This is a genomic window from Paenibacillus sacheonensis (assembly GCF_009909195.1).
In the GTDB taxonomy this organism is placed as follows: Bacteria; Bacillota; Bacilli; order Paenibacillales; family Paenibacillaceae; genus Paenibacillus_Z; species Paenibacillus_Z sacheonensis.
Genome location: NZ_JAAAMU010000001.1, coordinates 461,371 through 516,953, shown reverse-complemented (window position 1 = coordinate 516,953; position 55,583 = coordinate 461,371). Strand labels below are relative to the sequence as shown.

The 55,583-nt window shown below is 55.5% G+C and carries 60 protein-coding genes and 1 pseudogene (2 of these 61 only partly in view); 20 read left to right on the top strand and 41 right to left on the bottom strand.

Annotated elements, in window-relative coordinates:
- A protein-coding gene (locus tag GT003_RS02095; RefSeq protein WP_161694293.1) for a class I SAM-dependent methyltransferase crosses the window boundary here: on the bottom strand, positions 1–625 show its 5' portion. The gene continues 185 nt to the left of window position 1, outside the view; only the first 625 of its 810 coding nucleotides appear in the window; the start codon lies at positions 623–625; its stop codon lies off the left edge, out of view.
- Between the two features lie 234 nt (positions 626–859).
- Here GT003_RS02095 and GT003_RS02090 point away from each other — a divergent pair, with 234 nt between their 5' ends.
- Complete coding sequence (locus GT003_RS02090) at positions 860–2,350, top strand: MFS transporter (protein ID WP_161693887.1); 1,491 nt, start codon at positions 860–862, stop codon at positions 2,348–2,350.
- Positions 2,351–2,366: 16 nt separating this feature from the next.
- On the opposite strand, the gene GT003_RS02085 is transcribed toward GT003_RS02090, so the two are convergent.
- From GT003_RS02085 to GT003_RS02075, 3 genes are all read right to left on the bottom strand, one after another.
- Complete coding sequence (locus GT003_RS02085) at positions 2,367–3,317, bottom strand: class I SAM-dependent methyltransferase (RefSeq protein WP_161693885.1); 951 nt, start codon at positions 3,315–3,317, stop codon at positions 2,367–2,369.
- Between the two features lie 465 nt (positions 3,318–3,782).
- The gene (locus GT003_RS02080) at positions 3,783–4,733 is read right to left on the bottom strand and encodes a phosphotransferase family protein (RefSeq protein WP_161693883.1); all 951 of its coding nucleotides are present in this window, start codon (positions 4,731–4,733) and stop codon (positions 3,783–3,785) included.
- Positions 4,734–4,781: 48 nt separating this feature from the next.
- Complete coding sequence (locus GT003_RS02075) at positions 4,782–5,330, bottom strand: hypothetical protein (protein ID WP_161693881.1); 549 nt, start codon at positions 5,328–5,330, stop codon at positions 4,782–4,784.
- A 97-nt stretch (positions 5,331–5,427) separates the two neighbouring features.
- Between GT003_RS02075 and GT003_RS02070 the strand changes: the two genes are divergently transcribed.
- On the top strand, positions 5,428–5,838 hold the full coding sequence (locus GT003_RS02070; RefSeq protein WP_161693879.1) for a hypothetical protein: 411 nt from the start codon (positions 5,428–5,430) through the stop codon (positions 5,836–5,838).
- A 112-nt stretch (positions 5,839–5,950) separates the two neighbouring features.
- Here GT003_RS02070 and GT003_RS02065 read toward each other — a convergent pair whose 3' ends face one another.
- The 8 genes and pseudogenes from GT003_RS02065 to GT003_RS02030 all read right to left on the bottom strand — a co-directional run bounded on the left by GT003_RS02065 (position 5,951) and on the right by GT003_RS02030 (position 10,878).
- A complete protein-coding gene (locus GT003_RS02065; RefSeq protein WP_161693877.1) occupies positions 5,951–6,574 on the bottom strand; it encodes a hypothetical protein in 624 nt (207 codons plus the stop codon).
- Between the two features lie 119 nt (positions 6,575–6,693).
- Positions 6,694–7,080, bottom strand: coding sequence for a hypothetical protein (locus GT003_RS02060; RefSeq protein WP_161693875.1), 387 nt, complete (start codon positions 7,078–7,080; stop codon positions 6,694–6,696).
- Between the two features lie 56 nt (positions 7,081–7,136).
- Positions 7,137–7,430 (bottom strand): annotated as a pseudogene (locus GT003_RS02055) (aminopeptidase); the annotation flags it as partial.
- Positions 7,431–7,495: 65 nt separating this feature from the next.
- On the bottom strand, positions 7,496–7,909 hold the full coding sequence (locus GT003_RS02050; RefSeq protein WP_161693873.1) for a hypothetical protein: 414 nt from the start codon (positions 7,907–7,909) through the stop codon (positions 7,496–7,498).
- 317 nt (positions 7,910–8,226) lie between these two features.
- Positions 8,227–9,222, bottom strand: a complete 996-nt coding sequence (locus GT003_RS02045) for a zinc-binding dehydrogenase (RefSeq protein ID WP_161693871.1) — start codon at positions 9,220–9,222, stop codon at positions 8,227–8,229.
- Positions 9,223–9,335: 113 nt separating this feature from the next.
- On the bottom strand, positions 9,336–9,527 hold the full coding sequence (locus GT003_RS02040) for a DUF4177 domain-containing protein (RefSeq protein ID WP_161694291.1): 192 nt from the start codon (positions 9,525–9,527) through the stop codon (positions 9,336–9,338).
- A 41-nt stretch (positions 9,528–9,568) separates the two neighbouring features.
- The gene (locus GT003_RS02035) at positions 9,569–9,955 is read right to left on the bottom strand and encodes a GNAT family N-acetyltransferase (protein WP_239565699.1); all 387 of its coding nucleotides are present in this window, start codon (positions 9,953–9,955) and stop codon (positions 9,569–9,571) included.
- A gap of 455 nt (positions 9,956–10,410) precedes the next feature.
- On the bottom strand, positions 10,411–10,878 hold the full coding sequence (locus tag GT003_RS02030; RefSeq protein ID WP_161693869.1) for an NUDIX hydrolase: 468 nt from the start codon (positions 10,876–10,878) through the stop codon (positions 10,411–10,413).
- 221 nt (positions 10,879–11,099) lie between these two features.
- Between GT003_RS02030 and GT003_RS02025 the strand changes: the two genes are divergently transcribed.
- Entirely contained in the window at positions 11,100–11,882 is a 783-nt protein-coding gene (locus GT003_RS02025) for an alpha/beta fold hydrolase (RefSeq protein ID WP_161693867.1), read from the top strand.
- A 102-nt stretch (positions 11,883–11,984) separates the two neighbouring features.
- Here GT003_RS02025 and GT003_RS02020 read toward each other — a convergent pair whose 3' ends face one another.
- Positions 11,985–12,377, bottom strand: coding sequence for a P-loop nucleotide/nucleoside kinase family protein (locus tag GT003_RS02020; RefSeq protein ID WP_161693865.1), 393 nt, complete (start codon positions 12,375–12,377; stop codon positions 11,985–11,987).
- Positions 12,378–12,534: 157 nt separating this feature from the next.
- Between GT003_RS02020 and GT003_RS02015 the strand changes: the two genes are divergently transcribed.
- Positions 12,535–13,014 (top strand): DUF2975 domain-containing protein, encoded by a 480-nt coding sequence (locus GT003_RS02015; protein WP_161693863.1) that lies wholly within the window; start codon positions 12,535–12,537, stop codon positions 13,012–13,014.
- 153 nt (positions 13,015–13,167) lie between these two features.
- Here the strand turns inward: GT003_RS02015 and GT003_RS02010 are convergent, their stop codons facing one another.
- A complete protein-coding gene (locus tag GT003_RS02010; RefSeq protein ID WP_161693861.1) occupies positions 13,168–13,923 on the bottom strand; it encodes a class I SAM-dependent methyltransferase in 756 nt (251 codons plus the stop codon).
- Between the two features lie 294 nt (positions 13,924–14,217).
- Between GT003_RS02010 and GT003_RS02005 the strand changes: the two genes are divergently transcribed.
- The 4 genes from GT003_RS02005 to sigJ all read left to right on the top strand — a co-directional run bounded on the left by GT003_RS02005 (position 14,218) and on the right by sigJ (position 18,902).
- Positions 14,218–15,666 (top strand): spore germination protein, encoded by a 1,449-nt coding sequence (locus GT003_RS02005; protein ID WP_161693859.1) that lies wholly within the window; start codon positions 14,218–14,220, stop codon positions 15,664–15,666.
- Positions 15,663–16,817 carry a Ger(x)C family spore germination protein gene (locus GT003_RS02000; protein WP_161693857.1) on the top strand — a complete coding sequence of 385 codons (1,155 nt, stop codon included), beginning with the start codon at positions 15,663–15,665 and terminating at the stop codon, positions 16,815–16,817. Before GT003_RS02005 ends, GT003_RS02000 begins: the two co-directional genes overlap by 4 nt.
- 25 nt (positions 16,818–16,842) lie before the next feature.
- Positions 16,843–17,946 (top strand): GerAB/ArcD/ProY family transporter, encoded by a 1,104-nt coding sequence (locus tag GT003_RS01995; RefSeq protein WP_161693855.1) that lies wholly within the window; start codon positions 16,843–16,845, stop codon positions 17,944–17,946.
- A 77-nt stretch (positions 17,947–18,023) separates the two neighbouring features.
- Positions 18,024–18,902: an RNA polymerase sigma factor SigJ gene (sigJ, locus tag GT003_RS01990; protein ID WP_161693853.1), complete on the top strand. Its 879-nt coding sequence runs from the start codon at positions 18,024–18,026 to the stop codon at positions 18,900–18,902.
- A gap of 133 nt (positions 18,903–19,035) precedes the next feature.
- Here sigJ and yidC read toward each other — a convergent pair whose 3' ends face one another.
- A complete protein-coding gene (gene yidC / locus GT003_RS01985) occupies positions 19,036–19,752 on the bottom strand; it encodes a membrane protein insertase YidC (protein ID WP_161693851.1) in 717 nt (238 codons plus the stop codon).
- A 642-nt stretch (positions 19,753–20,394) separates the two neighbouring features.
- Between yidC and GT003_RS01980 the strand changes: the two genes are divergently transcribed.
- Positions 20,395–20,835 (top strand): MarR family winged helix-turn-helix transcriptional regulator, encoded by a 441-nt coding sequence (locus GT003_RS01980; protein ID WP_161693848.1) that lies wholly within the window; start codon positions 20,395–20,397, stop codon positions 20,833–20,835.
- Between the two features lie 189 nt (positions 20,836–21,024).
- Positions 21,025–22,203, top strand: coding sequence for an MFS transporter (locus GT003_RS01975; RefSeq protein WP_161693846.1), 1,179 nt, complete (start codon positions 21,025–21,027; stop codon positions 22,201–22,203).
- 49 nt (positions 22,204–22,252) lie between these two features.
- On the opposite strand, the gene GT003_RS01970 is transcribed toward GT003_RS01975, so the two are convergent.
- The 4 genes from GT003_RS01970 to GT003_RS01955 all read right to left on the bottom strand — a co-directional run bounded on the left by GT003_RS01970 (position 22,253) and on the right by GT003_RS01955 (position 25,249).
- Complete coding sequence (locus tag GT003_RS01970; protein WP_161693844.1) at positions 22,253–22,618, bottom strand: GntR family transcriptional regulator; 366 nt, start codon at positions 22,616–22,618, stop codon at positions 22,253–22,255.
- Complete coding sequence (locus GT003_RS01965; RefSeq protein ID WP_161693842.1) at positions 22,615–23,271, bottom strand: ABC-2 transporter permease; 657 nt, start codon at positions 23,269–23,271, stop codon at positions 22,615–22,617. Before GT003_RS01965 ends, GT003_RS01970 begins: the two co-directional genes overlap by 4 nt.
- On the bottom strand, positions 23,264–24,118 hold the full coding sequence (locus GT003_RS01960; RefSeq protein ID WP_161693840.1) for an ABC transporter ATP-binding protein: 855 nt from the start codon (positions 24,116–24,118) through the stop codon (positions 23,264–23,266). The genes GT003_RS01965 and GT003_RS01960 overlap by 8 nt, the downstream gene beginning before the upstream one ends.
- A 276-nt stretch (positions 24,119–24,394) precedes the next feature.
- Positions 24,395–25,249, bottom strand: a complete 855-nt coding sequence (locus GT003_RS01955) for a class I SAM-dependent methyltransferase (protein ID WP_161693838.1) — start codon at positions 25,247–25,249, stop codon at positions 24,395–24,397.
- A gap of 330 nt (positions 25,250–25,579) precedes the next feature.
- Between GT003_RS01955 and GT003_RS01950 the strand changes: the two genes are divergently transcribed.
- The gene (locus GT003_RS01950) at positions 25,580–25,756 is read left to right on the top strand and encodes a hypothetical protein (protein WP_161693836.1); all 177 of its coding nucleotides are present in this window, start codon (positions 25,580–25,582) and stop codon (positions 25,754–25,756) included.
- Between the two features lie 83 nt (positions 25,757–25,839).
- On the opposite strand, the gene GT003_RS01945 is transcribed toward GT003_RS01950, so the two are convergent.
- Together GT003_RS01945 and GT003_RS01940 are read right to left on the bottom strand one after the other, a co-directional pair.
- A complete protein-coding gene (locus GT003_RS01945) occupies positions 25,840–26,103 on the bottom strand; it encodes a hypothetical protein (protein ID WP_161693834.1) in 264 nt (87 codons plus the stop codon).
- 41 nt (positions 26,104–26,144) lie between these two features.
- Positions 26,145–26,843 (bottom strand): hypothetical protein, encoded by a 699-nt coding sequence (locus GT003_RS01940; protein ID WP_161693832.1) that lies wholly within the window; start codon positions 26,841–26,843, stop codon positions 26,145–26,147.
- Between the two features lie 265 nt (positions 26,844–27,108).
- On the opposite strand from GT003_RS01940, the gene GT003_RS01935 reads away from it, so the two are divergent.
- The gene (locus GT003_RS01935; RefSeq protein WP_161693830.1) at positions 27,109–27,372 is read left to right on the top strand and encodes a hypothetical protein; all 264 of its coding nucleotides are present in this window, start codon (positions 27,109–27,111) and stop codon (positions 27,370–27,372) included.
- Positions 27,373–27,430: 58 nt separating this feature from the next.
- Here GT003_RS01935 and GT003_RS01930 read toward each other — a convergent pair whose 3' ends face one another.
- From GT003_RS01930 to GT003_RS01910, 5 genes are all read right to left on the bottom strand, one after another.
- On the bottom strand, positions 27,431–28,000 hold the full coding sequence (locus GT003_RS01930; protein ID WP_161693827.1) for an isochorismatase family protein: 570 nt from the start codon (positions 27,998–28,000) through the stop codon (positions 27,431–27,433).
- Positions 28,001–28,031: 31 nt separating this feature from the next.
- Complete coding sequence (locus GT003_RS01925) at positions 28,032–29,135, bottom strand: AbrB family transcriptional regulator (RefSeq protein WP_161693825.1); 1,104 nt, start codon at positions 29,133–29,135, stop codon at positions 28,032–28,034.
- Positions 29,136–29,276: 141 nt separating this feature from the next.
- Positions 29,277–29,681, bottom strand: coding sequence for an RrF2 family transcriptional regulator (locus GT003_RS01920; protein WP_161693823.1), 405 nt, complete (start codon positions 29,679–29,681; stop codon positions 29,277–29,279).
- Positions 29,682–30,106: 425 nt separating this feature from the next.
- Positions 30,107–31,186, bottom strand: a complete 1,080-nt coding sequence (locus GT003_RS01915; RefSeq protein ID WP_239565641.1) for a formylglycine-generating enzyme family protein — start codon at positions 31,184–31,186, stop codon at positions 30,107–30,109.
- A gap of 214 nt (positions 31,187–31,400) precedes the next feature.
- Complete coding sequence (locus GT003_RS01910; protein ID WP_161694285.1) at positions 31,401–31,811, bottom strand: winged helix-turn-helix transcriptional regulator; 411 nt, start codon at positions 31,809–31,811, stop codon at positions 31,401–31,403.
- Between the two features lie 230 nt (positions 31,812–32,041).
- Here GT003_RS01910 and GT003_RS01905 point away from each other — a divergent pair, with 230 nt between their 5' ends.
- Positions 32,042–33,259 carry an MFS transporter gene (locus GT003_RS01905; RefSeq protein WP_161693821.1) on the top strand — a complete coding sequence of 406 codons (1,218 nt, stop codon included), beginning with the start codon at positions 32,042–32,044 and terminating at the stop codon, positions 33,257–33,259.
- Positions 33,260–33,362: 103 nt separating this feature from the next.
- Here the strand turns inward: GT003_RS01905 and GT003_RS01900 are convergent, their stop codons facing one another.
- The 6 genes from GT003_RS01900 to GT003_RS01875 all read right to left on the bottom strand — a co-directional run bounded on the left by GT003_RS01900 (position 33,363) and on the right by GT003_RS01875 (position 40,321).
- Complete coding sequence (locus GT003_RS01900) at positions 33,363–34,718, bottom strand: sulfatase family protein (RefSeq protein ID WP_161693819.1); 1,356 nt, start codon at positions 34,716–34,718, stop codon at positions 33,363–33,365.
- A gap of 18 nt (positions 34,719–34,736) precedes the next feature.
- Entirely contained in the window at positions 34,737–36,089 is a 1,353-nt protein-coding gene (locus GT003_RS01895) for a sulfatase family protein (RefSeq protein WP_161693817.1), read from the bottom strand.
- A gap of 97 nt (positions 36,090–36,186) precedes the next feature.
- Positions 36,187–37,761, bottom strand: a complete 1,575-nt coding sequence (locus tag GT003_RS01890) for an ABC transporter substrate-binding protein (protein ID WP_161693815.1) — start codon at positions 37,759–37,761, stop codon at positions 36,187–36,189.
- 54 nt (positions 37,762–37,815) lie between these two features.
- A complete protein-coding gene (locus GT003_RS01885) occupies positions 37,816–38,652 on the bottom strand; it encodes a carbohydrate ABC transporter permease (RefSeq protein ID WP_161693813.1) in 837 nt (278 codons plus the stop codon).
- 17 nt (positions 38,653–38,669) lie between these two features.
- Complete coding sequence (locus GT003_RS01880; protein WP_161693811.1) at positions 38,670–39,650, bottom strand: carbohydrate ABC transporter permease; 981 nt, start codon at positions 39,648–39,650, stop codon at positions 38,670–38,672.
- Positions 39,651–39,994: 344 nt separating this feature from the next.
- Positions 39,995–40,321, bottom strand: a complete 327-nt coding sequence (locus GT003_RS01875; RefSeq protein WP_161693809.1) for a carboxymuconolactone decarboxylase family protein — start codon at positions 40,319–40,321, stop codon at positions 39,995–39,997.
- A gap of 145 nt (positions 40,322–40,466) precedes the next feature.
- Here GT003_RS01875 and GT003_RS01870 point away from each other — a divergent pair, with 145 nt between their 5' ends.
- Positions 40,467–41,102 (top strand): YfiT family bacillithiol transferase, encoded by a 636-nt coding sequence (locus tag GT003_RS01870; protein WP_239565642.1) that lies wholly within the window; start codon positions 40,467–40,469, stop codon positions 41,100–41,102.
- An 82-nt stretch (positions 41,103–41,184) separates the two neighbouring features.
- Here GT003_RS01870 and GT003_RS01865 read toward each other — a convergent pair whose 3' ends face one another.
- On the bottom strand, positions 41,185–41,574 hold the full coding sequence (locus tag GT003_RS01865; RefSeq protein ID WP_161693807.1) for a tautomerase family protein: 390 nt from the start codon (positions 41,572–41,574) through the stop codon (positions 41,185–41,187).
- 112 nt (positions 41,575–41,686) lie between these two features.
- Here GT003_RS01865 and GT003_RS01860 point away from each other — a divergent pair, with 112 nt between their 5' ends.
- From GT003_RS01860 to GT003_RS01845, 5 genes are all read left to right on the top strand, one after another.
- Entirely contained in the window at positions 41,687–42,319 is a 633-nt protein-coding gene (locus GT003_RS01860) for a LysR family transcriptional regulator (protein ID WP_239565643.1), read from the top strand.
- Between the two features lie 59 nt (positions 42,320–42,378).
- Positions 42,379–42,606, top strand: a complete 228-nt coding sequence (locus GT003_RS32390) for a hypothetical protein (RefSeq protein WP_239565644.1) — start codon at positions 42,379–42,381, stop codon at positions 42,604–42,606.
- 203 nt (positions 42,607–42,809) lie between these two features.
- Positions 42,810–43,169, top strand: coding sequence for a hypothetical protein (locus tag GT003_RS01855; RefSeq protein WP_161693805.1), 360 nt, complete (start codon positions 42,810–42,812; stop codon positions 43,167–43,169).
- 124 nt (positions 43,170–43,293) lie between these two features.
- Positions 43,294–43,953, top strand: a complete 660-nt coding sequence (locus GT003_RS01850) for a response regulator transcription factor (protein WP_170312109.1) — start codon at positions 43,294–43,296, stop codon at positions 43,951–43,953.
- Positions 43,950–44,981: a sensor histidine kinase gene (locus GT003_RS01845; protein ID WP_239565645.1), complete on the top strand. Its 1,032-nt coding sequence runs from the start codon at positions 43,950–43,952 to the stop codon at positions 44,979–44,981. The genes GT003_RS01850 and GT003_RS01845 overlap by 4 nt, the downstream gene beginning before the upstream one ends.
- Before the next feature lie 23 nt (positions 44,982–45,004).
- On the opposite strand, the gene GT003_RS01840 is transcribed toward GT003_RS01845, so the two are convergent.
- From GT003_RS01840 to GT003_RS01825, 4 genes are all read right to left on the bottom strand, one after another.
- Positions 45,005–46,972 (bottom strand): ABC transporter permease, encoded by a 1,968-nt coding sequence (locus tag GT003_RS01840; RefSeq protein ID WP_161693800.1) that lies wholly within the window; start codon positions 46,970–46,972, stop codon positions 45,005–45,007.
- Positions 46,969–47,721 carry an ABC transporter ATP-binding protein gene (locus tag GT003_RS01835; protein ID WP_161693798.1) on the bottom strand — a complete coding sequence of 251 codons (753 nt, stop codon included), beginning with the start codon at positions 47,719–47,721 and terminating at the stop codon, positions 46,969–46,971. The genes GT003_RS01840 and GT003_RS01835 overlap by 4 nt, the downstream gene beginning before the upstream one ends.
- Before the next feature lie 197 nt (positions 47,722–47,918).
- A complete protein-coding gene (locus tag GT003_RS01830; RefSeq protein WP_161693796.1) occupies positions 47,919–49,436 on the bottom strand; it encodes an MDR family MFS transporter in 1,518 nt (505 codons plus the stop codon).
- Between the two features lie 23 nt (positions 49,437–49,459).
- Positions 49,460–50,041 carry a TetR/AcrR family transcriptional regulator gene (locus GT003_RS01825; RefSeq protein WP_161693794.1) on the bottom strand — a complete coding sequence of 194 codons (582 nt, stop codon included), beginning with the start codon at positions 50,039–50,041 and terminating at the stop codon, positions 49,460–49,462.
- Positions 50,042–50,247: 206 nt separating this feature from the next.
- On the opposite strand from GT003_RS01825, the gene GT003_RS01820 reads away from it, so the two are divergent.
- Complete coding sequence (locus GT003_RS01820; RefSeq protein WP_161693792.1) at positions 50,248–51,024, top strand: alpha/beta hydrolase; 777 nt, start codon at positions 50,248–50,250, stop codon at positions 51,022–51,024.
- 1,522 nt (positions 51,025–52,546) lie between these two features.
- Here the strand turns inward: GT003_RS01820 and GT003_RS01815 are convergent.
- The 4 genes in view from GT003_RS01815 to GT003_RS01800 are tightly spaced (at most 20 nt apart) and all read right to left on the bottom strand, a layout consistent with a single transcriptional unit that may run on beyond the window.
- On the bottom strand, positions 52,547–53,146 hold the full coding sequence (locus tag GT003_RS01815; protein ID WP_161693790.1) for a class I SAM-dependent methyltransferase: 600 nt from the start codon (positions 53,144–53,146) through the stop codon (positions 52,547–52,549).
- Between the two features lie 20 nt (positions 53,147–53,166).
- On the bottom strand, positions 53,167–53,859 hold the full coding sequence (locus GT003_RS01810) for a class I SAM-dependent methyltransferase (protein WP_161693788.1): 693 nt from the start codon (positions 53,857–53,859) through the stop codon (positions 53,167–53,169).
- Positions 53,856–54,980: a glycosyltransferase gene (locus GT003_RS01805; RefSeq protein WP_161693786.1), complete on the bottom strand. Its 1,125-nt coding sequence runs from the start codon at positions 54,978–54,980 to the stop codon at positions 53,856–53,858. The genes GT003_RS01810 and GT003_RS01805 overlap by 4 nt, the downstream gene beginning before the upstream one ends.
- A protein-coding gene (locus GT003_RS01800) for a class I SAM-dependent methyltransferase (protein WP_161693784.1) crosses the window boundary here: on the bottom strand, positions 54,977–55,583 show its 3' portion. 245 nt of this gene lie beyond the right edge of the window; the window shows 607 of its 852 coding nt (coding positions 246–852); its start codon lies off the right edge, out of view; its stop codon occupies positions 54,977–54,979. Before GT003_RS01800 ends, GT003_RS01805 begins: the two co-directional genes overlap by 4 nt.

The window sequence follows — 55,583 nt, the reverse complement described above, 5'->3', positions numbered from 1 at the left end:
AGCCATGGCTTTCAAAGAAAGGCAAGATATCCGCAATCTCGAAGAAATAGGCGCCCGTGAAACGGCCCGGATCCGCATGATCGAATCGTCCGCTACGCTTGAAGGCTTCGATCTCCGACATGCTGTCCAGAGGCTTCCACTGCTCGGGCGACATCAAGGCGGTCAATACTTTGCGAATGCGCGGCCTGACGGCCGCGAAGACGATTCCGCCGGGCTTGGTCACCCGGTACAGCTCCTGAACGGCCTTGACCCGATCCTCCTCGCGCTGCAAATGATACAAAGGTCCGAGCATTAAAGCCGCGTCGAATTGCTCCGATTCCAGTCCGTGCAGATCTCTGGCGTCCCTGACAAGAAAGTCGGCAAAACGATGCGCCAGTCCGAGCTCGGAAGCTTTCTCTTCGGCGATCTTCACCTGCTCCGGCGTTAGATCGGCCAGCGTTACCGCGTACCCGCGCTTGGCCAGCTCCATCGCGTACTTCCCCGGGCCGGCGCCATTATCCAATACGTGTCCGCCAGCAGGAAGATAGGAAGAAATAAAATGCCAATTCACCTTGAATTCAAGCGGTTCCCGGTCCAGCCGACCCCACTCGTCGAACTTCGAATAGTACGCGACCACATCGCTCATCTCCGCAGCCCACCCATCGGTAATTTCAACCATAATAAAGCCTCTTGGGGACATTAGCAACTATTCGATGAGATCGATTGCGGATTTGACGCCGACAGCTGCTCGTCCCCTCCCCTCGGCAGACATGCTTTGTTCACTAGGTTCATCTCCCGAAGCCATGCTATCATAAGGATCAGATCAAGATCCCGGTCAACCAATGCCCCATCCAACTCAAACGCAAGCGAGGTATCCGCGATGTCATCATCCGCACCTAACAAGAACCCCCGCACGGTGATCCGTCTGCTGCAGACCGTGACGCTGCTGCGCAGCATGGGGCAGGGCGCCGCCCTTGCCGTTACGAGTCTCTATCTGAACGAGCTTGGCTGGAGCGGAGCCGCGATCGGCGCGGTCATCGCGGGAGCAGGCATCTTCCGCGCCGTGCTGTCGGTGCTCGCAAGCGAAATTAACGCGCTGCTTGGACCCAAACGTTACCTGCTGGTTTATGAAAGTTTATCGCTGCTTGCCGCTATTCTCGCTGCCGCGACCTCCGTGTCCTGGCTGCTCGCGGCAGCGGTCATCATGGCCGGACTCGGCAGCGGCCATTCCGGATCCGGCGGCCCCGCCGCGCCCATCGAACGTGCCTGGCTTGGCGCCTACGCGAGAGACAAGCAGCGAGCCAGGGAATTGTTCGGCAGCAACGCTTTGTTCGGCTATGCCGGCCTTGGATCCGGTGCGCTGCTCGCTTGTCTGCCCGCATTGTTCTATGGCACCTCGGAGGGAACCGGGAGCTTCCGGTTAATCTATGTATGTACCGCAATCCTGACGGTTGCTTGTCTCTATTGCCTCTTCCGTCTGCAAGGCGGCGCCCGCAAGCCGAAACCGGCAGCCGAGCCGGCTGAAGCCGATTCGAAGCGGCTCGGCGAGGCAGCTGCGGAGAGCGGCAAGCCGCGCCGAGAAGGCAGCAAGCTCATAACCCTGCTATCCGGGATCGTCATCATCGTCGTGCTCTCGGGCCTGCTGCGTTCCGCCGGTCTTCGCGAATTATCGCTCTTCATACCTGTCCTGTTCTTCCTGCTCCTGCTTGCGTCCGTTAATTATCGCCTGTTCCGTAAGCCGCGAACGGAGCGGGAGGCGAACGGACGGACCCAGGAGATCAAGCTGATGGCAAGCGTGCTCGGCGGCGTCACGGCAACGATGACAAGCACCGTGAGCGCGTATTGGTTCACGGTCCGTTACGGTGTTTCTCCGGGAATGATCGGCGCCGTTATGGGCGCTTCCTTTCTGAGCGCAGCGCTGGTATCGCGTCTGACAAGTCGCGGCTCGAGCCGGACCAGCGCGCTGCGAACGATCATCGGTCTCCAATCGGCCGCGATCGTTCTGCTCCTCGTGCTGCCATGGGTCGCATCCTTCCCGCCGGCCGCCATCATCGAGATCTGCTGCACCGCTTGCTGCCTGGGCACCCGCGGCAGCCGTACGGCCGTCATGATGGAGGACCGCGGCAAAGCTCCGCGAACCTTGCTGGCAAGACTCAATCTACTGGTCGTTCGATTATCGGCCGTCACTTGGCCAGGCGTATTCGTTGCTTTCGTCGCTAGAGGCCATGCGGTGCTTCCTTTCTGCCTCGCGGCCGTCTTTCAAGCGATTGCAGCCATCCTTTTCGGCTTCGCTTACCGCCGGGAAGGGCGCCCGGACATGGCTGCGCCTGCATCTCCTGCAAGCTCGACGATCGAATCGGCCAGCCGCTAGGGCTGCCGATGACGATTTACTCTTCCTTACGCTCGAATACAACGCGCGAAGGTTTATAGACGCGTGCGCGTTGGGCCGGCTCCGGCTCGACCATTTTGATCTGCATCTGCTTCTGCTGCTTCGTTTTCCCGGTAACCGCTTTGGCTTTGCCTTTGGGCTTCGTCTTTGCGTCCGGCTTCGCTTTGGCAGCGGATTTGGGCTTGGATTTGGACGTACCCGCTGCGCTCTTCGGCTGTCCGTCTTCTCCGCCTGCCGCTTTCACCTCTTCCGCCTCCTCCTCCGCTATGACAGGCGCCGGCTCGATCACGTTCTCCGCGGCGCTTTGCCTCGCGAGCATGCCGTCATGCAGGCGCCGCTCCTTGATACGGGCCGGCTCCTCCAGCAAGCTTCCCGACATCCGGCTGCATTCCTGCTTCGTGATCGGCTCCTTGACGACGACGAAATGATACAGGATCTCATCCACCATGTTGAGCTGGACCTCCATCAGACCCATCCGTTCTCCCGGCTCGTACAGCGGCGATAGGTACAGCGGGAAATAAAAGAACTCCATGCGAAGCAGCCGAAAATCCATCTCGCTCGGCTCCGCGGGAATGAACTCCGGCGAGAACTGCACCGCCGAGACGATCTCATGATGATGCTCCTTGGGCGTCAAATAATACGGCGTATATTCGTTAAACGCGCTGCGGATCGACGGATTCGCCACATGAATGGCTGCCTGCGCGTGCGGGGCGACGATGCAGACGACAGCCTTATGCTTGCATACCCGGTAAATTTCTTTCATCACGCCGCGAAGATCCTTTGCGTATTCCAAGCTTCGGCAGGCGAGCAGGAAGGACACCGAATCGTCCTCCAGCGGCAGCCGCTCGTTCAAATCATGCACCAAATCGGGATTCAGCGACGCATCAACGTCGATCCCCATACAATCGCGGTGTTTATTCAAACCGCAGCCCAAATCCACTCGCTGCATGCTGCGACCTCCCATTTGCCGAATTTCTCCATACTGACATTGTATGAAGCGGTTCGGGAGCTGTATGCCGCGAAGGGCGAACCACTTTGACGCTGCTTGTTTAGGCATTCTATCCGAAAGCATTCTTCACAGTACCGTTTGAAATATGTCCCTGCGCTTCATTCGATCGAAGAAAAGACCCTCTAACGATTGTAGGGAGGGCTAATCGGCCCAAAACGCCCGTTTTCTACGGCTAACGGCTGCCAGGAGGCTTATAGCTTGATTTATTCGTATAAATCAGCTTCTTGATGCCAGATAACGTCACCTATAATCGTTAGCGTTTAATCAGTCGTATTTCTAGAGGAATAGCAACGCTGACAATCGTTAGACGCCGGACCGAATTCGCGGTGAACGATCGATCGCCGGCTTCTGACTCTCTTCTGAGCTTCCTTAACAGGCTGCGGTTTCTGTGCATCCCGATACCGCTTAGCCGCCTTCCATCTTCATGCGCAGCAGCTGCAGCAAGTAGTCGTCCAGCCGTTCGATCATCAAGTCTCGGGTCAGTCCGGTGACCCCGAGCGCCGTCCAGCCGCCGTACACTTCTGGCTCCCAGAAGGCGAAATCGATCAGCGAGACGAGATCCCAGTACGGATCGTACGCGAAAGCGTCGCCTGCATGACGGCAGTATGCGGCCAGGAACTCATCGGCAGCCTCCAAGCCATGCAACATTACCAGATTCACGCGGCAGTGGCCGACGTCGACTCCGGCTGGCCCGATGCAGCCGTTCACCCAATCCACGACACCGCTCACCTGATCTTGTTCCCAAAGAATATTGGTCGGATGATAGTCCCGATGAATGAAGCATGATGGTCCAGCGGGCTCGGGCTGAGTTACGATCGCAGCAGCGGCCTGCCATTGCTCCGGACAGCTCGACCACGCAGAGGTATCCAGCTTGGAACCATCGCAATAACGAAAATAAGTCCACGGCATCTCTCCGGGATCCGCCTCTGCTTGATGAATCGCCGCTAGCGCGCAACCCATATGATCCAGCCAGCGGCTCATGCTCGGCGGTGCCAATACGACCTCGCCCGCAAGCCGCGACATCAGCACGGCCGGTATTCCGCTTACGCTTCCGTGTTCGTCGAACGCGATTACTTCCGGGGTTGGCACACTCGCGAACTTTGCAGCCATTCGCAGGCTTCGCGCCTCATGGCGGGCGAGTTCCGGTTCATCGCGCAGCCAATCCTCGTTATTGAACAGCCGCAGTACGACCGCACGCTGCGCTTCTCCCAGCTGCAGCAGGATCTCGTAGACCAGCGAAGAAACGCCGCCCTCAAGCCGCTTGACCGCAAGCACTTCGGCGGCGGGCTCCACGGCTGCGGCAGCCCATATCAGTGCTTGTTGAAGCATCGGATGGTCGTGTTCATGCTTCACCATGTGAATCACCTGCCTCTGCTTCGGATAACTTGCTAACTTGCTTACCGTTCAATCATAGCCGCCTTCGGCCTCGGGCAGCGCTTTATAGGCGGGCTTTCCTTTTACGATGCCTTGGATATACGTTTGCAGATCAAGCAGCTTCCGCGCATCATCCGTGACGGTGCAGTGCTCCGACGACCAGGTCAGCGACTGGGTATTACTCGCGATCGTAATCATCCAGCTGGCCTGGTTAAAAGGCGTCTGCGCGCAGTTAGTGGTTGTCGGATTCAGTTTCGTCAAATGGATGACATCGATCGCTTTCATCTTCGCGTAGATCGCGCCCATTTCCTCCTCGGAGAGGGTGATGTCGGCAGTCGCGGCTCCTTTTACGACCAAATCCTTGGTCACCGTATTCTCGTAGGTGTTGATCTCGTCCTTCATGCCGTAGCCGTACCGTACGGAGAAATCGAAATCAGACGGCATCGCTTCGGGCATTCCATTCTTATGCAAATCGCTTTGGGATGCCTTCTGATCCACGCTCGCTGACGGGCTTTCCTCCGCTCCGCATCCGGACAAGAACACAACCGCCGTCCATGCGGTCATCAACCACTTCTTCATCCTAATCCCCCCTTCTTATGTAGACGTATCGATTCGGCGGATGTTGCTTGGCGGAAGCCACGGAAAAAGGGATTTTCGTCTCGGATGGCGAACGACTATGCAGCTCATTCTGATCGAGAGCGTCCTGCTTCAGCATTCGATCAGCGTATCCCATTTGCAGAGGATGAACCTAGACCAGCTGCGTGGTCTTAGCGATGCGCTTCAGCTGCTACTGGCCCCGCTGAACCCAAGCTTGATTTACTATTACCACACCGACGTGGAAGGGCAGTGGCGATTTATATGCAGCGTGCTCGGCAACGAACGGGGGCCTGTCTCCTTCCGGTCGGACGCCGACTTCGTGGAAGCCGGCGAAGCGTGGAGCCGAAGTCAGGCGTTCGTGCGGACGATTGTCGACGAATGGGCGATTCCTAAGCTTGTCATCGAGAATACGGATTACTTGTGGGCGGACTATGACGCGCGCATCGATGCTTTCGCAGCATCCGTGCTGGAAGGCAGGAGAAGAAGCTAGCGGGTAGACGATAAGAACCGGCCGAAGTAGAAGAATAGAAGAAGAAGGAGAGGGAGAAGCATCGACCGGTTTTGCATGATTTCACACAAAGCAATCCGTCTAGAACGTCCCGTCACCTTGCCTCGTCGTTCACCGGAAAGGCCAGGATCGCAGCGATTTGTCCCGTGAAGCTTATGAGTCCGCAGCTCGGGTCATTCTTGTCGACGATCAATGTCCACCTTGTCAGCGGGGATCCGTTCAGGTAAGCACCGTCTTCCATCGGATCCTCCGACGTGGCGATGCCGTTACGGTCATAGAAGGCTATCACCCGCGACAGCCATGCAGGATGCTCCTCCAGCGCTTCGTCCTCCCAGCTCACCGATTGCAGCTCCATCTTATCGTTATAGGCCGGCTTCCCTTCGCCGCGATCGTGTTGAATCCGTTTCTCGACCTCTTCGACTGCGCCCTGCGGAATGAGCGCTGCTACCTCGATCAACGCGCCGTAAGTTTCGTCGAACCGAAGCTTCAGATCGGTCGTTTGGCCGTAGACGACTGCATCTTGAACGGTCATCGCGCCGGTCGAATCAGGTACGACGGCATCCGCTAGATGCAGCGCGGTTCTGACTTCGGATGCGCGCATCCCCCATTTCAACTCCTGCATGGGCAGAGGCGTGCCGTAATTCGATTCCTTGCCGCAGCCAATCAATAAGCAGCTTGCGAGCAGCGTCATCATGAGGACCAGGACGAATTTCTTCATACGCCGTGCACCTCCGGGGTTCAAGCTAATGATGGAGCAATTGCTCAAGCTCCTGCACGCTTCGTGGCGTCTACGATCAACAGGTCGGGATCGGCATACGTCCATTTTGTATCGCAAATCTAATCGAACTCTTCATTTTGTATTTCAGTGATCGTTTCTTTTATATAGCTAGTAAGCGTAGGAAGACTTTTCATGATCCACTTTCTACCGGCCTTTGTTGTATCGTGACCCGTACTACTCCTTAAAAATTTTTTTGTCGTAACATTTCGTTGTACCCAAATAATAATATTTTCCGCGTCCAAAATGCCTAAATAAACCGTTGGTCTGAGTGCTAGCTGCAGCAGCTTTTGTTCAAGATCCGCCCTGTAATAACAAACATGGGCAATTAGCGCGAAATTAATGAGAGCCGCGAATTCACAGTTACCAGATGGATAATATTCACGAATAGCTGTTCTAATTTCGTCTTCAGATAACTTATATGGAGAAGCTGCAACGGTGTTTAGCATCACCGTCAGCCTAGGATCGGAAATGTAAATACGTATGTCTATTACCTCGTTTCTTCCTATCCCTTTAAATTCTCCGGATTTAAACCCTGCAGAGCCTCGGGAAGAAAAACCCCATCCTTCTGAACCAAGAGGTCATCGAACCAGATCTCGCCCCCGCCGTATTCGGGTCGTTGAATATTCACGATATCCCAGTGCAGCTCGGACAAGTTATCATTGCCAGGCGACAGAAAAGGGACGCAGCCGGGCGTGAAATGGTAACTGCCGCAAATCTTCTCGTCGAATAACGTATCTTTCATCGGCTTTTCGATATAAGGGTTCAAACCGATGCCGAATTCGCCAAAGTAGCGAGCAAGAACGGAACGCCACCGACCGCATAGGCTTGTTTGATCAGCTCTTTGACCATGGGTGCAGCCATTCAAATCCATGTCTGAAACGATTTATGGACCAGCTTCACATCGTTTGCAGCTGCCCATTTCACCATATCCGCCATGCCTTTATCCTCGTCCTCGGAAAACCGGAAACACAACTGGAGAGGAACGAAATAATTTCCATATGGCTTGATCCCAATAACGGGTCTGAAATAGCCCCTTTTCATAATAACGCTGATTTCGTTCGCATGAATGGTCCGGCCGTTTAATCGCAGCTCAAGACGGTCTAGGACGATCTCCGTCGGTTTCTTAAACGTTCTGTACAACGTCGCAGCCAGTACGACTAGACAAAACAGTAACGCTGCGGCTGCATAAATAAATAGGAATGCATTATCCCTCTCGTTCCATGAACGGAATAACTGGAGTGCCAGCATCAAGGTTACAGCCGACATGGATATCATGATCCTTATCCCCGATGGGCCTTTTATGGGATGTTTTACATGATCGATTTCGAACACCTCCTGTCATGTCAACATTACCATATTCTTCTTGAATTGGAACCCCATTTAGCGTGTTTCGGTGTCGTACCTGTTCGATGTAATGGAGAAGTTTTGACTTCCACAAGCCAACTTACTGCTATCCCAGGTTGCATGCAGACAAAAAACACCTTCTCTCTTAGACGGCGTCTAACAGAGGAGGTGCTGTTCATTACGGCCTGCTGCTGATGCAGGTTACTCGGTCGTCGTTCGGACTTCCCCGTTCGAGGAGCCGGTTTCCTTCAAATCCGCCGCTCCAAATCAACGACGATCTTCCCTCTCACGTGGCGCTGCGACAGCCGCGTCAGCTCCTGCGGAATTTCTTCCAACGCGATGAGCTTCCCGATCATCGGATCGACTTTGCCGGCGGCCATAAGCGCCATGAATTGCTCCGCCATCGCGGACAAGTCTTGCACGGCACGTTCGTCGCCCGATAGATACGCGCCCGAAAGCATCAGTTTATGTACCGAGAACGTCTTATGGGAGGGCTGAAAATCCGCTACCGTCTCCGGTGCGCCCGCGATGCAAGCCAGCTGTCCGCCGAACGACAGCATGGACAAGTCCGCCTGCGCCGTCTGCCGATTGACGCCATTCAAAATACAATCGACGCCTCTTCCTTCCGTCAGCGCCATGACCCGTTCATGGACGTTCTCCGCGTTGTAGTCGATCACGTAATCGGCTCCGAGCGACTTCACGTAGTCGAAATTTTCCGTCGATGCGGTCGCTAATATAGGCGAAGCGCCGAAGGCTTTCGCCAGTTGTACGGCGTAGCCGCCAACGCCGCCCGCGCCTGCATGGACGAGGATGGAGCTGCCCGCTTGAACGTTCATCTTTCGATTCAGCGCCTGGTACGCCGTTAATCCTGCGCACGGGAAAGCCGCCGCCTCTTGGTACGTCAAACCGTCCCCAATGCGGGCTGCCGCTCGCGCTTGCACGATGCCGTACTCGGCGAAGGTGCCGGGTTTCGTAAAATTGCCGTGATAGACAACCCGGTCTCCCTCCGCCCACTCCGTTACGCCTTCGCCGACCTTATCCACGATACCGGCCGCGTCCAAGCCCGGAACGAATGGATACATCCACGCGGGATTCCCGTTCTTGGCCATTTTATAATCCGCCGGATTCAAGCTCGCTGCCTGAATGCGGACTCTGATCTCGCCGGGTCCCGGCTCGGGGATGGGCAGCTCCTGCAAGGCGAACGTGTGCGGCTCGCCGGGAGCATGGAGGACAATCGCTCTCATAAGACAACTCCTTCATTCGAATTTCTACCAGCATAGCACAGTTGCTGGCAGAAGCTCCATCCAAGCTACCGTTGAACGGTTAAGGCGGGCGGCTGAGGTGGAGATTCTATACGCTATCCTTCTTGTTGAATGACGCGTTCAAAAATGATTTCATATTCTCCCGGCTTGCCGTTTCCGTTGTAGTTGGTCGGCAACACTTGTACTAATCTCCAGCCTTGCTTGGCATATTCATCGATTGTTTCTCGATGCGTTGCAGAGGTGAAGAACCCGCCTAGGGAAGTTTCTACGTACTTGTATTCGTACATGGTCAAGCTCGATCAATCCCTTCAATCCATCTATGTATGGCTTATGGGGCGATCCACTCATACAGCAGATCCGCTAAATTTTCTTCGTTTTCATGTCCTCGGCCAATGACTGTGAATCCATGCTTTTCATAAAACCGTTGGGCTTTCTTGTTGACTTCAAACGTGTATAAGGTCAATTTGCCGCTTGATTGGGCCTTCGCTTTATGGAGTAACTGTTGGCCGATACCGACTCCCTGATGATCGACATGCAGATAGAGCTGGCTAATTTCACGCTCATTGTAGGCCAGGATCCCAACCACTAGTTCGTCCATGAGCACGATGTCCACTTGAAAGTGAACGGGCAAGATATGATTCAAAAAGTAAATGTGATCTTCAACGCCGTGGATTGCTTTCTGCCCCAGCGCCTTCTCCTTGCTATCTCGCCACATCTTCACGGTTTGCTCGGCATACTTGGGATCGTACGGCGTAATTTTGTAGGACTTCAAGGTCATCCCCCTTAATAACGATCGGATCTGAGCAGCATTGACCGATTCCCCCATGGCGGTTTAACCAAACCGATGTCATTTACGCTTGATTGGCCCCATGGACATCGTTAGTCAATGAATCACCCACGTGTATACATGCCTGTCTTCGAATCGGTGTTTAGGATACGTCGCACTAAGTTCTTCCGCCAGATGACCATCGGTAATTCCTATGTAGCGCAAGGTGTGTTTAAAGGCTTCAAGTCGCACCTGTTCCAGGTTGATTACGATGCCCTTTAACTTTCGGCGACCTTATTTCTGAATTGAACCATCTTATCAATAGTCACTGGCGCTCCGATTCGCAGTAGATCCAGTGTTTTGCACAACGCATGCGCCTATAGTCCCAGAGCGTATCATCCGCGTCAATCAAGCCTATTTATCAACTTATAAGAGGGATCGGCTTCCCAGGCCTCGAAAGGAACAAAAGATTTTGCATGCATAGCATCTAATAGTCGAGATCTTTGCTGCGGTTTCGTTATGTACTCGTAAATATTCGATTCATCAATTTTGATGTATTTCGCTTCGACGATCTCGTCTTCTTGTACGTTTATTTCACCGCTTACGTACTGGGCTCTGAAGCATATCGTTAATACTTGTTTAGTTATGTTCATGTAAACACCTGTTATTCCAATTGGCTCAATGATGATCCCCGTCTCCTCAAGAAACTCTCTTTTGATTGCTTTATCAAGAGGTTCACCCCGTTCAACATTTCCACCGGGCATCTCCCAAGTATCTGAACGCCGATGTGTTCGAAGCAGCAGCACTTCGCCGCTTTCATTCGTGAGTAGGGCTGCAACTGAGATACATTGTGTTGGCAAGCTGTACTCCAAACCAATCCCTCCTGTGGAAATACATTCGAATCGAAGTCGCGCCGCAGCACCCTGCCAATATTTAACGAAATTGGTTCTAAATTGTTGCAGCTGGGCTGCTTTACGCAGGGCTCGACCAACTCATTTTATAACGCTTATCGTTCAAAAATAGACGCTCACCTATTTCACCCGAGGTGAGTACCTTATTAGGGTTATTACTATCCATCAACGAGGTGATCTCCGTGGGGTACTTTGTTACCGTAGAGCCAGGGGTAAAAATATTCGTAGAGGATCTCAACCCGAATGGGAATAAGACGATCCTATTTATTCATGGCTGGCCGTTGAATCATAAACAGTATGAATATCAGTTTACTTTTCTGCCAACCCTGGGCTATCGCTGCATCGGGATTGACTGGCGGGGATTCGGGAATTCGGATAAACCCTTTAGCGGCTATAATTTTGACCGATTGGCCGATGACGTCCGCGCCGTAATCGATGCCCTCCAATTAAAAAACTTCACGCTGGCAGGACACTCCACGGGAGGAACGATATCGATTCGGTACATGGCCCGACATCAAGGCTACGGGGTCTCCAAGCTTGTCCTGATCGATGCTGCATCTCCGGGCAGCGTTCCCAAAGAAGCTGCGAACAAATTCATTGCCGATACCCTTCAAGACCGTCCTAAAATGCTGCGGGACTCAACCGGTCTTTTCTTCTTTCAATATCTATCGCCGCCGAGCGCAGACTGGTTCTTTCAGTTAGGATTAGAAGCAGCCACTTGGTCGACGGCCGCGATTATGGTTGCGCTCCGAGACGAAAATGTGTACCAGGATCTCGGGAAGATCGTCGCGCCGACGTTAATTATTCACGGCATCCATGATAAAATCGTTCCCTTCATCAATGCGCAGGAAACCAATAAACTCATTCGCAATTCTCAGCTGGTGCCCTTCCAATACAGCGGTCATTGCCCTTTCCTCGACGAACGCGAACGATTCAACCACGTGCTGGTTCAGTTTACTGGCTGATCGTTCATGCTTAGCCGTATTGCTCTGTAAACGACGAGAATGCACCACAGTCTGTCATAGGCAAGTTTGGGGCGATCTGGCAAAGAATAATGTTATAAGAAGTTAGTTACGAATATAAAGTAGAACATCGCCAATGTATTGATCTATAGGTTGCGAGGTGTCAACCTTCATACATTCCAGTTGCACTGGCTTTTTGGCCCGGTTAATGACCTCTTGCCATTTTTCTTCAGGTATATTAACTGGACCAATTTGGGTTATCATTCGTTTGCGATTTTTCAATCTATGGTTAAGTTCGTGAATATCATTTAACACACACTCTACATACTTGTATTTCGCATTATATTTTTCTGCCAATGCTAGTCCTTTTTCAACCAACTCTTCATATAAGCATGGACTATCCAATATGACGCTGTGCCCTTGCACGAGATAAAAATCGATTAATGACCATTCAATGTGGTAGGCAGGGAAACCGGACATTTGTACAAAAAACATCATCCAAACCTCCATATAAATCAGGAATAAACGATACTAATTTATTGTAAAACAATAAATTATGTGGTAAATTCATTTTGTAGTTCATTATGCAAGCTGCTTCATTAGAACGTTGCAGAGGAATGAATGAATGAATGAATGAATTGGCGAGGTGTTTACGTTGAGAGAAATCACAACCTTGTTTTTAAAAATAGCCGTGATTATAATCGGACTGCCGGTTTTAGCGTTATGTCTCTTTTTCGTCCCGCACGTGGCGAATTTCGCAGGCAAATCGTATCCAACTATTGCCCCAATAAGATATCTCGTTTTCATCGTGATGTATGGAGCGGCTGTGCCTTTTTATTATGCTCTCTACCAGACCTTCCATCTGTTACGGTCTATTGATAGGAACACGGCGTTCTCGGACATATCCGTTAAGGCGTTAAAGAACATTAAAATCTGTGCGATTGCGATCAGCGGGTTGTATGTTTTAGGCATGCCGCTCTTTCGTTTGATAGCGAGGAAACTCGACCCGCCCGTTGGATTTATGGGACTCGCCATCATTTTTGCTTCATTGGTTATCGCCGTTTTTGCCGCTATTCTCCAACGGCTTCTGCAAGAAGCGATTCACATCAAATCGGAAAACGAGTTGACCGTCTGAAGCAGGCGGGAAACGCCCCTGAAGCAGCCGCCTGTTTAAAGGGCGGCTGTTTGGTGGGCAGTTATCATCACGACCATGGATTATCGTGGAAAGAAAAGAGGACTCGCCTTGCTGCAGCGGTTCCTCTTTCTCTTCCTGACCATGACGAACGCGTTACTTTCTAGCCCTGAAAATCATGAAATTCTGATCGTCGTTCAGGGGTTGTAAGTTATAACCACCGTAAACCACTATCGCTTGAAAGCCGATCTTCTCGAGCATCATGATAAATTCGTACTTACCGTACCATCTTAATTTGGATGTCGTGAATACGGTATCGAGAAGTTCTCCGTCCTTCAAGACTTCGTACTTATCCTGATTTGTTTGCACTTGATCATGGAAAATCACGCTGGAAATGGAGCTTAGAATCACTTCTGCTCCGTCGCTCCGAATGCCGCTTCGGCTAACCTTCCACTCGTCCGTGTTCACGTTCCGGGGAATAAACAATGGAATGAGGACCTGACCGCCGTAATCTAGATGATTGAATATGCCTGCTAAAGCACGAATAGCCTCGTCTCGTTCTGACACGCACATCAAGGATGCCATTGGAATGTAGATCGTTTTATATGTCTTTGGCAGTCGTAACTCTTGTATAAGTTGGTTATGCAGAACTGGGGATACTCCTCTGGCAGAGGCTTTAAGCGTGCAGAGTTCGAGCATTTCCGCTGAGCAATCCACCCCTTCGACATCGTAACCCTCCGTCAAATAAGGCAGTAGCAGCCTGCCCGTTCCACATCCGATTTCCAAAGCAGCTCCCGGAACCTCGTCCATGAATTTCTTGTAGAAATCCGTATCGTCGAAACGGTCTCCCGAGAACCAAATGTCGTACGTGCTGGCAACGATTCCTTGATAGGTTCCCTGATTAAAAGCCATACGTGGCATACCCTCCATCATATAAAATGCCAACCTTATGGAAGGGTCTGCTTATCGCCGTGCTTATCCCTTCCGCTCCTCGAGATTGAAGACGACAACCTGATTTCTTTTATTCATTTCCACACGCTCGCTTTCGGTTTGGGATATTTCTACCATACTGTAAAAGTAAATTTATGTAAACCGATTGTCCGTCAGGCATGGCCATTGTAATAACGATCCAGATTCGCATAGGCGCTGCCTGAGTTGCTCATAATATCCAGGATGCAAGTTTAATCGTACCGAGGTGATCAGAACATGAATGCCCTAAGCATAGACATCGAAGTGAATGAGGCTCATCTCAGGCAACAATTCGAAGACTGCTCGGATATCGTGTTTCGATCCTTCAAGCTTTCGGATGGCGCGATGCTGCTGCTCGTCTATTTGGACGGCTTGACCCATGTTCAAAGCGTGGAGGATAACATTCTTCGGCCCCTTCTATTCAACGGGCTGCCGCAAGGCGAAAAGCCCGTGCCTTCGCTCGCCGAGAGAATGAAGCGCGAGTGGCTGCCGCTCGCGAACGTCCAGACGGTGGACTCCTCGGACGCGCTCGTGCAGCATATCTTGAGGGGCAGCCTAGGACTGTTGGTGAACGGCGAAGCTGCCGCGCTCATCGCACAGATTCCGGGCTTCGAAGAACGAAGCATTCAAGAGCCGAAGAAAGAAGCGACCCTCCGCGGCTCCAAAGAAGGCTTCGTCGAGAATCTCCGTACGAATACGTCGCTGCTGAGACGCAGAATCATTCACGAGGATCTGAAGATGGAATCGTTCACGATCGGCAGCTATACCCAAACCGAAGTCGTCCTTGCTTACGTGAAAGGCCTTGCGGACGAGAACGTCCTCTCCGAAGTGCGGAAGAAACTCGGCCAAATCGATATGAAAGGCATCATCGATTCCGCCTATCTCGAGGAGTGGCTGGAGGGCAGCTCCTACTCCATCTTTTCGCAGATTCAGAATACCGAACGGCCGGATATCGTAGCCGCGAGTTTATTGGAAGGCAAGGTCACGCTCATCGCGAACGGAAGCCCCTTCGCGCTTATTCTTCCCATAACCTTCTGGTCGGGACTGCAGTCCGCGGACGACTATTTCGAGCGTTTCGTCTTCGTCATCCTGACAAGGGCCGTCCGGTACGCCATGACGTTCATTTCGTTCGCCCTTCCCGCCATCTATGTCGCGCTGTCGACGTTTCATCCGGAGATGGTCCCCGCGAATCTCATGATCAGCATTGCGACAGCCAGGGAGAATTCGCCTTTTCCGACCGTTATCGAAGTCTTCATCATGATGTTCATCTTCGACGCCTTGCAAGAGGCCGGCGTTCATCTCCCCAATCAGCTCGGTCCGGTCGGCAGCATCATCGGCGCGCTGGTCATCGGACAAGCCGCCGTCGAAGCCGGCATTATCTCCACGCCGATCATCATCGTGATCTCCCTGACGGGCATCGCCGCTTTTACGATCCCGAGATACAGCGCCACCATGCCCTTTCGCTTGACCCGGTATATGATACTCTTCATAACCGGATTTCTCGGTTTCGTCGGGTTTGCATACGGCATCATCTTCCTGCTGATCCATCTGGTTATGCTCGAATCGTTCGGAACGCCTTTCTTCCGCCCCGTTGCCCCGTTCGACGGCAGGCGAATCAAGGATATCTTCATCCGCTATCCCTTCTGGATCAAGAACGGCCGGAATAAGAAAGGCGGGCAGCAATGAAGCGGTTCTTCATGCTGTTATGCGTTCTGCTCATGGTTACGCCGTGCGTCTCCGGCTGCTCGGATTTCGTTGAACCGAATCAGCTGGCCTTCGTCATCGGGACGGCAGTCGATCAAGTTCAGGACGGTTCGATCGAAGTGAGCCTCCAGGTCGTGATTCCATCCCAACTTCAAAAGGGAAATTCCACCAATTCGGAAAGCTTTATCGTCATATCCGCCAAAGGCAGGGACGTGTTCGAAGCCAGTCAGAACATCCAGCGCAAAATTCCGCGGAGATTGATGACGAGCCATCGCATCCTGATTGCGATCGGAGAATCGTACTTTCAAAAGAACGAATTAAACCTGCTGTTCGATAAACTCGCAAGAGACCCCTCGAACACGTTGAGAGATGTCGTCATCTTGATCAAAGGCGGGCGCGCGAAGGATTTCCTGAGGCTCAAGCATCCCATGGAATACGTGACCAGCCTCGCGGCGAGCAAGGAAATGAACATTAACGGACTCCAAGACTTCACGTCGCGTCAGCTCGTCATCGACAGTCTCTCGCAGGGAACCCGGCCATTGGTGCCGGTATTCAAAGTCGAGCATAAGACGGTTAGCAGCCAGAAAAAGTCGGAGGGAATCCCGGTGTTCGCCGGCTTCGCCGTGCTCAACAAGAAGCTTAAACCGGTGGGATTCCTAAACGACACCGAATGCGCCGGCGCGAGCTGGCTGGCGGGAAAAGGCATGTTCCAAGGCATCACGATGCCGTGGAAGAACGGAAAAGGCATGCTGTCGTTTCGACTTTCCCGTCTGGATCGCAGCATTCGTTCCGTCCGCGGTCAAGATCCCAAACAGGTCGTTCTTGCCATCAAGGCTCAGGCCTACCTGCTGGAAAACACGGCCTCGCTCGACATGACCGATATGAATACGGTCATAGACGTCCAGAAATACATGAATGCGTATATTCGGAAGGACCTGCAGGCTACGGTAAACAAAGTCCAGAAGTCGGGCTCCGACGTATTCGGCATCGGCGAGTACTTGCATCGCAAGCACCCGATCTGGTGGAAGAGGCAAAGGGACGAATGGGACGCGAATTTCAAAACGGTCCAGGTTACCGTCAAGTCGGATATTCAACTCCGTTCGGTCGGCGTGATCGGCGGGGAACTCAAATAATCACGGCAAGGAGCGTCGCTTCGCCATGAAAGTAAGCGGATACCAGATGTTTTGGCTGATCAATATCTCCTCCATGATCATGGTCTCTTATCTGCCCATCCAGCTGGCTGCAAGGGAAGCACGCCAGGACTGTTGGATCTCCATGCTGCTCGGAAGCCTGGTCATGCTGGCCGTCACCTGGATCATGCTTCGGATCTGCATGCAGCACAAGGACAAAACGCTGGTCGTCTTCATCAAGGACCTGCTGGGCACCGTGCTCGGCAAACTGGTCGTCTTCGTGTATTTCTTGCTTTGGTTCATGCAAATGGCCATGATCGCCAAAGGCATGGCGGAATTCCAAAGTCTCGTCATGCTGCATAATACGCCAATGCTATTCGTCCTGGTATGCATGCTATTCCTCGTTGCTTATGCCGTGTATCGCGGGGGAATCACGGCGGTCAGCCGCTGCGCGGAGGTCATCGGTCCTTTCTTTGTAAGCGTGTTGTTCGCGCAGCTGTTTCTGAACCCCCAAGGAATGGATATGAAGCGGGTGCTGCCCGTTTATTATGATTCCGGGTGGTATCTCATCCTGAAGGGCACTTTTTATTCCATGAACTATTTGGTGGATCCTTCGATTATTCTCATGCTGTTCTTCTTCGCCGAGAACAAGCGAACCGCAGCGCGGGGGATTATGTGGGGGACGGCTGTCGCCATGGCATGGGGAGTCATTACGACGCTCGTGCTTCTCTTCGTGACCGGACCGCGCATGGCCGCCGAGATGATCGTTCCCGTCTACTCGCTGACCAAATTCGTGTCCATCCTCAATTTCATCCAAAACATCGATGCGTTCTTTATCCCGCTGTGGCTGCTTGGCGCGTTTATCAAATTAGGCGTGGGGCTGTTCATTCTGAGCTACGGGTTATCCCAGTGGACCGGAATCAAGAATTGGAAGCTCATTGCTTGCCTGACGACGGTGGTCTGGCTGGCATACCTGCTCTACAGCGGGCATGAGATTCGCCTAACCAACACGCTTCGCAGCCTGTTTCTCGTCGGGGGCTTATACCCCTTCGCGTATATCGTCCTTCCGCTGCTGTTTTGGCTGATCGGCAGCATCCGGCAACACCGAAAATCGTCGGGCAGCCCGTCCTGATGTCACAAAACAGCATCCAAACTCGTTATATTAGGAGCCGAACTTTAAGCAATCGAGAAAGGGATGGAAGTGGAACCATGCAGGAATTGTACAAGCAATACAAAGCGCTGCTGTTTACGCTTGCCTACCAGCTGACCGGATCCGTATCCGACGCGGAGGATGTCGTTCAAGACGTCTTTCTGAAGATCTACGACGTTCCGCCGGAGAAACTGACCGAGCCCAAAGCGTATCTATGCAAAATGGTCACGAACCGCTGCAGGGACATGCACAAATCGGCGCGCAACAAGCGCGAACAATATTATGGCGAGTGGCTCCCGGAGCCTTTCGTCAGTCCGTATGACGACAATACGATGGATTCGGTAGTACGCGACGATCTTTTGTCCTACGCGATGCTGGTGCTGCTTGAGCGGCTTTCCGTTACCGAGCGGATTATCTTCGTCCTGCGCGAGGCGCTCGGCTTCGATTATCGCGAGATTGCGGAGCTGACCGAGAAGAGCGAAGCGAATTGCCGCAAGCTGTTCAGCCGTGCCAGCGCCAAGATGGGCGTAACCTCCGAAGAACTCGATCATGCCGAACCCGCAAACTCGGAATGGGTCGAGGGCTTCCTTGGCGCGCTCAAGCAAGGCAACCTGAATCAAATTCTGTCCATGCTCGACCAAGACGCGCTGCTGGTCTCCGACGGCGGAGGCAAGGTAACGGCAGCGGGCGCCCCCATCGAATCGCGGGATCTCGTGGCGCAATTCCTGCTTGGGCCGATTCGTCAGGCTTCCATGGTGAATGGAGAACCGACCTTCGAGCTGGCTAGCATTAACGGTCAAACCGCTTTCATCCTTCGTTCGCGTTACGGGGTGCATACGGTTGGTTTGCTTCATGTCGAAGGCGATACGATTCGCAGCATCTATGTCATCCGCAATCCCGATAAATTGACTCACGTAAGCGCAGTGCTTCTCTCCTAGTTAAGCGAGGATCAGTAAAACGGCCAAAAAAAGTCCCTCCCGTTCCGGCTGGAACAAGAGGGACTTTCGTTTTTCCACGGGCCATGCCGGATTCGAATGCGAATGGGCCGTATTTCTCCTGACACTGCGTCGCTTACGCGGTTCCTGCGGATACCGTGACAACGCCAGCTTCCGCCGGTGCCGGATAGAGCCGCTTGGCGATCAGCGTCTGAAGGATCATGATCAAGCCGCCGACGCACCAGTAGAGCGGTAGCGCGGCGGGCGCCGTGAACGAGAAGGCGCCCATCATGATCGGGGATAAATAGATGATCCACCCCATTCCCTTCTGCGAAGGTTGAGATGAGCGCGCTACGATGGCTTGTACCAGATAGACGGCAGCCGCCAGGAACGGCATGACGAGATCCGAGCTCCCGAGCTGAAACCATAAGAACGTATGATGCGCCATCTCCGGGTTGGAACGTATCGCGTAATACAGACCGGACAAAATCGGAATTTGCAGCAGCATCGGCAGGCACCCGATAGCGAGCGGATTGTAGCCGTGCTTGCCGTAGAGCGCCATCGTCTCCTCCGTTTGCTTGCGCTGCTTGTCGGGATCCTTGCTTGCGGCGTGTTTGAGCTTGATGGCTTCCATCTCGGGCTGCATGGCGGCCAGTTTAACCCTCATGGTTTGCTGCTTCTTGTATTGGTTGATCATGAATGGCATGAGCGCCAGCCGAACCAGCACCGTGATCGCGATCAACGCGAGCCCGAAGCTCCCGTCGAACCAGCCTGCGAAATGGTCGATCAGCCAAGAGAATGGCGAGACGATATAGTGATGAAACACTCCGATCTGAGCATACATGGTCGACATAATAATTGAAATCCTCCCTGTTGAATGTGTTCGTGCCTATTCAACAGGGTCCCGCACGGGGATGAATCATCGTCCGGCGCTTCTTTTCGCTTCGTCAGCCACGTCAGCCGCTGCCTGCCGGTACGTAACGTTCCTGACGGCTGCCCAAGCTTGGCTGCAGGCAAATCCGCTTCTCCGACCATCGACCCGTTCAGGATCGGCGCTGCCGGACTCCATAATAGATACATGCAAGCCAAGGAAACAAGCGCGCAGATCGACATCGCGTACAGCAGTACGTCATGCAGCTCGAACAATGAGTTTCACCCCCCGTGATTTCGTTATGTTACATTTTAATCCATTCCGGCGCGGCGGGAATCGGTCCGGAGGCGGAGAAACGTATGGCAATAAGGTCCAACCGGAATGTTCAAATCAATTGTTCGACTTATGGACATGATATCCGTATCGATTGATATCCCGTCCTGTGAACATTCGATGCTTAAACGCAACTTCGGACATGATGGTCACGGCACGGCAGAAGCTCGACCAACTATTCCCCTCTTGCAATTGTGGGCATATGAGACTAAAATCGAATATAGCACGACGACCGAATCGGCGAATGGACCTATCCGGCTTACCTGGAATTGTTTAAGGAGGCGTGACTGAATGAGCAACCATTTTGATATTCCAGCGCTGTGCAACGCCACGAAGCTGCGGCGCGCGACACGTCATCTGACGCGTTTCTACGATGCTTGTTTGGCGGGCACGGGATTACGGGTTACGCAATACGCGATTCTCGGCCATCTCAAACGTCAGGGACCGAAGACCATGAACGAGCTCGCCGAGCTTATGGCCATGGATCGTGCGACCATCGGACACAATCTGCGGCCGCTGGAGCGCGATGAACTGGTACGGATACAGGTCAGCGAAACGGATCGGCGTGCCAGAATCGTATCCATTACCGAAACAGGCCTCGAGCGTTTCTTAAGCGGACGATCCGGCTGGGAACGGGCTCAGGCCGAATTCGAAAGCAAGTTCGGCGCGGAGCACGCACAATCCATGCGGAAAATGATGGACGACGTGGTGCTTGTTCAGTTCGATAGCTAGCTAACGTTTGGTCCGTTCATGCACGAGATAACCATATCCGTGATGGGAGATAACCATATCCATGATGCCGACCTTTCGTTCTCGATAGGGGCATATGAGACTAACCATATCCGGACCTATTCAATTCGACACATCCTTTACGTTTAAAAAAGCACTTCGCCATACAAAGCTATTTAGGGGGAAACGTTCATGAAAAAAATGCTGTGGGCTATTCTTATGATGTCCTGCGGACCGACTTTTATATCGTCCTTATTACCGCTGTATCAAGAGCATTATAAGCTCAGCAGTTTGGAGCTAACCTTATTGTTTGCGGTCTATGCCGCGTTCCTGCTGCCGACTCTGCTTATCGTGGGAGCCAAAGGCAGCGAATGGGGATTGAAAAGGGTGCTGCGCGTCAGCATTTGGATATCCATCGCATCGACGCTGTTCTTTCTCGGGAGCACCGACGTCTGGATGCTGTATGCGGCACGGATTCTGGAAGGCATCGCGTACGGCGCCTTCACGGGCACGGCGAGCGCGTTTCTGTTAAAACAAGCGTCAAGCGACAAATTGGGCACGGCGATCAAATTGTCCGGCGTTACGGTCAACATGGCTTTCGGCCTTGGCCCTGCCATTGCAGGCTTGGCTGCGCAGTATGTGGACCTTGCGCCGCTTCGGCTGCCGTTCTGGATTCTGCTCGTCATGCTGCTGAGCGCCTGGTTCGTTCTAGAGCGTTTGCCGAGCCGCATAGATCCCCAAGCGCCGAAGCCGGCTAAAACCAAAATCTCGCTCGGCGTTCCAAGCACGATTAGATCGCATTTCCTATCGTTTATCGGACTTCCGATCTTTATGGTCTTCACGTTAGGCGGCATCGTCTTTTCCCTGCTCCCTTCCGTGGTCAAGAACGTCATTCACACGTCCAATCTCTCCGTTTCCGGTTTGTTGATTTTGGTCCTGCTCGGCGGCGGGGCACTGGCGCAGTTTCTGCCTTGGCCGCGCAATCCCGTAACGCGTCTGCGCGTTGCGATCCTGCTCCTCATTCTCGGATCATGGATCACGGTAATTGCCGGTCAGACGGAGAGTCTGCTCCTGCTGTGGACCGGCATCATCGTGCAAGCTTTCGGCGCCGGGTGGACGTTCCAAGTCGCGCTGCGTTTCGCGAGCCAGCTGCCGAAGCCGGAAGAACGCCCGCGCGTGATCACGGCTTTCTATTTCAGCGCCTATACCGGATTCATCGTTCCCGTCGTCGGCGTCGGCGTCCTGACCCAATTTTTCAATCTTCACTCGTCTTTGGTCATCCTGAATGTGTTCGGTTCGCTCGTCGTGATTTATATGCTGCTGTATTCCATCCGATTCAGCCGTTACTATTCGAAGCTGACAGCCAAATAATGCAACGCAAAACGGCAGCCATTCCTTGATGGCTGCCGTTCTCATGCCCTTAATAAATCTTCTTCATCAGCTCGAACACGTCTTCAATCGTGAGGCCGAAGGATTTGTAATACGACGTGTCGATCTCCATTTGCTTCAAGATCGTCTCGTTGCGAAGCTGCAGCATCTCCTCGGGCGAGAATTCGGCGACAAAACATCCTTTTCCCGTTACGGTGTTGATCAAGCCGCTGCGTTCGAGCTCTTCCCAAGCTTTCTTGACGGTGATGACGCTGACGCGAAGCTCTAGGGCAGCTTGCCGGATCGGAGGCAAACTATATCCGCTTTCCAACTCGCCTTTCAAAATCTGGGCGCTGATTTGCTCGAAGAGCTGCTGATAGATCGGTTTCTCGGATGTGCTTGATATCGCTACGTTCATTGAATCTCCACTTTCAGGAATCGTTTGACCGCCATGCGGTACGCGATCATGGTGAGTACAATAAATATTACAATGCCCGCGGCCAAGATGGAAGTTTGAAGTCCCATATCGTCCCGGCCGGTGCCGTTGAAGATATCGGATACATACGGACTTTCGACGCCGATCCACTGCGCGACCCCGGCGAACAGCATCGCGGCTCCGATGGATGCGAAGGCCGCTTGACCGTATTTATAAGCCGTCTTATAGAACATGGCGATAAAGATGATGTTGAAGATCGCCAGCATAACGAAGCATAATCCCCAAAACCCCATGGATGGCGCGAAGAAATAATAGACCAGGTTCGGGTACAAATGCGTATTGATCACGCCGAAGATCATCGCGACGACGATATGCAATAACTCCAGGATGACGATCACGGAGACCCTTGCTTTCACCATGTCCTTCTTGGTCACGGGCATCATCGAGGTAAACATCAGATCGTTCTGCGTTCGAAATCCGGCAAACATATTCGGAATCGTGATCCAGCAGAAGTACAACAGCACGAGAAAATACAACCAGCCGGGAACGAGCATTAACGCGCCTGTCAGCAGCGGCATGACAAGGAACATCGGATTCACGCCTAATTTAAGATCCTTCACTAATAAATTAACCATGGTGATCCTCCCTTTTCGCGAAATAAATCATGATTTCCTCGAGACTCGGCGTAGTTGCTTGAATATCGGAAGCGGGATCGAAATCTCGGGCATGGATCAATCCCGTAAACCCGAAGGAATTGATTTTGTGCGAAATCAACCGATCCTTCACTTGACCCAGCTGACTTTCTTTGCCGTTCAGCAAACGGTAGGACCCGATAAATTCATCTTTTTCCGAGCTGCGGATGATCTGACCGTTATCGATAAAGGTAATGAAATCCGCGCATTTCTCCAAGTCGGAGGTAATATGCGTTGAGAACAGAATGCTGATCTCGCCGTCTACGACGAGCTCTTGAAATACATCGAGCAGATCGTCCCTCGAGACCGGATCGAGACCGCTTGTCGGTTCGTCGAGGATAAGCAGCTTCGCGCCATGGGATAAGGCAAGGGCCAGGCTGTACTTGACTTTCATGCCTGCCGACAATTCGGCGATCTTCTTGTTTTCGTCCAATTTGAATCTTCGCAGGTAGTTGGCGTAGGCCGCGTCATCCCATTTCGCGTAGAACCTCTTAATCACGTCGGTCAACGTCTTCATCTTGCTCCGCGTATAGAAATCAACGCCGCCGAAGGCGTATCCGATTTCTTGTTTCAGCTCAAGCTCATGTTCATCCATATTCTTGCCCAGAATGCGCACTTCCCCGCGATCGACATGAATCATATTCAAGATCGATTTGATCGTGGTCGTTTTCCCTGCGCCATTGGCACCGATAAACCCCATAATATAGCCCTTCTCCAATTGAAACGATACATCCTTTAATTGAAAACCCGGATAGTTTTTAGTCACGTTGCGGACGTCCAATGCCAGCATGCCGTACCTCCTCAATAACTGTGTATGTTGTGTATGCACAATATAACACCGGCTGGTTGATGAAGTCAACCTTGAAATTTCTTGCCGGTTATCGGTCAGACAGCGAACAAAGACTGCCGACGACGGCAGTCTTGTGGTTGTCGGGCTATGGTTTACGGTAAAGCGGTATCGAGGGCGGATCTGATGTGATCGAGCGCAAGTTTAAATTTACGAGATTAACCGCAGACAATAGCTGCCCTAAGCTTCAGCGAAGCTAAGCGCAGCCCATTCGCATAGTCATACGGTGCCGAAGGTGATTTTCATCCCCGCTGCATAAGTCGCGGCCATGGACGGGGTAAATCGTTCCGACAGCATTTTTTCGCACTCGTATTGCCTATTGGCCTCTTCTTCGGACATGCCTCGTGCCAGCAGCTTCTCGGTAAAGGATATACGTTCCCCAGGGTCATTGAATCGCAAACCCTCATACATCCGAGTCTCTCCGGTCGTCGACGGATCGTATATATTCACTTTATCGCTCACGCGGCACTGCACGTCGCTTAGACCTATACGGTTAAAATACAAGGGGAGCTTTAATCCGATATTGCCGTCTTTCCCGGTACGCTGCGCATCGCGCTCGAACAATGCCTGCAGCTGCCCCAGCGGAATAACCGCAGACTGGTCGAGACCGTCAAAGTGAAAGCTTGCGTTCGTTCCGATCCAATGCGGCTCGAAGGCGATGACCCTCCCTTCTTTCTTGACGCAATCCGCCATGCGATTCAATACGGCGATGGGGTCGTTCATATGAAGCAGCAATGCATGGCAAACAGCAAGATCATATTTTTCCGTAAAATCGAAATGGTGAACGTCCCCCGTGAAAAACTGCATGCGGTAAGGTAACTCGCTGCATATCTTTCGCGCGTGCTCGATTAGTTTGATTCCCGCATCGATGCCGACATATTCGGAGCCTTCCGGCAATAGGGGCAGCAGCCGAATGCCCAAGTGGCCATACCCGCAGCCAAAATCCACGACACGAACGGGACGATCGATCCTCCATAGGCGCTCGACCAGGAATTCGATATAGTCATCGTTGTAGAACAAGGAAGTGGACGTCTTTAAATACTCGATTTGCTCATCCCAATAATATGGCTCCATGCGTTGATCTCCCTTATTGAATTCGCGCCGCGGCCGCTGAACTAAACATACCTCCTCGGGTAAAAAAGGAATAGACTTATGTTGGAAATTTTTGTAGACTATTATGTATCTATGGCTCCTGCAGTCAGCTGCAGCAGTTAAGCATTCAGAATCTAACGGATAACCCGGCACGCATGACGTGCCGGGTTTTATTATTTTCGCCAGGATTATTTTGTTCGCTCGCGATGCTTGGAATCGACTAAGAATCCCCCAATTCTATGACAAGCCCGAACCCTATCGCTCCCATTTTCATAGTAATAGACTATCCATCTTTGAAAGGAGATGATCGCCATGCTTATGCTGCTGAAACGCCTTCACGGAAAATTCATCGTACTCAAAACGGGTTCCGGAGAAGAAATCGGAGGCCGCATCATCAGACTGCACAACGGCATCGTCGTATTGCGAACCTTATTGGGCACGAAAATATATGTCCCTTTGAAAAAAATCATTGCCGTCATTTCTCGCTGAAGGCAGCGCATACAAAAAAACGTCCGCGATGGACGTTTTTTTCGTTTGGACCGAGAGTGGCTACTTAACTGCGCGCGTCGCTATTAATCTCGCGATTTATCAGCTGCCGGGCTTGGATCTCTGAAAGTACCGAACATGCCGATTAACAGCCCCACTACCCCGATCGCAAACCCATATCCCTGATAGCCGGCCACTACAATCAGGACCCCCATCAGCGTTACCTGGATGCCAAACAGCTGTACCTGAAGCGCACTTGGGCTTATAAAGTCCACTGCCACGCCTGCAAAAAACAGCAGCACAACGATCATAATAAACACGGTTAAAATCATTAATCCCAGGTTATCCATTCTTTATCCCTTCCTTTTTGCATATGGCTGATTTTCTTGTCTTAGCGATACAACCACTGGCGCATGGCATCGTCGACCAATCTCACCTTCGCCGGTGCGAAATAAACATGGTCGCCGTAGATAACAAACGAATAGGCAATCGGGCTGTCTGTGTAGAGAACCATGCGATAAATGAGCGGATCAGCCGGCTGACTTGAACGGTAATCTTGCACGTCCTCCCCTTCTTCCAGCAGCTGTATAAACGACTTCAGCTCTTCGTCTCGAAGCGTCACGTACGGCGAGGTCTCCTGATCTCTGTATAGCGCCGCATGCCCGACCTTGTCTAGAGGAACATCCTCATACCAGTCGCGCAGCAGATCACCGCTTTCTTCGTTGCGGTACAGGCGGTATCCCCCGATTGTCGTATCGTCCTTCGCCGCGATCAGCACATCTGGCTCATAGCCTTGGACACGGTAGAGCTTGGATCCTTCCTGCAGGAACGACGCATCTCCGTCCTTGGTATGATAACTCGGGTTCGAGACGCCTTGCACATTGAATTTCACTTTGCCAACGACTTGATTCGTTATGTCCTTCGGATTCCGGATCACGCTCTGATGTAAACCCGAGTAGGAACGTCCGTCAAGCTTCACGAAATCAACCCAATCGATGATTGCATTCCCCCGAGTAAGGTTTGAATTGGCATGGGAGCATCCGCCAAGCAGCAGGCATACGGCGAGAAGCATCATCCCTCGAATTTTCAATGCCGCTTTCCCCCTTTCACGCTCGTTCAACTTAGGTTCGCTTGCTCACTCTTGCAAGCAGTCTCCCTGATTTCCAATCTCGGATGGCGGACCGATTTGCCGCACACCCTTATGCAGAACAGGATAATTAAGGGAGCTATCCCATTCGACGCATGCAAGCGCAGCATTGTTGCGGTCCAAGCCCGAAACCGCGGCTATCATCTAGCACACTCTGAATCTACCTCACATTTAATAGAGTAACCCCTAGTAAACGAGGTGATTCGAAATGGCAAACACCAAGGCTGTACTCCAACCTGATCTCGTCTTGATTACTTGGTCGAAAAATCCGCTGGTAGTCGGTTCCGCACGCAGGATCGTCGCTTCGCGCGTTATCGGCAGCTCTCGTCCCTGCACGGCCAGCCTGGCAGCGGGCACGCTGTTATCCACTGCCTTAGCGTGCTTATTGGACAACGACATCGGCTTTAAAATCGTATTCCGCAAAAAAACGTCCTCCATCAGCGGCTACTTGCTCCTCCAACGGAAGAGCTAATCGACTCCTAAATAAAGAGCAGCTTCCCGCCGGGAAGCTGCTCTCTTTTGATTAACGCTTATTTGCCGCTGACGCTGTCTACGAACGCCGCCGTCGTCCTCAGCTTCCCGATGCGCGGGAAAATGTATTTGCATGTCGCGTCATGCTCTTCTTGGCTGAGCGCCACCATCGCGTCCGTAATGAAGATTTGGTTGTAACCCAATTGGAACGCGTCTCTCGCCGTCGACTCGACGCCGATGTTCGTCGAGATGCCGCAGAGCACGATCGTGTCGATCCCCCGGCGGCGGAGCTGCACGTCGAGATCCGTGCCTATGAATGCGCTCCACTGCCGCTTGACGACGACATGATCGCGCGGACCGACGCCAAGCTCCGGCACGAACTCCGACCAGCCTTCGGGATAGCCGCCCGCTTGAGCGGACTGATCGGTCACTGGTCTCAGCGCGTCCTTGCCGTCCACGAAATCGACCTTCACGAACGAGATGAACCCGCCGTTCGCGCGGAACTGCTCCACGAGCCGAACCCCGTTCGAGATAATCTCGGCCGCTGCAGGCGCTCTGCCGATAATGCCTTTCTGCAAATCAATGAGGACCAATGCGGTTTTGCTGAAATCGATGTTCAATGCTTCCATGATAGACTACCTCCAATAAAAATGATTTTGATCAGGCGGCTCCCCGCCGCTTCGCGCCGCCCGGCTGAATGTGAAGCACCATCCGCAGCAGCGGCGGCACGAAGAAGAGGATGAACAGCGCCCGGAACAGCTGATACCCCGCTACGATGGACAGGTTCGCATGAATCTCATGCGCGATAATGCTCATTTGGTCCATTCCGCCAGGGGCGAGACTGAGAAGCCCCGTCGCTTCGGACACCGGCTGCAGGAAAGACAGCAGCAGCGCAAGACCCAGCGCCCCGGCAATCAGCAGCAGGCTGCTGCCGATCGCAAGCGATAACGTTTTGACCTTGTTCGGCATATTTCGAGGACGCAGCATTAAGCCGACATACGTGCCGATCATCAGCTGCGCAAGCTGCGTGAGGGAGACGGGCAGCGACGGACCGTGAAGTCCGGTCAGCTGCAGCAAGCAGGTCCCGATGGTCGGGCCGAGCAAATAGGCGGTAGGCAGCTTGACGCGATTGCCGACGAAGGCGCAAACGATGCTGACGGCGCCGAAGACGAGGATGTTCGGGAATAGCCCGCCCCAGCTTGCGGAAGCTGCGCTGCCGGCTGCGGAAGCCGCGGCGTCTTTCACTTGTCCCAGAATCGGGCTAAACACGATGAGCGGCATGCAGACGACGATCATGATCAGGCGCGTGACCTGCGTGAACGTAACGGATGTAAGATCGATGCCGTCCGTCTCTTCGGCGAGCAGGATGATCTGCGACAATCCGCCCGGTATGCTGCCCATCAGCGCCGTCTTATATCCCGTTCCCGAGAATCTCGAAACGACGTAGGCAATGCCCGCACAGTAGGCCAGCAGCAATACGGCCATCAGCAGCATATAGGGCAGCTGAAGCGCCATCGCTCTCAAGGCGGCGGCGGTCATGGACAGCCCGATCGTGTAGCCGATCATGATCATCGCCGCGTTGCGGAATGGCATCGGCCAAGCGAACCGGTTCTCCACCATGTTATTGGCGACCAGCATCGCGAACATCGGGCCAAGCATCCACGGTATGGGCAGCCGGACGAGACTGAACAACAGTCCCCCGGCGACGGACAAAGCAAGCGTAACGACGACGGCGCCGAACCGAATCGGCATGCGCGTGCGCATAGGAATCTCACCTCTTTCTCTTCAGGATGTCTGATTCAATAGATCGCTATAACTTAGCGTTCGTACTCCGATGGGAGGAATGATAGAAACTGGAGCGGGAGTAAAAGTGAGCAATAATTTGCACATTTTAGGCAAAATTTTTTAGCGTCGAATCAAATCGGCCACCGTGTAATTTCCGAGCACCATCGTGACCTGCGCGTTGATGTCGGACATAATGCGCTGAAAGGATTCATTGACCTGCTGGCCGAAGCCATGACTGCCCGTCGTGTCGAGCATCCGGTCCCACTGCGGCTGTTCCTCATGCAGAGACGTGTACACCTCGAATAACGTAATCGCCTCCGCCGAACGAGTCAGCTCGTAACCGCCCGCGCGGCCCTGTCTGACCTCGATCAGGCCGGCATCGCCAAGCTGCGCCAATATCTTGCGAAGCGCCGTAGGCTCGCATTGAATTTGCTCCGCGATCTCCGCGCTCGAGCGAAGCTCTTCATTCGTCGCCAGCACGATAAGTGCCTGTAAGCCTAATCCGAATCGTTTCAATTGAGCCATCGATGTTCGCTAACGCCCCTGTCTATCTTAATGTGCTGATTTTAGCACACATTAGGAGAGAACTCAACTTGCCGCCGGGAAACGGATGGCGGTGATGTCCTTGCAACGAGAAACATCGCCAAGCGGGCTTGGCGACCTATAAGCCTGCGGCAGCCGAAATATTCGCTGGAAGACGTCTGCCGCGACATCGGCTATTCCAACGTCAGCTACTTCAGCAAAGTGTTCAAGTCGCACGGGGCATACGCCGGGACGGTATCGGCTGCTCGAAGGCGCGAATCCGCATGCCCGAGAAAACCGGGATGAATCGAATAAGACGCAATCCAGTTAACGGGAAACAAGCCGGCCTTCTCCGTGCCGAGAAGGCCGGCTTTGCTGCGATCAAGAGGTTGCTTGCCGTGCTTGGACCAGGCCGCAGCGAGCGTCGGTCAGACGTCCGCCGCGCAGCGAAAGCCGATGTTGCCCGTCGAGCTGTCCGGCGTATTCGAGCTGCGAGCCGCGACCCGGTACCGATTGCAATACGATTGGTGGCATAAGTACGAACCGCCTCGCATCGCTCGCGCCGTCCCCGAAGCGGGTCCCTTCGGGTTCGTACTGCCCGGCCGGGCATGGCGGGTGGAGAACCAGTCGCCGCACCATTCCCATACGTTGCCGCACATGTTGTACAAGCCGAAGCCGTTCGGTTGGAACGATTGCGAAGGCGCCGTCCCGGCATAGCCGTCGGAGGCGTTGTTCTTGTCCGGAAACTTCCCCTGCCAAATGTTGCAGCGATGCTCGCCGTCCGGCTTCAACAGATCGCCCCATGGATAGCGTTTCTGAATCAAGCCCCCGCGCGCCGCGTATTCCCATTCCGCTTCGGTCGGGAGCCGTTTGCCCGCCCATCTGGCATAATCGGCGGCATCGCTCCACGACACGTGCACGACGGGATGGTCCTGCCGATCTTCGACGTGGGAGCCCGCCCCCTCCGGTCTATGCCAGCATGCGCCGTCGATCGCAAGCCACCACGGTATGCCTGGAACGGGCTTGGCGGTGGCCTTCAGCGCTTCCGGCACGAACAAGTGAAACACGAACGACCAGCCGAACCGTTCCGCTTCCGTCACGTAGCCGGTCGCCTTGACGAATGCGGCGAACTCCGCGTTCGTGACCGCGCAGGCATCCATGTAGAACGGCGACAGGTTCACCTCCCGAACCGGTCCTTCCCCGTCATTCGGGAAGCCCTCCTCGTCGTTCGTCCCCATCAGAAATTCCCCGCCTTGAAGCAGGACCATCCCCTGCCGGCCGATATGCCCGTCCGCAGTTCCCTGCGACGGGTTTGCCGCCTCAGGCTTCGCTTCGAACCGTTCTTCTTGGGCCGGAGCTGCTTCGGAACGCGCTGCTTGGGACGGCACCGTCTCGGACAGGTCTCCGGCATGTCCAGAACCTGCACGGTCAGCCTCAGTCGTATTCGCTTCCTCCTGCGATGTTCGTGACGCAGCGCAGCAGCAGGAAGGCATGTCTTCTCTAGTCATCTTCAAGTCGCTCCTATCCGCCTCTCCGGATCAGCATGGCGGCAAGAGACACGACGCAAGAACCGGCGTTCTCACAGCATGTCTCCAGCGTTCCGATCTGCGAGCGGCTTGGTTTTGTCTAATTCCAACGGGCTTTCTCGGGTATCATGATGTGTTGAATGATACCTGCTTCATTCGATGCTTGTCAATGCATGAAAGCAGGCTTTCCATTTCTTCAGCCAATCTTCTCCCGCGGATCGTTATTCGTGCCGTCTCCCCATTTGACCGCCCATTTCTCCATTTCCTTCAGCGCGCTCTGGAATCCGTGGCCCTTCTCGGTCAATGCATACTCCACCGTAACGGGCACGGTCGGGAACACTTCCCTGCGCACGATGCCGCTGCGTTCCAAATGTCGCAGCACATCCGTGAGCGACTGCGTCTTGACGACCTTCATGTCGCGGTTCAGCTGATTGAAGCGTTTGGGTCCCGCACTCAGCTCGGCAATGACCAGAAACGCCCACTTCGCGCCGAGAATTTCCAAGACGGAGCAAATATTCGTGAACCTGGAGGGCTGCTGGTCTTTCTGCTGCTCAAGCTGCTGCTCGATCTTTTGCCCGTTATGCTGCTCGTTCTGCTGCTCATTCATTTGCTCGATCTGCGGTTCGCGGCTTGGCTCCTTGATGGATAGATCGGCCCCGATCGGGTCTGGACCTGCTTGTGGATTCATCCTCTTAACCCTCACTTCACTTACTTATTGTTAGTAAGTCCATTTAGTTGGATTATATCCAATTCCTTTGCGTTCTTACTTTATGTTAGTGACTTTATTATACTACATCCAAGAGCACGCTTACCATATCCAGGAAGGGATTGAACCGCATGAAAACAAACGCTTATCGTCTGACCGTGTACGCCTTGGCATTCGGCGCATTCTTCACCGCAACGTCCGAGCTCGTCGTCTCCGGGATATTGAACGTCATCGCAGCCGACCTTCATATTACGCTGGCCGCGGCCGGATTGCTCATCACCGCTTACTCCGCCGCTTTCGCCGTCGGCACCCCGATCGTCATCTCGCTCACTTCCAGGCTCGAACGCCGCAAGGTGATGATCGGCGCGCTCGGCTTCTTCATTCTCGGCAGCTTCGCTTCCAGCGTTAGCACGACATTCGGGTTGCTGCTGCTCTCCCGCATCCTGCTCGGTATCAGCTCCGGGGTTTATCTCGTCGTCGCGTTCGGCGTCGCGGCCCGAATCGTACCGCAGGAGAAGCTCGGCAGCGCCATCGGCACGATCGTCCTCGGATTCAGCAGCGCGATGATTCTCGGCGTTCCGCTCGGTATCGCTATCGCGAATCGGCTGAGCTGGCAGGCGATCTTCCTCCTCCTCGGCATCGTCAGCCTAGCCTTCATCTTCCTGCTTTACCGACTGCTGCCCAAGATCGAAGGCGACGCGCCAACGTCATTCCGCAGCCAATTCAAAGCGATCGGCAGCACGGTTATCGTCAGCGCCCTGATACTCACGTTCCTTCGCGAATCCGGCAACTCCGTCCTGTTTACGTTCATGACCCCGTTTCTCCAGCAAATGCTTCATTACAGCGTATCCGGAGTCAGCCTCATGATGCTCGCGTTCGGCGTCGTCGGAGCAGCGGCCTCCCGAATCGGCGGCTACGGCGTCGATCGCTGGGGAGCTGCGCGAGTCATCGTGGCCGGCGTCCTGCTCCATATCGCCGCGCTTGTCCTGCTTCCGCTATTCCAGGCCTCGGTTATTGCAGGCAGCATCTTGCTCGGATTCGTGGTGTTCTCCATGTTTGCCGTAGGCCCGGCGATGCAAAGCTATTTTATTCAACGAGCACCCCAGTCGGCCAATCTCATCCTCAGCTTGAATACGTCCATTATCCATCTCGGCCTCGCAGCCGGAGCCGGCGCGGGAGGCGTCCTGCTGACGAATGCTTCGACGCTGCGTTATCATCCTTGGCTGGCCGGAGGCATACTGCTGCTCGGCTTGGCTGCCGGCTTGATCGGTTTCGCCAAGGGCAGAGCTCGCCGGCCGTCGAAGGACGCGCTCGTTCAAGCCAATTCAGCCATGGCGGATCGACGCTAAAGATTCGCATAGAGAAGACGGGTTCGCGCAGCTGCACGAACCCGCCTTCTCCGGCATGCATCGAGATCGATCCAATGCGAGCCGACACCGTCTCTTACGCGGCCTATGTCCTCGCCGCCGCGGCCAGCAGCTCGGCCTGCCTCGCCTGAAAGGCATGCGCGCGCTCGTCTTCCGCTTCCGGCGAACAGATGCGGCGAAGCTCCTGCTCCAGCTCCGCGGCTTTCTCCGGATAATCGGCGATCACGTTATGCAGCTCGTCTGGGTCGCTAGCCAGGTTGAACAGCAGATGAGCCGCTTCCGTGCAATAGATCAGCTTCCAATCGCCTTTGCGAATCAGATAAGCGGCGGCCCGGGTGCCATGCCCGTGATATTCGGAGAAAACGGCGCGTTCGGGATCGTCCGCCGGGATCCGCTGCAGCGGGCTGCCGGCCCAATCCGCGGGCCGCCGCGCTCCTGCCGTTTGGAATAACGATGCTTGCACGTCATGCAGATCGACCGGCGTCCGGACGCGCTTTCCTTCGGCGAATCCAGGCCCGGCCGCGATGCATGGGATCCGAACGGAATCTTCGTAGAGCGAGCATTTCCACCACATGCCGAATTTACCGAGCATCTCGCCGTGATCGGACGTATAGACCACTTGGGTCGAGGCATCCCATCCCCCTTCGGCCACCGCATCCAGCAATCGTCCAAGCTGGTCGTCGATGAACGCGACGTTGCCGGCATAACCGCGCCTGAGGCCGCGAATCTGCGCTTCCGTGAAGAGGTCCGTCTCGAAATGGTCCCGCAGATCGCGCGCATACGGGTGCTTCGCGCTTTCTTCGTCCCCGCCGAACCGCGGCAGATCGGCCGCCTCCGGATACAATGCCCAATACGCCTCCGTGTTCCATTGCGGAAAATGCGGGTTCAGCAGGTTAATCGTCAGATTCCAATCCCTGTCAAGCAGCGGCGCCGTCTCCTCCAGCCAGCGGAGCGCCGCGTTCATGACCTTCAAATCGCCGTCGAAAGCGGTTTCTTTCACGCCGAAGCCGCTAGCCCGCTCCGCCGCGCCCTCTCTTATCGCCAGGGGACGGCGAACGAAATTGATATCGCCCGGCGTTTGCCGCGCTTTGCCGTCATGGATTTCCGAGAAGCCGAGTTTCTCGGCAGCTGCATACACATGCGTCTTGCCGAAGTAAGCCGTATAGATGCCCTGCTCCCGCAGCACGCTGCCGTATGCCGGCGCGTCCGACGGCACGGCGAGGTTGCAGTTGCTGTAATTTTGCAGCTCGTGTACCCGTTTGCCGGAGAAGAACGCGCTTCGGCTCGGACTGCAGAGCGGCGACGGGCAATAAGCATTCTCGAACACGGTGCCTGCGCGCGCGAGGCGCTCCATATTCGGCGTCCGGATGAACGGATGTCCGTAGACGGAAGAGTAGAACGGGTTGTGCTCGTCGGATATCAATACGATCGAATTAGCCATCGGTAATTCTCCTTTCGTTTAAGCGCGGACTTCGGCTTCGCTCACGCGGCGCTGTCCGCTGGCGCGCCTGCTCTCTGCGGGAATAATCGTCGCCGGCGCTTCGCCAGCCTCCGCTATTCGCCGAAGCAGCCGCTCCTTCATTGCGGTCGCTGCGTCCCGGTGCGATTCATAGCCGATCAGATTCGTAAGCTCGTACGGATCGGCTTGCAGATCGTACAGAAATCGCTCCTCATAAACGTCAGCGGATGGCGCATCCTTCGCGCCGTCAACGGAAGCGACCGCGTATTTCCAACGCTTCGTGCGGATCGCGCGGCCGATGCCTTCCTCGCTGATCTGGACGTATACATCGTCCCGCCACTCGCCCGATTCCCGGCGAAGAAGAGGCATGATCGACCGGCCCTGCATCTGCTCCGGCACCTCGATGCCCGCGGCATCCAGCAGCGTCGGCGCGAGATCGATCAGGCTGACCAGCTCGCGAACCTGCCCGCGGCTGTCGAAGCCCGGACCGACGACCGCGGTCGGCACGCGGATGGAGCTTTCATGGCAGGAGCGCTTGTATTCGCCGTTGCGCGTCTTGAAGTGGCATCCATGGTCGGAAGTGAACAGAATGATCGTATCCTCCGCGAGCCCTAAGCTCTTGACCGCATCGCAGACGCGGCCCAACGCCTCGTCGAGCCGCTTGACCATGCCGTAATATCCGCCTAGATGCTGCGCGCTGTTGCCTCCGAGCGCCGTCAGGTCCGGCGGCGTCCATCTGCCCGTGAATGCATCCCTGTATACATCGGGAGAAGGGTAATCGTCGCGGTGATTCTGGTGATGCGGCTCCAAGAAGGACAGGAACAAGAAGAACGGCTGCTCCTTCTCCCGATCGATGAAGCGGATTGCCGCATCCGTCAGCGCATCCGCCCGATAGCCCGGCAGCTTGACGCGGGCGTTGTCGTTATCGAAGACGACGGCGTCGTACGAATCCGACGTCCTCTCGAGCGCGTTGGCCGCCAGCCAGTAACGATAGCCGCCTCGTCCGCTTTCCGGTACGGGATTCTCATCCGCCAGGTGCCATTTGCCGATGTATCCGGTTTGATAGCCCGCATCGTTGAAATAGTGCGCAAGCGTCCGGCTTCCTTCGGGCAGCGGGATTTTGTTGCGATAACAGCCTGTCGTCGTCGGATAGAGCCCCGTTTGGAACACCGAACGGGCCGGACCGCACACCGGCTGACACGTGAACGAATGATACAAATGCGTCCCTCCGGCCGCCATCCGGTCGAAATTCGGCGTCAGTCCGAGCGGGTTGCCGTGAGCGCCGGTCGTATCCCAGCGCTGCTGATCCGTGAAGAAGACGATCACGTTCGGCTGTCGGCTTTGGTCAGCCATGGTATCCACTCCTGTTCGTATTGAGATGCAAGCCGCCATGCTGCCGTTTATCGCAGGCTTGCGGCGGCTCCAGGCATGCATCATCGCATCGCGGATGCTATTGCTTGTAATCGTCCAGCGTAAAATCCTTCGTCCCATCCCAGTCCGGGAAGGTAAAGTCGTCGCGGCTGACGTTCGCGCCTTCGCCCTTTACTTTAGCAATGGCGTCGTCCAACCCTTTGTTCAGCTTCTCGTCATACGCCTTCAATTGCGTCGCGATGTCCTTCCCGCTGCCCGCGCCGATCAGTACGGACTGCAGAATATTGCCGTAGCCGGGCTTGATCTTCGGCTGCGCGAGGCTGCCAAGCTCCACGATGACCTTTGCCGTCAGCGGATTGCGGATCGCGTAGTCGGGACGCAGCTTCAGCTCGGATTTGTGCAGCTCCAGGAACGTATTGAATTCCGGATACGGGTACAGCGACGCATCGTCGTTAATGCTCGCGATCGGCGTCAGCGCGACGCCGCTGTGCAAATATTTCTCGTAGAACAGCAGAGAAGCGAACCCTTTCTCGATGAACTCGCCTGCCGCCTCGGCGTGCTTGGAACTCGAGGAGATCAGATAGCCGCTCGGATCGGCGGATACGTAGTAATACGTCGGCTTGCTCCCGTCTTTGGTCGGAATCGACGTCAGCCCGAGCTTAATGTCCGGGGAATCGCGCTTCACGATCCACATCCGGGCGCGGCCGTCGACGAGGAAGGCTGCCTTGCCTTGGCCGAACAGAGCGCTTGCCTCCGTATTCTTCAGCGTATAGGACGAAGGCAAGATGCTGCCGTCCGCCTTGAGCTTCGTCAGATAATCGAACGACTCGACGATCGCGTCGGAGCCGTATTCGTAGCGGCCCGTCTTGTAATCGAAGCCGAACGCCGCCTGAGAATTAATGCCGCCGGCCAGCGACCCGACGAATTTGGTGATGCCGGAGGCGTCTCCATGCTCCCCGCCGCCGAATACGAGACCGAAGACGTCGCCTTTGCCTTTCTCGGTAACCGTCTTGGCCGCCGCGCGAAGCTCATCCCAGGTCGCCGGCGGTTTCTCGGGATCCAGGCCTGCCGCTTCCAGCACGCCTTTGTTGTAATACAGGATGGAGTTAAGCTGAGGACCGGTTAGCGGCCAGGAATACGTCTTGCCATCGATAACATTGACGCCTTCCGCGAACGCGGCGGCGGTGAACTGCGTCTTCCACGCATCCGATACTAGGCCGTCGAACGGCTGCGCCCAGCCGTTCGCGACGATCGTCCGAATATCCGTATCCTGCGGGGTTTGGAATATATCCGGCAGCTCGCCGGACGTCGCCGCCGCCTGGACCGCCGTATTGTACTCCGCCCAAGGCATGTAGCGCGCATCGACGCGGATATGCCCCTTGTTCTGCTCGTTGAACGCTTTGACCATCTGCTGGCCGGGACTCGCGTTGCCTTTCAAAAAATCGCTCGCGCCCCACAGCGTGACGACCGTCTCTTCGCCTTCGGCTGCTTTCGCTTCCTTGGCATTCGACGACGCGCTGCCTTCCTTCGTTGCTTGACTGCCGGCATTGTCCTTCACGGCCGCATTCTCCGCCTGGTTGTCCGAGCAGCCCGCAAGCGCCACCGATGCCCCCAGCAAGATAACTCCTGTCCACTGCACCCTTTTTGCTCCCATGACCCGAACTCCTCCTCATAATTAACATTCAATTCCTGGCTTCCTGTCAGCTGGCTAGCCTTTCACGGCACCGGCGACCCCTTCGATAAAATACCGCTGCAGCAGCATGTAGACGGCCAATATCGGGAGCAGCGAGATGCTGGCCGCTGCAGCGAATCCGGTCCAATCCATCGTATTCTCTCCCGTGAACTGGAACATGCCTACCCCGAGCGTCCGAAGCTCCGGCTTGCTGAGCGTGAAGACGAGCGGCATGAGGAATGCATTCCACGTCCACATGAACTGCATGATCGCCGTCGTCGCGATGACCGGCTTCGCCAGCGGCAGCATGATGGTCGCGAAGGTCCGGAAGAATCCGCTGCCGTCGATGTCGGCCGATTCTTCGAGCTCCTTCGGCAGACCACGGAAGTAAGCCACGAACAGCAGGATGAACAGCACGTGCCCGCCGCCGGCCTCCGCCAGAATGACGCCCCACAGCGAATTGTTCAGCCCGAGCGAATCCACGAGCGTGTAGACCGGGATGATCGTATACCCTTTGGGCATGAACATCGTGGCGGTAACCGCCGATACGAATGCGATTCGTCCCCGGAACCTGAACCGTCCGACCGCATAGCCCGTCAGCGCGCACACCGCTAGAATCATCAGCACGACGCAGGCCGTCACGATGACGGTATTCCAGAAATAAACCGAGAAATGCGCCGTTTCCCAAGCCCGCTCGTAATTGCCGAATTGCAGCTTCTTCGGCAGCAGCGAGATGCCCGACGAGATATATTCATTCGTCGTCTTGAGCGATGCCGTCAGCATCCAAATGAACGGATAGATCCACACGATGCCGGCTGCGATCAAGACGAGATGCAGCAGCAGCCTCGGACCGCGCCATCTTGTTCCCCGCATGCTTCCCCCTCCTTTGATTAGAAACGCTTCTGATTCCTCCGGCCGCCGCTCAATCGGACGAACAGTCCCAGCAGGATCGAGATGCCCATCACGACGATGCCATACAGGACGCCCGCCGCCGACGCGAAGCCGACCCGCGCTTCCCCGCTCCCCGAGAAGGCATACCGGTAAATATAAACGTCGACCATGTCGGTCTTGAACGCCGGCCCGCCGCCGGTCATCGTCTGCACCAAATCGAATACATGCAGCGCATTGACCGCCGACATCAAGACGATGACGCTGCCGACGGGAAGCAGCAGCGGAATCGTAATGTAGCGGAGCAGTTGAATGGACGAAGCCCCGTCGATCCGCGCCGATTCGAATACTTCCTTCGGCAGGGATTGAATACCCGCGAGCCAGTAGACCATTTTCATGCCGAAGCTCTTCCAGATGCCGACGATCACGACGATGAGAAGCGCCGTATCAACCGACCCCAGCCAGTCGACCGGCTGCGCGATGAGCCCAATTTTCAACAGCATCTCATTGAACAGCCCCTTGTAGGCACCGAAGACGAAGCGCATGACGAGTCCGACGACGGCCGTGGTCGTGACAACCGGGAGGAAGATGATCGTTCGGTAGATGATTTTGCCCTTCAGCCATTCCGCGTTCATCAGCAGCGCCGCGAGAAGCGCGAGCGGCACTTGCACGAGAACCAGCCACATCATAAACAGCAGGCTGTTGCGGAAGGCGTTCCAGAATATCGGGTCTTTCAGCGTCTCCGTGAAATTGTCGAAGCCCGTGAATTCCTTCAGCGGACCGTAACCGTTCCAATCGAAGAACGCATAGACGTAGCTCATGACGATCGGGTAAGCCGTGAATAACAGAAACAATGCCAGCTGCGGCGCGATAAAGGCTAGGCACCACAACTCCTTGCGCAGCCGGTAATGCAGCTTCGGCACGCGGTCTTCTTGTGTCGTTTTGAATCTCGATTCCTTTTGAGCGATGATCGATGAGCCCATTTTCCCGCCTCCTTTGCAGCCCCCTGCGCGTCTGCCGCGCAGCGGAAGCTTCTATTGCCCGATCCGCCCCTATGCGGGAACGAAAAAAGACATGCCATAGGTAATGGATACCTGCGGCATGTCTCCGGTGTTCCGGTCGACAAGCGACGTAATCATTGCATTCACATAACATCTAATTCCCATAAACTTACTCGGTTATTAATATGAATTGAATCATACGCCTTCTTGTTAAGGGCTGTCAACTGTTTTTTGGGATTTTTCTGGAAGCTAAGCCGTGCGACTGCATTCGCTCATTGCGTCTATGGCCGGCTTCATTCTCGCCTCCGTTAACGGCGATGGCTAATTCACTTGTCCCTGCCGAAGACGGTTTTGGCGATATCCAGCGCTGACGCAGCCCGCGGCCAACCGGCGTAAAAGGCCAAATGCGTGACGGCCTCCGCCAGTTCTTCCTCGGTCAATCCGTCCTCGCTTGCCAGCCGCATGTGGTACGGAAGTTGATCGGTCAATCCCGCCGACACTAGCGCCGACAAGGTAATCAGGCTTCGGTCCCGCAGTGAAAGGGTCTCCCGGCGCCATACGTCTCCGAACAGCACCTCTTCCGTATAGCGGACGAAGGCTGGAGCCGTTGCGCCGAATGATGTTCGTGCCGTCGAAGGGATACGTCTGTGCATGTGATGTCCTCCTTGTAGCGGAATGATGGTTGGAATCCGAACGATAGTCGGGATCCGAATGGAAGGAATTCGCCGGCGCGGTGAAGAAGCTAGTCGACAGCCTATGCGGCTCGCGGAATAACGAATCAAGAAAAGGAGCGGGATTATGGCAGACGATCCATCGAACGATAAGCAATTTAACGCCAGCGGCAAATCGGAATTCCAGCGCGTGAGCGAAGAGGAGCTCGAGCGGATGCGCTTCCCCCTCGGACGCCTGGTACCCGCATCGCATCCAGGGCCGGAGGACAGGCAGCGTTGGATGCAGGACATAGCCGGCATTGCCGGCACGCTGCGCTCGGAGGTCGGGCAGCTGACATCGGAGCAGCTCCTGCTTCCTTACCGCCCCGGAGGATGGAACGCGCTGCAGGTCGTCCATCATTTGGCCGACAGCGATTTCAACGCCTTTATCCGGTTCAAACGAGCGCTGACGGAAGAAGCGCCGCTTGCGGGCACCTTCCGGGAAGACGCCTTCGCGGAACTCGCCGACTATCGGGATACGCCGGCGGAAGTGTCGCTGTTCTTGCTGGATGCGCTGTATAAACGGTTCCTCGCGCTGCTTCGGCGCATGACGGCGGAGCAGTTTCAACGGACATTCACGAGTCCTTCGCATGGATTAATGACGCTCGATCAAGCGGTGGAGCGGTTTGCCTGGCACGGCCGGCACCATATCGCGCAGCTGCAAGGCATGCGAACGCGAATGGGCTTGAGTCCTGCGATTGCCGAAAACCAAGCCCAAGCTTAGCTGCTCGTTCCGCTGCGCATGCTTTTGAACGTGCGTTCCCCTGCGCATGCTCTTGAACGTTCGTTCCCCTGTGCTCGCCCGGTTAACGTTCGATCATTTGCGCCAGACCGCAGCCGAACGACCAATTCTCCAGGCCCGACTCGACGAGCACGACGAACACATCCTCTTCCCGCACGCCGCACGACGCATGAAGAAGCGCCGCCAGCTTCTTATAGAAGCCTCGCTTCTTCTCCGTGCTTCTGCCTGGAGCGAGCGTAATCTGAATGATCAATAATCCGTCTCCCCGCGCGACATGCAAGTAATTGCGGCTGTATTGGAATTCACCTCTTTTATGCCCGTGGTAGACCTGAAAATAATCCTCGTCCGGCACATCGAACTCCTCCTGAAGGGCCCGCATCAATACGCTTCCGACTGCCTCAAGCTGTCCCTCATTATAATGTTCTTCCAGGTAACCGACGCGGATAAATGGCATGTTCATCACTCCTCTAGTAGGCATGGTTTCATTGTACGCGGATCAACTTCATCTGTATAATTGAATATAATAAACTTCTTAATCGAAACACCGATGGAGATGAGCGCGGATTATGGATTTGAAAGAATTAGTGACCTTCCGAACGATCGTGCAGGAAGGGACGTTTTCCCGCGCTGCCGCGAAGCTGAACTATGCGCAGTCTACGGTGACGAGCCAGGTCAAGCGGCTGGAGCAGGAGTTAGGCTTGCAGCTGTTCAAGCGAGGATGGGATGCGGAGCTGACGGAAGCCGGCCGGCGCTACGCCGACGAAGTGGATCGTCTTATCGCGCATTGGCAGTATGCCGCCGAACAGGCGAAGGCATTGCGGGAGGAGGAGATCGGAGAGCTTCGTATCGGGCTGATCGAATCGCTGGCAGATGACGTGATGCCTGCGGCCATGCAGGCCTTTAGCGCATTGAAACTGAGGATGAGCGTTCATTTCACGATCGGCAGCACGGATGCTCTCGCCCGCGAGATTCGCGGTCAAACCATCCAAGCCGCCATATGCGGGCAGCCTGACGCCGTTGAAGGTCTGCGGTTCCGGCCGCTCTGCAGCGAGCGGGCCTCCTTCATCGCGACGGACGATCATCCGCTTGCGGCTGCGGTCGGCGGAAGCGGCGAAGTGCCCGTCTCGGCACTGTTTGACTATCCCGCATTCTCGGCGGCAAAACCTGTCTATACCATCTGCACGTCCAACGGGCCTTAACTCGTATCGGGACGCTGCCGCTGGTTCATACCGTCAGCCGCATCACCTCGATTCCCGCAATGATCCGATCGCTGCCCGCCGTTGGCGTGGTGCTGGAATCGACGCCGCTGCCGGCGGACGTCGTCCGACTGCCGGTACGGCTGGAGTCGGTCGATATCCCCGTCGGCATTCTTCTGCCGAAGACCGCGGATTATATGCCCATGTCCCTTGACCTGCTGCTGCAATGTTTGCAGGATGGCGTCCATGCGCGTCTTGCAGGCTCTTCCTCCGACGCCTCTCTCTCCTAAGACGCATTCGTACACCTCGTCCCCTTGTACGGAGGCGAATGTTAAGGGAATGCTTGCAGATTGCAGCGCTAAAATCACAGGCAGCAAACAGTCCGCTACAAGCAGCAAATCGGTCCGAGCCTGCTTTCACTGCTCCTGCCTTGTTCGGCGGAACATGCAAGATTCGAAGTCCACACGTGCAACCGGTCTGAGAATGTTGTACAATGTGCACCAATTCTAGCCTGAATCGATTACTGTTTAATGAAATGTTGCATAATGTACAACAATTCAAGCTTGATGCGATCACTGTTCAACGAATTCTTGCACAAAATACAAGACTTTCGCAGAAAATACACCATTCCGAGCCATTCCCCGCTACTTTCTTGGATTTTATGCAAGAATTTCAGATTGCTAGCCGAAATCAGGCTAAATTGTTGCACTTCCTGCAACTTTCATCATGCCAGCTCAGTAAACACTCGCTCCTTGGTGCATTTAGTGCAGTTGGCGCAGTTGGCGCAGTTGGCGAAGTTGGCGAAGTTGGCGCAGTGAGCGCTTTTGGCCCGCGAAGCACACTTTGTGCATGAGGCCTATCGGTGCCCCTAACCAGTAACCAGAAAGCGCGGAGCGGCGACTCCTCCTCCCCCGCCATGGTATACTGGAACGGACATCCAGGCATTCGCCGAAGGAGGGTTATACGTGTTCCAAATCATGCTCGTGGAGGACGACGCGGACATTCGCGGCATCGTGGCGGATACGCTGCGCAAATGGCAGTACGACGTCGTCGAGCTGGCCGAGTTCAGCCAAGTGAAGCAGCAGTTCGAACATCACCGGCCGCATCTGGTCGTGCTCGATATCAATTTGCCCGTGTTCGACGGCTTCTACTGGTGCCGGCAGATCCGCGCCGTATCCAACGTGCCGATTATTTTCCTCTCTTCCCGCAATCAGAATATGGACATCGTCATGGCCATCAACATGGGCGGCGACGATTTCGTGCAGAAACCGTTCGACCTCGAGATTCTCGTGGCGAAGGTAAGCGCGCTCCTGAGGCGCAACTATACCTACCAGGAAGACAGCCTGCAGCTTCGGCACCGCGGCCTGCAGTTGAACCTCGCCAGCTCCTCCGTCGACTTCGAAGGACGTACCATCGAGCTGACCCGCAACGAATTCATCATCATGGGCGTGATGCTGCGGAAGATCGGCGCCATCGTATCGCGGGACGAGCTCATGCAGGCATTATGGCATGACGAGCAGTTCATCGACGACAACACGCTGACGGTGAACGTGAACCGCCTCCGCCGCAAAATCACCGATCTCGGGCTGGAATCCTTCATCGCGACGCGCAAAGGAATGGGGTATATCGTGGAATGAAGCTGAAGCTGCTCCGCTTCCTCTACTACGAGCGCTCCTACATGCTGCTCTCCGCAGCGACCTTCGGGCTGGTCATGCTGATCTGGTACGCGGATCCCGGCAACCATCTCCATACCGACAGCCTCGTCTATCTGATCGTCCTGCAGCTGCTCCTCATGGCAGCGTTCTTCGGGTACCGATATTATAGGAACGAGTATGCGGTCCGCACCATGCGCGAGGAGGACGCCGCGCCGCTGTCGTTGGAAGCGGAAGCATACCAGCGCGTCGTTCAAGAGATGGAGCGCGCGCATATCCGGGCGTTGAACGAGGTCCATGCGAGACAGAAGGAATATTACGACTTTATCGTGACCTGGTTCCACGAAGTGAAGACGCCGATCTCCGTCATCCGCCTCATGCAGCAGACCGAGATCGAGCCGCGAAGCCTGGAGGAGCAGGTCGCCCGCATCGAGCAATACGTTGACCAGGCGCTCTATTATGCGAAGCTGGACGATTTCAACCAGGATTACGATCTGGTCAACTGCGATCTCGAGCCGCTGCTTAAGCATGTCATTAAGTCATGGTCCAAAACGTTCATCGCGCGAAAAATCCGCCTCGCGCTCGAAGTCGGTCCCACGATCGTGCAAAGCGATACCAAATGGCTGCATTACATCATCGGCCAGCTGCTGTCGAACAGCCTCAAATACACGCCCGCAAACGGCGAGATCCGCATCTCGGCGCAGACGAACGGCCAAGAAAAGCTCCTGATCGTGCGGGACAGCGGCATCGGCATCGAGCCCCGCGATTTGCCGCGCATCTTCAATCGGGGCTTTACCGGAACGAACGGCCGCGTCCATATGAAGTCGACAGGCATGGGCTTGTACTTGGCGCAGGAGCTGTCGAAGAAGCTCGGCCATTATCTGACCTGCGTCTCGGAAGCCGGCCGATTTACGGAGATGACGATTCATTTTCCGAGGAATCACGATCCTTATCGCGAGACGCTGCGGCATGCCGACCCTGCCCGCGGCGAAACGAACAGCCCCGGCGACTAATGCAGTCGCCGGGGCTGTAATCGTTAGGTCGTGCGATTGGCAATCCGGTAGTACAGATTCGTGGAAACAAGATAGAATCCGGCATAGATCAGGAAGTACAGCGCGATGATACCCCATACCATGCCGATCAAATTCGGAAAATCCTGAACGGAATCCAAAATATACGTCTTGATGATCAGCCAGCTGCTCAGCAGACCCGGCAGGAGCGGCAGCGCGAACACGAACAGCAGCTGCTTGCGAATGACGTTCATCATCTCCCGCCTGCCCACGCCCAGCTTGCGGAGAATCGCGAATTGCCGGCGCGCTTCCGTCGCCTCGCGCAGCTGCTTGAAATAGATCACACTGGCAAGCGCGAAGAGCGCGATCAGCGCCAGGAACGCGCCTGCGAACAACAGCAGCGAAGAGCCTTCGATTTGCTTGGAATACACGTCCGCGAAGGAGGAATAGTACGTCTCCGGATCCTTCGTCACGATGCCGTGCAGCTGCTCCGAGAGCGATTCGGCATCGCCTGCATCGGCGATATCGTAGATTTGAAACGTCGACATAGCGGTACCCGACGCCTTCAAGCTCGCGAAGGCGTCATCGGATATGATGAGCACCGCGGCCTTCTTATTCATGGACAGGACGGGATCGGACGACCAGCCAAGCAGCGCGTAGTCCTTCTTCTCCACCAGTTTGAATACCTTCTGCGAGGAACCAGTGCGGATCGCGAAGTCCGTTCCCGAGCCTGCCACCGGCAGCGGGACATCCATGCCCTGCGACAGCGACACCGCCGCGTCTCCGGCGAGGCGAACCTGTTGATCGTCGCCGCGCCGCTGAACGAACGCATTATAATCCGAGGCCGACGCGAGCAGGATTCCAGGGGAGAAATATTCGGGATTCTCGAAGGCGACTACAGGATCGGTCACCGCCTTCGCGCGCAGCAGCTTCAGGGAATAGCTGCCTTCGATCCCGTGTCCCGAGGCCTGGATGGCCTGCTTGACCTCGGCATCCACGGCCGCGCTCTTCGATTCGTAGGCGATATCGTTCGGCAGGTTGCGGCCGACCGCTTCGAATTGAACGGAATAGTTGATGGACACGAAGCACACGAGCAGGACAAGCATCGTGCTGAACAGGGAGATAAACGTGAGATTCAGCGTATTGCCGCGAATTTGGAACCGGATCGCGGACGTCCATAGCGTCGTATTGCCGCTCAGGTAGCCTCTTGTGCGGCTCCATACCTGCAGCAGCCAGCCGGCGAACTGCCGGAAGAACAAGTACGTGCCGCCGATGATGCCGATCGCGCAATAGATCAAGGAGACGCCGGAGTAATCCGTCCAGAACGCGGACTGCTTTCCGCCTCCGATCATCGCGAGCGCGGATCCGAGCAGGAAGAAACCGAGAATCGCGAGCGCTGCCGAGGTCCGGATCGGCTTCTCCTGCTGCTCTTTCGCTCGGAACAGGTCAATAAGCTGCACCCGCGTCACTAACAGGTAGCTCTGGATGCTGACGGCGACGTGCAGCACGACGAATACGATGACCGAAGCGATGATCGCCCGCACCGGAAAGTCCAGCGACACGACTTGATCGTACTTCATCAGATTCATGAGCAGCGCGCCGAAGACCTTGGACAGCAAGCCGCCCAGCAGCCCCCCGATGACCAGCGCGACCGCGCCGATGGCAAGCGTCTCGTAGAACAGCATCGACAGCAGATGGCGCTCGTTCATGCCGTACAGCATATACAGGCCGAGCTCCTTTTTCCGCTGGCGGATGAAGAAGGAGTTGGCGTAGAGAACGAACAAGAGAATGAAGGACACGATGACGGCGGAGGCAATGAGGAAGCCGGCATCGAAGTTTTGGATATTCTTCAGCGCATCCAAGATATCATCGTTATACATGACCGACGAGAACGAGAAGAAAATCATGATCCCGATTAACATGGAAATCCCGTAGATCGTATACAGGCCGAAGCTGCGGCGGACGTTCTTCAAGGACAGCTCGAGCAGATTCATCGCAGCTTTCCTCCCAGCAAGCTCTGCGTTTCCAGGATGCGGTCGTAGAAGGCTTGCTGACTCTGTTCGCCGGCATACAATTCATTGACGATCGCCCCGTCGCGCAGGAAAATAACCCGTTTGCAATAGCTTGCCGCATAGACGTCATGCGTGACCATCAGCAGCGTCGTGCCGAACAGGCCGTTCAGCGAAGTCAGCTCTTCCAGCAGCTGGGTCGCCGACCTGGAATCCAGCGCCCCCGTCGGCTCGTCCGCGAAGACGATCGCAGGCTGGGTGATGATCGCGCGCGCGCAGGCGGTGCGCTGCTTCTGGCCGCCGGATAATTCGCTCGGGTACTTGTCCAGCAGGTCCGCGATGTTCAGGGCTTGTACGATCGGCATAAGCTTCCCGTTCAATTCTCCCGCCTTCACCTTGCGCAGCGACAGCGGCAGCAGAATATTCTCCTTCACGGTCAGCGTGTCGAGCAGGTTATACTCTTGGAAAATAAACCCCATCCGCTCCTGCCGGAATCGGCGCAGCTCCTTCTTGTCCAGCGCAAGCAGCGACTGCCCCTCGAGCCACACGTCGCCCCCCGTAAATCGGTCGATCGTCGATAATACGTTCATCAAGGTCGACTTCCCCGAACCGGAAGGTCCCATGACAGCGGTAAATTCGCCGGCCATGACGGACAGGTCGATGTTTTTCAGTACCGTCGTTTTGCCGTAAGCCTTCGATATATTCTCGGTACGGATAATTGCGGATGCGTTCATAAGCGCTCCCTCCCTTTCGTTATCTCTACTATAGACGGGACGGGATCGCCATATCCATCGAAATAGGAGGCCGCAAGGTGACGGTTTTGTCACTTTGCGGCCTCCTATGACACCTATGGCACCTATGGCACCTTTGGCAATTATGGCTCTTATAGCACTTATGGCCCCTATTGCACCCAGTACTTCCTTTGCTTCCGTTATCCTTGGATAACCGCCGCTTGCTCCGCTTTCGCTTCCGGCTTCGGCGTCAGTACCTCGCGCTTCATGAACCAGCATGCCAGGAATGCAGCCGCCGCGAAGATCGCGCCGATCAGGAACATCTCTTGAAAGGCATCGGCGAACACGGTCTTGATCTGTAGAACGAGACCGGAGGCGAGTCCGGAAGGCAGGCCGCCGTTCATGATCGAATCCGCGGCGTCCGCCGGAAATTGATCCGACAGTCCGGCAATGCCGTCGTGAATGCGACGGGACAGCAGGCTGCCGAAGATGCTGAAGCCGAGCGTCGCGCCAAGGGACTGAAACAGCTGCACCGTGGCGACGCCGACGCCGGTATGCTCGGGGCTGACCGTCTCCTGCACGATCAGATTGTCGCTGCCGAACAGGACGCCGATACCGAGACCGAGAATGAAGAAGGCCGCTAGAATATAGAGCACGGTCGTGTCCACCGCGACGCGGGACAGGAGGAAATAACCGACGATCGGCAGCACGAACGAGCCGATGAACAAATATTTGTACGCGACGCGCGTAATGAGGAAGCCGCAGACGATGCTCATCGGAATGGCGCCGGCCATGAAGCCGAGCGACAGATAACCGGAGGCCGTCGGGGTCAATCCCATGACGATCTGCGCGAAGAACGGCATACCCGACATGCCGCCCATGACGCCGAGCATCGTAATGAAGACGATGATCGACAGCACGACGACGGAACGGTTGCGGAACAGCGACAGCGGGATAATCGGCTCCGCGGCCCGCGCTTCGATGCGGATGAACAACAGGACGAACAAGGCCGATAAGACTAGCAGACCGATAATGATCGGGGACGACCACGCATAGCCTTTGACGTCGATCAGCACGGGCGCGAACAACAGCGACAGTATGGCGAGCACGAGCGTGGCCGCGCCGGCCCAGTCGATTTGTTTCTTCTCGGGACTCACGGATTCGCGCAGTCCTTTGGCTACGAACAGCCCCGCCACGAGGCCGACCGGAATGTTGATCAGGAAAATCCAATGCCAGTTGATATGGCTGACGAAATAGCCGCCGATCGTGGGCCCGATCAGCTGCGGCAGAATCAGCATCGGTCCGATCAGGCTTTGCACCTTCGCGCGCTGCTCGAGCGGGAAGGAATCGCCGATGATGATCATCGCGAGCGGCATCAGTCCGCCTGCGCCGATGCCCTGCACGCATCTGCCGATCAGCAGCTGCGTCATGGAATCCGACAACCCGCATAGGATCGAACCGACCATGAACAGGGCGACGCAGCCGAGATAAATTCGCTTGCGGCCGTACAAATCGGCCATCTTGCCGAAGATCGGCATGAACACCGTGATGGCCAGCATGTAGATGCCCGCGACCCATCCGAACAGCGACAAGCCGTGCAGTTCCCGAATGATCGTCGGCAGCGCGGTCGACACGGCCGTCTGGTCCAGCTCCGAGAAGACGAGACCCAGCAGCAGGCCGATCATAATCAAGGTTTTGTTCGTTGATTCTTTTACCATGGTTACACCACTCTCGTCATTAATTAGTGCTTCAGCAGCAGACGGAGCATGAACTCCGGCGTCGGCCGACTGTAAAACTCGTACTCGGAGGTGTTGACGTTCATTAGACCGACGAGCGCCGTCAAATACCAGTTGGCCAGTTCGCGGGCATCGCCTTCGATGAATTGGCCGTTCTTCTGCCCTTCCGCTACGATCGGCGTCAACGCGCCGATGATCGACATCGGGTCATAATCCGCGATGATCCTCGCAACCTCGGCCGGCACTTCGCGCGCGGCAAAAACTTGCTGCATCAAGATGAAGGAATGATTATCCTCCTGCAAAATCTCCTGAGCCAGCACGCGAAGCTTCTCGACCGGCGTTCCGGGCATCGAGCCGATGAACGCGAACGCTTCGTTCGAGCCGTCTACCGCCGATTGGACGAGTTCGGTCAAGATCTCGTCCTTGGATTTGAAATAACGGTACGACAAGCCGTCGCTGATCTTCGCTTCCTTGGCGATCATGCTCATCTTGGTGCCGATGAGGCCGTATTGGGCAAACACCTTCAAGGCCGCCTTCTTGATCTGTTCCCTGCGTTCGTCGCGAATGTGTTCGGAATCCGTTGACATGCGGCGCGCCCCTCCACTTCGAATGAATGAATAAATCATTCATTTACTTTGATGAGCTTATCATATTCATTTTCACGCCGCATGTCAACCGCATTTTTTAATAAATGTTTCCAATTTCCGGTCCGCCGGGGTATAAGTAATTTGTACATACTTTCCGCTTTCGCTTCCCCTTCATGCAAAAAATCGATCCAGGAGATGATACGGCTATGAATGAATTCCGCATCCAGCATGGGACTGATTCCGCCTCGCATATTCCGGTAATTTGGGCTGCCCCTGCAGAACGCTTGTCCTCCGAAAAGCAAAATCTCGTCATCTGGCTGACTGGCTTCACGGGCAAGAAAGAAGGAATGATTCCGCAGCTGGAGGAGCTGGCGCGGGCCGGATATACCGCGGTCAGCTTCGACTTGCGCGAGCATGGCGACCGCACGGTCGGCTCCGAGACGCATCCGGAAATGCGCGATCGCGTGAACGAGGAGCGTCGTCTCTATTTCTGGCCCATTATCGCCATGACGGCGGAAGATATCTCCCGCGTGATCGACTGGGCCGTCCGTCGCTTCGGCATCGCCGGCCGCATTCTGGCCGGCGGCATCTCGATGGGCGGCGATATCGCCTTGACGGCCGCGGGCATCGACCGGCGGATCGACGGCGTATGCGCCGCAATCGCCACGCCGGACTGGCTGCGCCCCGGCTCCGTCGACCCGCAGGGCGAGAGCGATACGTACTCGCAGCTTCTATACGACCGTTATGATCCGATCACTAACGTACGGCGGTACGCGCATCGGCCATGGATTCATTTCGAGAATGCGGGAGCGGATTCGTACGTACCGCCCGAAGCCGCGCGGCGTTTTCGGGAGCTGCTCCTCGCCGGGCCTTACGCCGACAGCCCCGAGCGCATCGGGATCACGGAACATCCCGGCCTCGATCACGGGTTCCCGCCGGAAATGTGGCAGGGGTGCCTGGCGTGGTTCCGGGCTCAGGTTTAACGTGCCGGTTGTTCAAGGAGCGATGCGCTCCTTATCGCCAAATTCGATAATCGTTCCCGCGGTGCTGCGCACCAAAGCCACTCTTACCCGATAGTGTCGATGCTGGGCTTCGCGTGACTTCACAAGCAGCAATACCTTCGGTTAGGATCGCTGCGCTGATTGCGATTTTGCAGGAACGGATTTCCCCCCTTCTTTGTTCCAGCCTCTCAGGCGGAACTAGAATTGTTCATTGCTCCAGATTAAGGACGATGAGCCGAGGGAGCAGGCCGCTTCATTCATTGCGTGAGCCATTATAGATTATCGCTTCACTTGTTCCAAGATCCTTGGTAGTCGGTCGAAACCAGACAGTTGATGGAGCGAGAAAGCTAACGCATCTCAGAAGCCTTATCTTCGTCTAATTGAGCACTTTGGAATTCTAACGATCCTCACACACGCTATTAGCTCAAATTCAGCCCCATACTGAGGTATACGGCTCAAATAAGCATTTCTAGAGTCGTTAGAGTTCAGATTGCCTCGAAATGAGGCCAATAGCGTGTCTGACAATCGTTAGCGTTTGGCCGCTGAACCGAATGGGGGCGAACGTTGAGTCTGGCTCGTTATGGAGCTCAGTTTTAGGCGGCTTGCGCTTGGTGTTGGACGTGGTAGAGGCTGGGTATCAGGCTCGGTCTTGGGATCGGTTTGGGACTTGGACTGGGGCTGGGGTTGGGGCTGGGGTTGGGGCTGGGGCTGGCGCACGGTTTTTGGCTGGGTTTGGCTGTCGGTGTGGGGCTCGTTTGAGGGCTCGGTTGGGGGCTGGGTATGGCGATCGGTTTGGGATTGGTTGGGGTTTAGGGTTGGGGTTGGGACTCGGTTCGGGCTCGGTTTTGGCTCGATTTGGGGTTCGGTCTTGGGCTGGGTTGAGGGCTCGGTTGGGGTTGGGGTTGGGGTTGGGGTTGGGGTTGGGGTTGGGGTTGGGGTTGGAGTTGGAGTTGGAGTTGGCGTTGGCGTTGGCGTTGGCGTTGGCGTTGGGGTTGGCGTTGGGGTTGGGGTTGGGGTTGGGGTTGGAGTTGGAGTTGGCGTTGGCGTTGGCGTTGGGGTTGGCGTTGGGGTTGGGGTTGGAGTTGGAGTTGGAGTTGGAGTTGGGGCTCGGACTGGGTTTCGGGCTGAGTTTTGGGCTCAGCACTGGAGGAGGTGTTTTGCTCGACTATACTCTACTTAGCGCAGCGCCAAACCCAGCCGTATGCTCCGCTTCAGACGACTTTCGCGCAACGTTAGGCTCGTTATCGGACAAGCCTGAGACTGGTGCTGCAGCGCCGCCTCTGGTCGATCTGCACCGCCGCCGACATCAGCTCACAGCCAAGAAAAAGAACCTTCGCTGCCGCGAACGCGGTACCGAAGGTTCTTTGCACGTCTGCCGGCGCACGGCTTCGCGCATCGCGACAACCCGTCTGCTATCCCACTTGACACAAGCATCGATCGCGATGCCGCTTCCGACAGCCGTTGCAGCCATCGCCGGAGCAGCGAGCTTACCGCAGCCGTTTCTTCAATCCGCCCCGCGGCGCAGGACGATAAAATCCGCCGAGGACTGCTCCTTGTACCGCTGCGGAATGATCTCGTGCACGTAATAGTTCCCAAACTCCGCCAGGTAGTGAAATATATCGCGATCCTGGATCGTCTCGACCACCCGAGGTTCCGATCCCCGGGTCAAACGCGTGTACAACACGACGACGCGCGGCTTCGGACTGAACAGATCGCGAAGCGTCGCCCTATAATCCGCCTCGTCCGTAATATGATAGAGGACATCGAGGCAGACCGTCATATCCGCTTCCACGAATCCGCGGTTCTGGAACGCGCCGGGCCGATACAGCATAAAACTCTTCGACGGGTCATCCCCATTCTTCTCCGCGCACAGCTGCACCGCGGTCGGCGAGATATCGAGCCCCAGATACTGCGGATAATGCATGAGCGACAGCTGATGCCCGTCTCCGCACCCGAACTCCATGACGCGCCGCACCCCGTATTGCGCGATGATCGCATTGACAACCTCCGCCTTGAAGGCTGCCAAATCTCCGAAAGAGCCCCTTCCGGACGTTCCGCCTTCCTTATAGTTGTTCTCCCAATACGAGATATAATCGAAATTCATAGGTCCCTCCTCCGACAGGATTACGCCTGAGGCGGACGTATGCGCAGGACCGCCCGGTAGCAGTACAGTCTTCCCCACAGATCGGAAGTAATCGCATCCTCGGGCAGTTCCGCGGTCACGTCGCCTGCGAAAATAAAACCCTGCTGCTGTGCCAGCTCCCTGAATCGCTGCAGGTCGACCGTCGGATAGTCGAACGTCAGCACGACTCTGCCGTCCTGCCTCAGCGTTCGGTAGAACTCGCCGAGAGCCGCCGTCAAATCCTGCTCGCTCAGATGCTCCAGCACCGATATGCAGAAGATCGTATCGAATGCAGCGCCCTGATAAGGCAGCGCCGCAATGCTGGCATGCGCCCGCTGAAGGCGGCTCAGGCTGGCGGCCCGAATTAGATTCTCCGCCGCTCCCTTGCCGAAATCGCGCACGACGTCCAAACAGATCTCCGTCTCCGATTGGATGCGCGCATCCCAATCGCAGGCATGCGCTTCCCTGCAGCGGTCCGCCAGAAAAAACTTGAACGGGTGCGAGATTCCGCAAGCCGCATCCAACACGACGTCGTCCGGCTTCGCGAAGCCGGCGCACCACGCATATTCGTAAGGCCTGCTCCACCATGGCCCGGGAAGCGGAAAAACGAAGCTGTCCGCTCTGTCGTCGGACGTCTTGAAGAACCGGGCAGCCTCGGACTTCGCGTCGTCCGCTGCCGCTCCGCCGCCGCTCATCGGGACACCTCCGCTTGCGCTGCCGATTCCGATGCCGTCGCATCCCCGGGCCGCTCGAGGACGCCTTCCAGATATGTTTTGTTGTGCAGCACGGAAGCGTCGTTCGGCCGATATTCCCGGGCACGTTCATTGTGCGCATAAGCCCTCTCGCGGTCCCCCATCTTGTCGTAGCAGACGCACAGCTGAAGATGGGGGAGCCACGTTGCGCAGGATTTGTTTTGCAAGGACCAGGCTTGATCCAGCTTCGGCGCGTTCAGCGCCGCCTCGTACCAATAGGCCGCGGTTTCGTAGGCGTCCCGCTGCAGGTGCCAATAGCCGATGCGGCAGCAGAATTCCGGCCGCGGGGGGCCGTAACGAAACGAACGCAGCGCGTATTCCAGCGCCAAGTCCGACGCTCCGAGCGACGAGTAGCAATCCGACGCTTTCCCGCAGGCCGCGATATTATCCTCCACCCACCCTTCTCCGGTCAGAAGGAAGCGGCTGTAGTACAGGACGGCCTGCTCGTAACGGGCATGATCGTTCAATTCATTGGCGTAATAAAACAAATCCCTTGGGCCGAACTTCTCCCCTTTGGCCAGCCGCTGTTCGTAAATGCGCAAATTGCGGTCGCTGTCATGCCGAAGGCTGGCGTGCGTCACCGCGGCGTCCGACGATAACGACTGGCCGTATACCTCCAAATATTCATGGACGGCGCCGATCCAACGGAATCCCCGGGCTCGTTTGACCAATCGATTGCGGCGCAGGGAGCTCGTGACCGTACCGTATTCATCCTTCGCCAAATGATAGGCCATCGACACCGTATCCACCTCGGGAGCGAGCGACGCCTTCAGCGCCAGCAGCTTCTCCAGATCCGGTTCAAGGAACACGTCATCGGCGTCCAGCCACAGAATATGGGACGAGGTCGCTTTGCTGAAGGCAAAATTGCGAGCGGCCGCAAAATCGTCGATCCAGGCGAAATCGTAGATGCGATCCGTATAGGATGCGGCAATGGACTTGGTCGCGTCCGTCGAGCCCGTATCCACGATGACGATTTCGTCGACGGCGGCCTTCACGGAATCCAAGCAGCGCGCAAGCACATCCTCCTCGTCCTTTACGATGAGACATAAGCTGATGGTAATCACGATACCGCCCTCCTGTCCGTTAATGGAAATGCGACGCAAATGATTTCATGGCCCCTGCCTTCGCCCTGCAGACGGGCAATCAGCCCCATGCGTTGTTCGGCGGACAATCCGTCCAGAACGGGATGATCCGCGAGCAGCTGCTCGAAGCCGTAGACGTATTGGCGCGTGAACAGCATATGGACGCGCAATCCGGCGGCGGCGGCCAGCTGCCTGACGTTGCCAAGGTCGTAATGGCACAGGTGATCGGTTTCGGTATACAACGGCGATCGAACGCCGTGAATCTCATTCATGAGCGACTCCCGGTTCGGAACGCTGAATGCGATGAGGCCGCCCGGTTCGAGCAGCGATGCCGCCTCCGTCAAGAACGTGACCGGCCGCTCCATATGCTCCAGCACATGCCAGGCGACAATGGCATCGTACGGCCCGCTGCGCGCCGCAAGTTCCGGACTCCACATCGACCGAAGGAGCGGCAGCCCATACTTGGCGGCTGCATAGCCGCACGATGCGGCCGACGGCTCGATGCCCACCGTCTCCCATCCGCCGCATTTGGCCATATACAGAAACTCGCCCGTTCCGGAGCCGATTTCCAGCAGCCTGCCTTTG

What these genes read in the sequence shown, in the direction of transcription:
- GT003_RS02090 (WP_161693887.1), top strand. Translation starts at nt 860, where the DNA reads ATGTCATCATCCGCACCTAACAAGAACCCCCGCACGGTGATCCGTCTG.
- GT003_RS02085 (WP_161693885.1), bottom strand. Translation starts at nt 3,317, where the DNA reads ATGCAGCGAGTGGATTTGGGCTGCGGTTTGAATAAACACCGCGATTGT.
- GT003_RS02080 (WP_161693883.1), bottom strand. Translation starts at nt 4,733, where the DNA reads ATGGTGAAGCATGAACACGACCATCCGATGCTTCAACAAGCACTGATA.
- GT003_RS02075 (WP_161693881.1), bottom strand. Translation starts at nt 5,330, where the DNA reads ATGAAGAAGTGGTTGATGACCGCATGGACGGCGGTTGTGTTCTTGTCC.
- GT003_RS02070 (WP_161693879.1), top strand. Translation starts at nt 5,428, where the DNA reads ATGCAGCTCATTCTGATCGAGAGCGTCCTGCTTCAGCATTCGATCAGC.
- GT003_RS02065 (WP_161693877.1), bottom strand. Translation starts at nt 6,574, where the DNA reads ATGAAGAAATTCGTCCTGGTCCTCATGATGACGCTGCTCGCAAGCTGC.
- GT003_RS02060 (WP_161693875.1), bottom strand. Translation starts at nt 7,080, where the DNA reads ATGCTAAACACCGTTGCAGCTTCTCCATATAAGTTATCTGAAGACGAA.
- GT003_RS02050 (WP_161693873.1), bottom strand. Translation starts at nt 7,909, where the DNA reads ATGATATCCATGTCGGCTGTAACCTTGATGCTGGCACTCCAGTTATTC.
- GT003_RS02045 (WP_161693871.1), bottom strand. Translation starts at nt 9,222, where the DNA reads ATGAGAGCGATTGTCCTCCATGCTCCCGGCGAGCCGCACACGTTCGCC.
- GT003_RS02040 (WP_161694291.1), bottom strand. Translation starts at nt 9,527, where the DNA reads ATGTACGAATACAAGTACGTAGAAACTTCCCTAGGCGGGTTCTTCACC.
- GT003_RS02035 (WP_239565699.1), bottom strand. Translation starts at nt 9,955, where the DNA reads ATGTGGCGAGATAGCAAGGAGAAGGCGCTGGGGCAGAAAGCAATCCAC.
- GT003_RS02020 (WP_161693865.1), bottom strand. Translation starts at nt 12,377, where the DNA reads ATGATGTTTTTTGTACAAATGTCCGGTTTCCCTGCCTACCACATTGAA.
- GT003_RS02010 (WP_161693861.1), bottom strand. Translation starts at nt 13,923, where the DNA reads ATGGCTTTTAATCAGGGAACCTATCAAGGAATCGTTGCCAGCACGTAC.
- GT003_RS02005 (WP_161693859.1), top strand. Translation starts at nt 14,218, where the DNA reads ATGAATGCCCTAAGCATAGACATCGAAGTGAATGAGGCTCATCTCAGG.
- GT003_RS02000 (WP_161693857.1), top strand. Translation starts at nt 15,663, where the DNA reads ATGAAGCGGTTCTTCATGCTGTTATGCGTTCTGCTCATGGTTACGCCG.
- GT003_RS01995 (WP_161693855.1), top strand. Translation starts at nt 16,843, where the DNA reads ATGAAAGTAAGCGGATACCAGATGTTTTGGCTGATCAATATCTCCTCC.
- sigJ (WP_161693853.1), top strand. Translation starts at nt 18,024, where the DNA reads ATGCAGGAATTGTACAAGCAATACAAAGCGCTGCTGTTTACGCTTGCC.
- yidC (WP_161693851.1), bottom strand. Translation starts at nt 19,752, where the DNA reads ATGTCGACCATGTATGCTCAGATCGGAGTGTTTCATCACTATATCGTC.
- GT003_RS01980 (WP_161693848.1), top strand. Translation starts at nt 20,395, where the DNA reads ATGAGCAACCATTTTGATATTCCAGCGCTGTGCAACGCCACGAAGCTG.
- GT003_RS01975 (WP_161693846.1), top strand. Translation starts at nt 21,025, where the DNA reads ATGAAAAAAATGCTGTGGGCTATTCTTATGATGTCCTGCGGACCGACT.
- GT003_RS01970 (WP_161693844.1), bottom strand. Translation starts at nt 22,618, where the DNA reads ATGAACGTAGCGATATCAAGCACATCCGAGAAACCGATCTATCAGCAG.
- GT003_RS01965 (WP_161693842.1), bottom strand. Translation starts at nt 23,271, where the DNA reads ATGGTTAATTTATTAGTGAAGGATCTTAAATTAGGCGTGAATCCGATG.
- GT003_RS01960 (WP_161693840.1), bottom strand. Translation starts at nt 24,118, where the DNA reads ATGCTGGCATTGGACGTCCGCAACGTGACTAAAAACTATCCGGGTTTT.
- GT003_RS01955 (WP_161693838.1), bottom strand. Translation starts at nt 25,249, where the DNA reads ATGGAGCCATATTATTGGGATGAGCAAATCGAGTATTTAAAGACGTCC.
- GT003_RS01950 (WP_161693836.1), top strand. Translation starts at nt 25,580, where the DNA reads ATGCTTATGCTGCTGAAACGCCTTCACGGAAAATTCATCGTACTCAAA.
- GT003_RS01945 (WP_161693834.1), bottom strand. Translation starts at nt 26,103, where the DNA reads ATGGATAACCTGGGATTAATGATTTTAACCGTGTTTATTATGATCGTT.
- GT003_RS01935 (WP_161693830.1), top strand. Translation starts at nt 27,109, where the DNA reads ATGGCAAACACCAAGGCTGTACTCCAACCTGATCTCGTCTTGATTACT.
- GT003_RS01930 (WP_161693827.1), bottom strand. Translation starts at nt 28,000, where the DNA reads ATGGAAGCATTGAACATCGATTTCAGCAAAACCGCATTGGTCCTCATT.
- GT003_RS01925 (WP_161693825.1), bottom strand. Translation starts at nt 29,135, where the DNA reads ATGCGCACGCGCATGCCGATTCGGTTCGGCGCCGTCGTCGTTACGCTT.
- GT003_RS01920 (WP_161693823.1), bottom strand. Translation starts at nt 29,681, where the DNA reads ATGGCTCAATTGAAACGATTCGGATTAGGCTTACAGGCACTTATCGTG.
- GT003_RS01915 (WP_239565641.1), bottom strand. Translation starts at nt 31,186, where the DNA reads ATGACTAGAGAAGACATGCCTTCCTGCTGCTGCGCTGCGTCACGAACA.
- GT003_RS01910 (WP_161694285.1), bottom strand. Translation starts at nt 31,811, where the DNA reads ATGAATGAGCAGCAGAACGAGCAGCATAACGGGCAAAAGATCGAGCAG.
- GT003_RS01905 (WP_161693821.1), top strand. Translation starts at nt 32,042, where the DNA reads ATGAAAACAAACGCTTATCGTCTGACCGTGTACGCCTTGGCATTCGGC.
- GT003_RS01900 (WP_161693819.1), bottom strand. Translation starts at nt 34,718, where the DNA reads ATGGCTAATTCGATCGTATTGATATCCGACGAGCACAACCCGTTCTAC.
- GT003_RS01895 (WP_161693817.1), bottom strand. Translation starts at nt 36,089, where the DNA reads ATGGCTGACCAAAGCCGACAGCCGAACGTGATCGTCTTCTTCACGGAT.
- GT003_RS01890 (WP_161693815.1), bottom strand. Translation starts at nt 37,761, where the DNA reads ATGGGAGCAAAAAGGGTGCAGTGGACAGGAGTTATCTTGCTGGGGGCA.
- GT003_RS01885 (WP_161693813.1), bottom strand. Translation starts at nt 38,652, where the DNA reads ATGCGGGGAACAAGATGGCGCGGTCCGAGGCTGCTGCTGCATCTCGTC.
- GT003_RS01880 (WP_161693811.1), bottom strand. Translation starts at nt 39,650, where the DNA reads ATGGGCTCATCGATCATCGCTCAAAAGGAATCGAGATTCAAAACGACA.
- GT003_RS01875 (WP_161693809.1), bottom strand. Translation starts at nt 40,321, where the DNA reads ATGCACAGACGTATCCCTTCGACGGCACGAACATCATTCGGCGCAACG.
- GT003_RS01870 (WP_239565642.1), top strand. Translation starts at nt 40,467, where the DNA reads ATGGCAGACGATCCATCGAACGATAAGCAATTTAACGCCAGCGGCAAA.
- GT003_RS01865 (WP_161693807.1), bottom strand. Translation starts at nt 41,574, where the DNA reads ATGCCATTTATCCGCGTCGGTTACCTGGAAGAACATTATAATGAGGGA.
- GT003_RS01860 (WP_239565643.1), top strand. Translation starts at nt 41,687, where the DNA reads ATGGATTTGAAAGAATTAGTGACCTTCCGAACGATCGTGCAGGAAGGG.
- GT003_RS32390 (WP_239565644.1), top strand. Translation starts at nt 42,379, where the DNA reads ATGATCCGATCGCTGCCCGCCGTTGGCGTGGTGCTGGAATCGACGCCG.
- GT003_RS01855 (WP_161693805.1), top strand. Translation starts at nt 42,810, where the DNA reads ATGTGCACCAATTCTAGCCTGAATCGATTACTGTTTAATGAAATGTTG.
- GT003_RS01850 (WP_170312109.1), top strand. Translation starts at nt 43,294, where the DNA reads ATGCTCGTGGAGGACGACGCGGACATTCGCGGCATCGTGGCGGATACG.
- GT003_RS01845 (WP_239565645.1), top strand. Translation starts at nt 43,950, where the DNA reads ATGAAGCTGAAGCTGCTCCGCTTCCTCTACTACGAGCGCTCCTACATG.
- GT003_RS01840 (WP_161693800.1), bottom strand. Translation starts at nt 46,972, where the DNA reads ATGAATCTGCTCGAGCTGTCCTTGAAGAACGTCCGCCGCAGCTTCGGC.
- GT003_RS01835 (WP_161693798.1), bottom strand. Translation starts at nt 47,721, where the DNA reads ATGAACGCATCCGCAATTATCCGTACCGAGAATATATCGAAGGCTTAC.
- GT003_RS01830 (WP_161693796.1), bottom strand. Translation starts at nt 49,436, where the DNA reads ATGGTAAAAGAATCAACGAACAAAACCTTGATTATGATCGGCCTGCTG.
- GT003_RS01825 (WP_161693794.1), bottom strand. Translation starts at nt 50,041, where the DNA reads ATGTCAACGGATTCCGAACACATTCGCGACGAACGCAGGGAACAGATC.
- GT003_RS01820 (WP_161693792.1), top strand. Translation starts at nt 50,248, where the DNA reads ATGAATGAATTCCGCATCCAGCATGGGACTGATTCCGCCTCGCATATT.
- GT003_RS01815 (WP_161693790.1), bottom strand. Translation starts at nt 53,146, where the DNA reads ATGAATTTCGATTATATCTCGTATTGGGAGAACAACTATAAGGAAGGC.
- GT003_RS01810 (WP_161693788.1), bottom strand. Translation starts at nt 53,859, where the DNA reads ATGAGCGGCGGCGGAGCGGCAGCGGACGACGCGAAGTCCGAGGCTGCC.